Origin of the sequence: Blautia sp. HCP3S3_G3 (assembly GCF_052063365.1) — a bacterium.
Lineage (GTDB): Bacteria > Bacillota > Clostridia > Lachnospirales > Lachnospiraceae > Blautia_A.
In genome coordinates this window covers 54,934-112,604 of record NZ_JBQHXR010000005.1, presented here as the reverse complement: position 1 = coordinate 112,604, position 57,671 = coordinate 54,934, and the positions used below count along the sequence as shown (strand labels likewise).

The 57,671-nt window shown below is 44.9% G+C and carries 47 protein-coding genes, 4 tRNA genes and 1 pseudogene (2 of these 52 only partly in view); 3 read left to right on the top strand and 49 right to left on the bottom strand.

Going from position 1 to position 57,671, the window contains the following annotated elements:
- From sigH to dinB, 22 genes and pseudogenes are all read right to left on the bottom strand, one after another.
- Positions 1-96, bottom strand: the 5' portion of a protein-coding gene (gene sigH, locus ACTNEW_RS07455; RefSeq protein WP_441059643.1) for an RNA polymerase sporulation sigma factor SigH. It extends 507 nt beyond the left edge of the window; the window shows 96 of its 603 coding nt (coding positions 1-96); its start codon is at positions 94-96; its stop codon lies off the left edge, out of view.
- A complete protein-coding gene (gene rlmB, locus ACTNEW_RS07450; RefSeq protein ID WP_441059571.1) occupies positions 96-830 on the bottom strand; it encodes a 23S rRNA (guanosine(2251)-2'-O)-methyltransferase RlmB in 735 nt (244 codons plus the stop codon). The genes sigH and rlmB overlap by 1 nt, the downstream gene beginning before the upstream one ends.
- A complete protein-coding gene (locus ACTNEW_RS07445; protein WP_441059569.1) occupies positions 827-1,252 on the bottom strand; it encodes a Mini-ribonuclease 3 in 426 nt (141 codons plus the stop codon). Before ACTNEW_RS07445 ends, rlmB begins: the two co-directional genes overlap by 4 nt.
- On the bottom strand, positions 1,237-2,646 hold the full coding sequence (cysS, locus tag ACTNEW_RS07440) for a cysteine--tRNA ligase (protein WP_441059567.1): 1,410 nt from the start codon (positions 2,644-2,646) through the stop codon (positions 1,237-1,239). The genes ACTNEW_RS07445 and cysS overlap by 16 nt, the downstream gene beginning before the upstream one ends.
- A 26-nt stretch (positions 2,647-2,672) precedes the next feature.
- Entirely contained in the window at positions 2,673-3,155 is a 483-nt protein-coding gene (gene ispF / locus ACTNEW_RS07435; RefSeq protein WP_441059565.1) for a 2-C-methyl-D-erythritol 2,4-cyclodiphosphate synthase, read from the bottom strand.
- A 2-nt stretch (positions 3,156-3,157) separates the two neighbouring features.
- The gene (locus tag ACTNEW_RS07430; RefSeq protein WP_441059563.1) at positions 3,158-4,432 is read right to left on the bottom strand and encodes a sn-glycerol-1-phosphate dehydrogenase; all 1,275 of its coding nucleotides are present in this window, start codon (positions 4,430-4,432) and stop codon (positions 3,158-3,160) included.
- 341 nt (positions 4,433-4,773) lie between these two features.
- Positions 4,774-5,154: a RidA family protein gene (locus tag ACTNEW_RS07425; protein WP_441059561.1), complete on the bottom strand. Its 381-nt coding sequence runs from the start codon at positions 5,152-5,154 to the stop codon at positions 4,774-4,776.
- A 90-nt stretch (positions 5,155-5,244) separates the two neighbouring features.
- Positions 5,245-6,687, bottom strand: coding sequence for a serine hydrolase (locus ACTNEW_RS07420; protein WP_441059559.1), 1,443 nt, complete (start codon positions 6,685-6,687; stop codon positions 5,245-5,247).
- A gap of 96 nt (positions 6,688-6,783) precedes the next feature.
- On the bottom strand, positions 6,784-9,135 hold the full coding sequence (locus tag ACTNEW_RS07415) for an ATP-dependent DNA helicase (RefSeq protein WP_441059557.1): 2,352 nt from the start codon (positions 9,133-9,135) through the stop codon (positions 6,784-6,786).
- 196 nt (positions 9,136-9,331) lie between these two features.
- Positions 9,332-9,451 (bottom strand): DUF6783 domain-containing protein, encoded by a 120-nt coding sequence (locus tag ACTNEW_RS07410; protein WP_441059641.1) that lies wholly within the window; start codon positions 9,449-9,451, stop codon positions 9,332-9,334.
- A gap of 65 nt (positions 9,452-9,516) precedes the next feature.
- Complete coding sequence (locus ACTNEW_RS07405) at positions 9,517-9,744, bottom strand: HPr family phosphocarrier protein (RefSeq protein WP_441059555.1); 228 nt, start codon at positions 9,742-9,744, stop codon at positions 9,517-9,519.
- A gap of 206 nt (positions 9,745-9,950) precedes the next feature.
- Positions 9,951-10,724 (bottom strand): TIGR03915 family putative DNA repair protein, encoded by a 774-nt coding sequence (locus tag ACTNEW_RS07400; protein ID WP_441059553.1) that lies wholly within the window; start codon positions 10,722-10,724, stop codon positions 9,951-9,953.
- Complete coding sequence (locus ACTNEW_RS07395; RefSeq protein ID WP_441059551.1) at positions 10,717-12,030, bottom strand: putative DNA modification/repair radical SAM protein; 1,314 nt, start codon at positions 12,028-12,030, stop codon at positions 10,717-10,719. Before ACTNEW_RS07395 ends, ACTNEW_RS07400 begins: the two co-directional genes overlap by 8 nt.
- Positions 12,031-12,290: 260 nt before the next feature.
- Positions 12,291-13,610 (bottom strand): aspartate kinase, encoded by a 1,320-nt coding sequence (locus tag ACTNEW_RS07390; protein WP_441059549.1) that lies wholly within the window; start codon positions 13,608-13,610, stop codon positions 12,291-12,293.
- Between the two features lie 170 nt (positions 13,611-13,780).
- Positions 13,781-14,518 carry a tRNA (N6-threonylcarbamoyladenosine(37)-N6)-methyltransferase TrmO gene (gene tsaA, locus ACTNEW_RS07385; protein ID WP_441059547.1) on the bottom strand — a complete coding sequence of 246 codons (738 nt, stop codon included), beginning with the start codon at positions 14,516-14,518 and terminating at the stop codon, positions 13,781-13,783.
- Positions 14,511-15,350 carry a purine-nucleoside phosphorylase gene (locus tag ACTNEW_RS07380; RefSeq protein ID WP_441059545.1) on the bottom strand — a complete coding sequence of 280 codons (840 nt, stop codon included), beginning with the start codon at positions 15,348-15,350 and terminating at the stop codon, positions 14,511-14,513. The genes tsaA and ACTNEW_RS07380 overlap by 8 nt, the downstream gene beginning before the upstream one ends.
- A complete protein-coding gene (pfkB, locus tag ACTNEW_RS07375) occupies positions 15,347-16,297 on the bottom strand; it encodes a 1-phosphofructokinase (RefSeq protein ID WP_441059543.1) in 951 nt (316 codons plus the stop codon). The genes ACTNEW_RS07380 and pfkB overlap by 4 nt, the downstream gene beginning before the upstream one ends.
- Positions 16,298-16,411: 114 nt before the next feature.
- Complete coding sequence (nagB, locus tag ACTNEW_RS07370) at positions 16,412-17,155, bottom strand: glucosamine-6-phosphate deaminase (protein ID WP_441059541.1); 744 nt, start codon at positions 17,153-17,155, stop codon at positions 16,412-16,414.
- Positions 17,156-17,347: 192 nt separating this feature from the next.
- Positions 17,348-18,622, bottom strand: coding sequence for a glutamate-5-semialdehyde dehydrogenase (locus ACTNEW_RS07365; RefSeq protein ID WP_441059539.1), 1,275 nt, complete (start codon positions 18,620-18,622; stop codon positions 17,348-17,350).
- Positions 18,623-18,799: 177 nt separating this feature from the next.
- A pseudogene (locus ACTNEW_RS07360) lies at positions 18,800-20,035 on the bottom strand (endonuclease Q family protein); the annotation flags it as partial.
- Entirely contained in the window at positions 20,032-20,592 is a 561-nt protein-coding gene (locus ACTNEW_RS07355; protein WP_441059537.1) for a manganese efflux pump MntP, read from the bottom strand. The gene ACTNEW_RS07355 and the pseudogene ACTNEW_RS07360, both read right to left, overlap by 4 nt.
- A gap of 415 nt (positions 20,593-21,007) precedes the next feature.
- Positions 21,008-22,225: a DNA polymerase IV gene (gene dinB / locus ACTNEW_RS07350; RefSeq protein ID WP_441059535.1), complete on the bottom strand. Its 1,218-nt coding sequence runs from the start codon at positions 22,223-22,225 to the stop codon at positions 21,008-21,010.
- Positions 22,226-22,378: 153 nt separating this feature from the next.
- Here dinB and ACTNEW_RS07345 point away from each other — a divergent pair, with 153 nt between their 5' ends.
- The gene (locus tag ACTNEW_RS07345) at positions 22,379-23,767 is read left to right on the top strand and encodes an alanine/glycine:cation symporter family protein (RefSeq protein ID WP_441059533.1); all 1,389 of its coding nucleotides are present in this window, start codon (positions 22,379-22,381) and stop codon (positions 23,765-23,767) included.
- Positions 23,768-23,863: 96 nt separating this feature from the next.
- On the opposite strand, the gene ACTNEW_RS07340 is transcribed toward ACTNEW_RS07345, so the two are convergent.
- Together ACTNEW_RS07340 and ACTNEW_RS07335 are read right to left on the bottom strand one after the other, a co-directional pair.
- Complete coding sequence (locus ACTNEW_RS07340) at positions 23,864-24,964, bottom strand: ROK family protein (protein ID WP_441059531.1); 1,101 nt, start codon at positions 24,962-24,964, stop codon at positions 23,864-23,866.
- A 149-nt stretch (positions 24,965-25,113) separates the two neighbouring features.
- On the bottom strand, positions 25,114-27,687 hold the full coding sequence (locus ACTNEW_RS07335) for a glycoside hydrolase family 3 C-terminal domain-containing protein (RefSeq protein ID WP_441059529.1): 2,574 nt from the start codon (positions 27,685-27,687) through the stop codon (positions 25,114-25,116).
- Positions 27,688-27,966: 279 nt separating this feature from the next.
- On the opposite strand from ACTNEW_RS07335, the gene ACTNEW_RS07330 reads away from it, so the two are divergent.
- Complete coding sequence (locus ACTNEW_RS07330; protein WP_441059527.1) at positions 27,967-28,887, top strand: helix-turn-helix domain-containing protein; 921 nt, start codon at positions 27,967-27,969, stop codon at positions 28,885-28,887.
- A 33-nt stretch (positions 28,888-28,920) separates the two neighbouring features.
- Here the strand turns inward: ACTNEW_RS07330 and ACTNEW_RS07325 are convergent, their stop codons facing one another.
- From ACTNEW_RS07325 to ACTNEW_RS07205, 25 genes are all read right to left on the bottom strand, one after another.
- On the bottom strand, positions 28,921-29,523 hold the full coding sequence (locus ACTNEW_RS07325) for an N-acetyltransferase family protein (protein WP_441059525.1): 603 nt from the start codon (positions 29,521-29,523) through the stop codon (positions 28,921-28,923).
- Between the two features lie 193 nt (positions 29,524-29,716).
- Positions 29,717-32,119 carry a leucine--tRNA ligase gene (gene leuS / locus ACTNEW_RS07320; protein ID WP_441059523.1) on the bottom strand — a complete coding sequence of 801 codons (2,403 nt, stop codon included), beginning with the start codon at positions 32,117-32,119 and terminating at the stop codon, positions 29,717-29,719.
- A gap of 153 nt (positions 32,120-32,272) precedes the next feature.
- A complete protein-coding gene (locus ACTNEW_RS07315; RefSeq protein ID WP_441059521.1) occupies positions 32,273-33,577 on the bottom strand; it encodes an MATE family efflux transporter in 1,305 nt (434 codons plus the stop codon).
- 115 nt (positions 33,578-33,692) lie between these two features.
- Complete coding sequence (locus ACTNEW_RS07310) at positions 33,693-34,247, bottom strand: methylated-DNA--[protein]-cysteine S-methyltransferase (RefSeq protein WP_441059519.1); 555 nt, start codon at positions 34,245-34,247, stop codon at positions 33,693-33,695.
- 1 nt (position 34,248) lies between these two features.
- On the bottom strand, positions 34,249-34,449 hold the full coding sequence (locus ACTNEW_RS07305; RefSeq protein WP_441059517.1) for a DUF1016 N-terminal domain-containing protein: 201 nt from the start codon (positions 34,447-34,449) through the stop codon (positions 34,249-34,251).
- Between the two features lie 80 nt (positions 34,450-34,529).
- Positions 34,530-35,696, bottom strand: a complete 1,167-nt coding sequence (rlmD, locus tag ACTNEW_RS07300) for a 23S rRNA (uracil(1939)-C(5))-methyltransferase RlmD (RefSeq protein WP_441059515.1) — start codon at positions 35,694-35,696, stop codon at positions 34,530-34,532.
- A gap of 61 nt (positions 35,697-35,757) precedes the next feature.
- A complete protein-coding gene (rsmH, locus tag ACTNEW_RS07295; RefSeq protein ID WP_441059513.1) occupies positions 35,758-36,807 on the bottom strand; it encodes a 16S rRNA (cytosine(1402)-N(4))-methyltransferase RsmH in 1,050 nt (349 codons plus the stop codon).
- A gap of 112 nt (positions 36,808-36,919) precedes the next feature.
- A complete protein-coding gene (locus tag ACTNEW_RS07290; protein ID WP_441059511.1) occupies positions 36,920-37,156 on the bottom strand; it encodes a DUF3343 domain-containing protein in 237 nt (78 codons plus the stop codon).
- 9 nt (positions 37,157-37,165) lie between these two features.
- The gene (locus ACTNEW_RS07285; RefSeq protein WP_441059509.1) at positions 37,166-38,035 is read right to left on the bottom strand and encodes a DegV family protein; all 870 of its coding nucleotides are present in this window, start codon (positions 38,033-38,035) and stop codon (positions 37,166-37,168) included.
- Positions 38,036-38,200: 165 nt separating this feature from the next.
- Entirely contained in the window at positions 38,201-39,385 is a 1,185-nt protein-coding gene (locus ACTNEW_RS07280; protein WP_441059507.1) for a S41 family peptidase, read from the bottom strand.
- Positions 39,386-39,505: 120 nt separating this feature from the next.
- The gene (gene ftsX, locus ACTNEW_RS07275; RefSeq protein WP_441059505.1) at positions 39,506-40,411 is read right to left on the bottom strand and encodes a permease-like cell division protein FtsX; all 906 of its coding nucleotides are present in this window, start codon (positions 40,409-40,411) and stop codon (positions 39,506-39,508) included.
- Positions 40,401-41,084, bottom strand: a complete 684-nt coding sequence (gene ftsE, locus ACTNEW_RS07270; RefSeq protein ID WP_441059503.1) for a cell division ATP-binding protein FtsE — start codon at positions 41,082-41,084, stop codon at positions 40,401-40,403. The genes ftsX and ftsE overlap by 11 nt, the downstream gene beginning before the upstream one ends.
- 355 nt (positions 41,085-41,439) lie before the next feature.
- Positions 41,440-42,528 carry a PucR family transcriptional regulator gene (locus ACTNEW_RS07265; RefSeq protein ID WP_441059501.1) on the bottom strand — a complete coding sequence of 363 codons (1,089 nt, stop codon included), beginning with the start codon at positions 42,526-42,528 and terminating at the stop codon, positions 41,440-41,442.
- Positions 42,529-42,758: 230 nt separating this feature from the next.
- Positions 42,759-43,628: a YitT family protein gene (locus ACTNEW_RS07260; RefSeq protein ID WP_441059499.1), complete on the bottom strand. Its 870-nt coding sequence runs from the start codon at positions 43,626-43,628 to the stop codon at positions 42,759-42,761.
- 182 nt (positions 43,629-43,810) lie between these two features.
- Complete coding sequence (locus ACTNEW_RS07255) at positions 43,811-44,182, bottom strand: PqqD family protein (RefSeq protein ID WP_441059497.1); 372 nt, start codon at positions 44,180-44,182, stop codon at positions 43,811-43,813.
- Positions 44,182-46,083 (bottom strand): OPT family oligopeptide transporter, encoded by a 1,902-nt coding sequence (locus ACTNEW_RS07250; protein ID WP_441059495.1) that lies wholly within the window; start codon positions 46,081-46,083, stop codon positions 44,182-44,184. Before ACTNEW_RS07250 ends, ACTNEW_RS07255 begins: the two co-directional genes overlap by 1 nt.
- 215 nt (positions 46,084-46,298) lie before the next feature.
- Positions 46,299-48,092, bottom strand: coding sequence for a cobaltochelatase CobT-related protein (locus ACTNEW_RS07245; protein ID WP_441059493.1), 1,794 nt, complete (start codon positions 48,090-48,092; stop codon positions 46,299-46,301).
- Positions 48,085-49,002 carry an AAA family ATPase gene (locus tag ACTNEW_RS07240; protein ID WP_441059491.1) on the bottom strand — a complete coding sequence of 306 codons (918 nt, stop codon included), beginning with the start codon at positions 49,000-49,002 and terminating at the stop codon, positions 48,085-48,087. Before ACTNEW_RS07240 ends, ACTNEW_RS07245 begins: the two co-directional genes overlap by 8 nt.
- A gap of 190 nt (positions 49,003-49,192) precedes the next feature.
- Positions 49,193-51,307, bottom strand: a complete 2,115-nt coding sequence (locus ACTNEW_RS07235) for a glutamine synthetase III family protein (protein WP_441059489.1) — start codon at positions 51,305-51,307, stop codon at positions 49,193-49,195.
- Positions 51,308-51,421: 114 nt separating this feature from the next.
- A complete protein-coding gene (locus tag ACTNEW_RS07230) occupies positions 51,422-52,330 on the bottom strand; it encodes a diacylglycerol/lipid kinase family protein (protein ID WP_441059487.1) in 909 nt (302 codons plus the stop codon).
- Between the two features lie 257 nt (positions 52,331-52,587).
- Positions 52,588-52,661: transfer RNA gene (locus ACTNEW_RS07225), tRNA-Met, on the bottom strand.
- Positions 52,662-52,677: 16 nt separating this feature from the next.
- Positions 52,678-52,750, bottom strand: a tRNA-Val gene (locus ACTNEW_RS07220).
- Positions 52,751-52,783: 33 nt separating this feature from the next.
- Positions 52,784-52,857 (bottom strand) — tRNA-Met (locus tag ACTNEW_RS07215).
- Between the two features lie 15 nt (positions 52,858-52,872).
- A tRNA-Val gene (locus ACTNEW_RS07210) sits at positions 52,873-52,945 on the bottom strand.
- A gap of 311 nt (positions 52,946-53,256) precedes the next feature.
- On the bottom strand, positions 53,257-57,093 hold the full coding sequence (locus ACTNEW_RS07205; RefSeq protein ID WP_441059485.1) for a phosphoribosylformylglycinamidine synthase: 3,837 nt from the start codon (positions 57,091-57,093) through the stop codon (positions 53,257-53,259).
- A gap of 224 nt (positions 57,094-57,317) precedes the next feature.
- Between ACTNEW_RS07205 and ACTNEW_RS07200 the strand changes: the two genes are divergently transcribed.
- Positions 57,318-57,671, top strand: partial view of a LysR family transcriptional regulator gene (locus ACTNEW_RS07200; protein WP_441059483.1) — the 5' portion only. The gene runs 525 nt beyond the window's last position; 354 of the gene's 879 nt are visible here — the first part of the coding sequence; its start codon is at positions 57,318-57,320; its stop codon lies off the right edge, out of view.

Below are 57,671 nucleotides of genomic sequence, written 5' to 3'. Positions count from 1 at the left end.
CTTATATTTTTCCATGAGATAATCCGAAATCACATTTTCTCCCGCGCGCAGCCTGACAATCAGTTCTTCATCCGTACATGTCTGGTACTCGTCCATCATGACTGAAACCGCTGTCTGACAATTTCATACGCCAGAACACCCGCAGCAACTGAAGCATTCAAAGAATCAATATCTCCTTTCATCGGGATAGAGGCTGTAAAATCACATTTCTCACGGATCAGACGACTGACGCCCTCGCCTTCATTTCCGACCACCAGGCCAATCGGACCAGTCAGATTCAGCCGGTACATAGTCTCTCCGCCCATATCTGCACAGACAAACCAGATTCCCTCTTTTTTCAGATCATCAATGGTTCTCGCCAGATTGGTAACTTTTGCGACCGGCGTATAATTCAAAGCGCCTGCAGAAGTTTTGGCAACAGTTGCCGTAAGACCTGCTGCATGACGTTTCGGAATGATCACTCCATGTGCCCCTGCAAGATTGGCCGTACGGATAATTGCGCCCAGATTATGCGGGTCCTCAATATTATCCAGAACAAAAATGAAAGGATCCTCTCCTTTTTCACGGGCTTTCTCCAGAATATCTTCCACAGAAGCATACTCATAAGCGGCAACCTGTGCAATCACGCCCTGATGATTACCAGTTTCGCTTAACTGATCCAGACGTTCTCTGGATACGTAATTGATAATGGTATCTTTTTTGCGCGCTTCACGGGCGATTGTCCGTACAGGTCCATCCTGACATCCGTCCAGAATAAATAATTTATCCACACATCTGCCTGAGCGGAATGCTTCCAGCACCGCGTTGCGGCCTTCAATCTGTTCACTCATAAGATATCCTCCCCGATTCCCATACGGATCAGCTCCAGCATCCGTGTGTAATCTTCTTTTAAATATAAATAACCGATCAGTGCCTCAAATCCGGTGGCTCTCCGGTAGTCAGACATTGTGGCATTCTTTGCCATCGTAGGGGAATGCGCATTTCTCCCTCTCCGGTAAACACTTTGTTCTTCTTCTGTAAGCTGCGGTTCCAGAATGTCCATCATATTGGACTGTGCAGAAGCCTTTACAAGACTGCTGGCCTTTCTGTGCAGCTGGTTCACCGGACAATTGCCCTTTTTCACCAGAATCGTACGAATCACAACTTCGTAAACTCCATCCCCGATATATGCAAGCGTCAAAGGAGAATAGGTCCGTAAGTCCCTATCCTCCAGCTGAAATAATTCTTTAAGTTTCATTAAGCTCGTGTCCATTTTACTCCTTCACGGGTATCTTTGAGAATAATTCCCTTTGCAAGAAGTTCATTGCGGATCTCATCTGCTCTCGCAAAGTCTTTTGCTTTTCTTGCCGCCTGACGTTCCGCGATCAGATCCTCGATCTCTTTATCCAGAATTTCTTCTTTTTTGTCCACGCTCAGTCCCAGTACCTCGCAGAGTTTCACAAGCTGTGCAAGAAGCGCAGATGCAAATTCTCCGGAAGATGCTTCCGACACTCTGGTATTGGCAAATTTCACCAGCTCAAAAACAGCCGCCAGAGCATCTGCCGTATTGAAATCATCATCCATGGCCTCTTCAAATTTCGCTGTAAAAGCTTCCGCTTCTTTCAGAAGAGCCTTCTCTTCTTCTGATACATGCTCTGTACCGGCAGATGCCACACGGTCTTTCAGACGGCTTGCTGCTTCCACAATTCTCTCCAGGGCATTCTTGGATGCCTCCATCAGATCTGCACTGAAATTCAGCGGACTTCTGTAGTGTGCATTCAGCATGAAGAAACGAAGCACCTGCAGATCATACTGTTCACTGATTTCACGAACAGTGCGGAAATTTCCAAGAGATTTGGACATTTTGCGGTTATCGATATTCAAAAACGCATTATGCATCCAGTATCTTGCAAAGATCTTGCCGTTGCAGCACTCGCTCTGGGCAATTTCATTTTCGTGATGCGGGAAAATCAGATCCTCTCCGCCTGCATGGATATCGATTTCTTCACCAAGGTATTTCTTGGACATAACAGAACACTCAATATGCCATCCCGGACGACCATCGCACCACGGAGAAGTCCAGTACGGCTCTCCTTCTTTTTTGGGCTTCCAGAGAACAAAATCCATCGGATCCTCTTTCTGGTCTTCACCGGAAACCTGAAGTGCACGGAAACCGGACTGAAGATCGTCCAGATTCTTATGGGAAAGTTTTCCATATTCCTTAAAGTTTTTCACACGGAAATATACGGTTCCATCCACTGCCGGATAAGCATATCCCTTATCGATCAGGGTCTGGATCATTTCGATCATTCCGTCAATTTCCTGTGTAGCCTGAGGATGCGTAGTTGCAGGTTTTACATTCATGCCGGCCATATCTTTTTTGCATTCTTCGATATAGCGGGCAGAAATCTCTTCCGCACTGACTCCTTCCTCAATTGCTTTTTTGATAATTTTATCATCCACATCCGTAAAATTGGATACATAATTTACTTCATACCCTTTGTATTCAAAGTATCGGCGTACTGTATCAAAAATAATCATCGGACGTGCATTGCCGATGTGGATCAGATTATAAACCGTCGGTCCGCAGACATACATCCGTACTTTTCCCTCTTCCAGAGGGACAAATTCTTCTTTTCTGCGGGTGAGCGTATTAAAAAGCTTCATAGTTTCTTTTCCTCCAATTGCGAATTTTATACCATCGGGATTTCTTCCAGAAGGCAGATCGCCTGAGATGCGATTCCCTCTCCTCTGCCTGTAAATCCAAGGCCCTCTTCCGTAGTCGCCTTAATGTTTAATCTGGACTGCGGAATTCCCAGCGCTTCCGCCATATTCCTGGTCATCTGCGGAATATGCGGCGACATTTTAGGTTTCTGGGCAATGATCGTTGCATCAATGTTCCCGACTGCAAATCCATTGTCCTTCAGAAGATTTCCCACATGTTTCAGAAGTACAATACTGGAAATCCCCTTATAAGCCGGATCTGTATCAGGAAAATGCCTGCCGATATCTCCCAGAGCCGCAGCTCCCAGAAGCGCATCCATCACTGCATGGATCAGTACATCTGCATCCGAATGTCCCAGAAGTCCCTTTTCCCACGGGATATTTACTCCTCCGAGAATCAATTCCCGTCCTTCCACCAGCTTATGTACATCATAACCCATTCCTATTCTCATACTCATTCTCCTTCGATCTCAAGCATCTTGCTGATGCGCAGAAGGCTCAGGCGTCTGCGCACGTATGGAGCCAGTTTCAGACTTAAATCAATCACATCTTCTGTAAGTCCAATATCACGGACATTTTTGCAGCATCCTGCTTTTTCCAAAAGATGCAGCATTTCTTTCTCCTCCGGAAGTTCATCAATACAATCTGTGATTCTGTTCAGCTTCGCTTCCAGACGATTCGGATCAATACCGAGAAGCAGTTCCGGTTCATTTTCTTTCATGATTCCGTCAAGCAGTCCCTTCGCGCCAAAAGTCTGTGCCAGAAGCTCTGTCTCCGGTCCCTGATATCCTTTCACATGACATTCGCCTCTGCGAATCGCCTCTGCAATATGCTTGTACTCTTTCAGAACCAGAATCGTTCCGACAGACACTTTTTCCCCATGAAGAGCATCCAGCGGTTCATTGATCACTGCCATTTCCCACAGATGCGACATATGATGCTCCGCGCAGGATGCAGGTCTGGAATTTCCCACCATCTGCATGGCAAGTCCGGACAAGATTAATGCATACATCAGTTTTTCACAGCTTTCTTCATCGCCTTCTGCAATATCCCGAAGACAGGACCTCACCGTACGAAGTGCCTTTTCTTCCATTTCTGCAATATAACTGCAGTAATATTCTCCTGTCAGCATATGGGAAATTTTCCAGTCTGCCAGACAGATATATTTGCCAAATAAATCAGATACACCCGAAGCATTGAGCCGCTTCGGTGCCTTTGCGAAAATATCAGTATCGGCAAAAACAGCCAAAGGCGCTGCCGCCGGAATTGTCTTCTTCAGACCATTCCAGGTCATTGCCGCTACCGTGGATACGAATCCGTCCACGCTTGCTGCGGTAGGCACAGAGACAAAGGGAATTCTGTACTGGAATGCCACATACCGGCTGATATCGTGAATTGTCCCGCTGCCGACAGCAAGAATCAGATCGATATCTTCATCCATGTTATTTTCCACAATTTCCACTGCATAATTATCTGCATGAAGTCCTTCTGCATCCAGAACCAGCACCTGACATCTGTCATAGATTTCTTCCATCACTTCTTCTGTGGCCTTATAGGTATTGGTGTCACAGATCAGAAGCGGTGAGATGTATTTCTTAAGAAATCCTTCCGTCATGGCTTCTTCCAGAGCCTTCGTCGCCCCTGCCTCAATAAGAATCTCCTCAACGTCTACGTGGTGCTCCTTCCCGCAGCTGCAAGGTCGGCCAAAATCATCCGCATCGACTCGCATTTAATATTCTCCTCCTGACTTTTTACATTCTTACATAAATTACATTCTTCATATAGTTTCCATATACACCAATGTTTTCTATGATGCAGGAATCTTCAATTCCTTCTTCATACATCAGCAGATATAATAATACAGTCTGATATTATACATGATTTCCCTTCAAAAAGCAATGACCCGCAACCATGGTTTCCAAAAAAGTCCAATTCCCGTTGGGGTGTATGTCGTAAACCATAACCCATTTTCAGCAAGCATAAGCCAATTCTGTATAAGCAAAAGAAAAGCCCTCCGAGGATTCAAATCCCGGAAAGCTTTCACTGCTGAAAATGCACAAACATGATTGATTATTTTTCGATTGCCGCAATCACTTCTACTTCACAGAGTACATTTTTCGGAAGTGTTTTTACTGCAACACAGGAACGTGCCGGTTTATTAACAAAATATTTCGCATATACTTCATTAAACGCAGCAAAATCACCCATATCTGCAAGAAAACAGGTAGTCTTGACAGCATTCTCAAAACTGGTGCCTGCTTCTGCAAGTACAGCTCCAAGATTCTTCATTACCTGTTCTGCCTGTGTCTCAATCGTATCACCGGCAATTTCTCCGGTTGCAGGATTTACCGGAATCTGTCCGGATGTAAACAGTACATCATTCAGAATGATTGCCTGGCTGTACGGTCCAATAGCTGCTGGTGCTTTGTCAGTATAAACTACTTTCATCATAATTTCTCCCTTCTGATCATGCTTCTTTTTATATTGTAAAGCCGATTTCCGTCATGGTCAAGATAATTTTGGATTGTTTCAAAATATTTTTTAGCCTTCCTCAAAATAATTCAGATAGTTATAGACGGTTTCCGATATCGTTTTGATGTTATCAATTGCCGTCCCTTCCGGGCACTCCTGAGACATGACACACAGGATGTAAGTCGCCTTCGGTCCATACACGATAGCAATGTCATGCTGGTCAAGGTCTGTCTCTCCTGTCTTATTTGCTGTCTTTGTCCCTTCCGGCAGTCCGGCAGGAATTTTCCACCTGCATTCCTGTTCCAGAAGAATCTCCAGCATCTCCGCAGATGCCTCGCGGCTTACGCACTCCCCTTTAAAAATCCTCTCCAGAAGAAGTCCGCAGTCTTTTACTGATGTGGTATTCTTTCCTCCTAAACTGAGCGGTTTCGAAGAGGAAGGAGACAAAATACTCTGCACCGATGTTTCTTCATATCCTTCCCTTTCCAGATAAGAATTGATCTGCTCTGCCCCGTCCAGGAAATCATGATTTTCCGACTGAAGCCGCACGGTTTCATTAAAAGACTCATTATCACTGACCGCAATCATATTCCACAGCAGATTGTGAAGCTTCGAAACAACGGTCTCACTTTCCGGATCTGCATTGATCTGTTTGCCCTCATGAATACGGACATTTTCCATGTTGTCATAGGCAGCAGCCAGTGTAAAAGCCTTAATCAGGCTGGCAGAATACAGAGGCTGATCATTCAGGATAATCTCTTCTCCTGTACCAAGGTTCTGAACATAAACACTCCATATGCCCGGATAATCGGCGATCATGGATTCCAGCTGCGGTTTCAGTCCATCCATTCCCAGTTCTTCCAATCCCAGGACCTTCCCGGATGCATCTACGGCAAACCCTTCCGGTGTCGCTCCTTCTTCCTGTACCAGTACACCATTCGAACCGCTGAAATAATAGGTCCCCTCGAATGTTTGCCCCTGACAGTTCATATCCACCCGATGCATGTCATTCTCCACACACATCCTGCCATTCTCATCAAAGTAATAAAACCCATTTAAGGTCATTCCATCGATGGCAAAATTGTCAAAATAACGAATCTGCGGTGCAGCTGTCATTTTTCCAAGATTCTGTATCATATAGTATCCGTCAAATACATCTTCCCCGCAGGAAGCCTGAACCACATGCATCAGCCGGTCATTCCCGGCAGAAAATTTCCCGTCTGTATCATGATAATAATAACCATTCAAAATAGTCCCATCAATTTCCATATGGTCAAAATAATGGACAGCAGCTGCAGTTTCCCTGGTTCCATCTTCATTCAGACAATAAAATCCGTTACTTTTCAAGAGATACTTGCCGCTCCCGTCAGAAACTGGTTTAATCTGGGATTCTTCTGTGACAGACAGAAGACTTCCTCCTTCCATGGCCTGTACCTGGGATACCGGTGTCATAAGCATAAGAGCTGCCCCTATAAGAATTCCCGGATACGGATAACGTTGTCGTGCTTTCATATACTTCTCCCTCAGGTTTGATAAAAAAAGTATACCTTTTTTTACGCTCTGCCGCAATTGCTTTTCAAAAAATTCACAACTGCTGCGTTTTTTCATTTATGTCAATATCCCATTCCAGAATTCACGCAGCTGTTCTTCTACGGTATCAATACGGCACCGCTTCCTGTCCGACCATTCCACAGGAAACAGATTCCGGTAATCCAGGCCTGTAAACCGCTCATCCAGAAGCAGAATGGCGCCTGTGTCATCCTTCGTACGGATCACACGTCCGGCAGCCTGCAGAACTTTATTCATCCCCGGATATCTGTACGCATAATCAAACCCATTTTCACCGCGCTTATCATAATATGCCCGCAAAATCTCCCTTTCTGTCCCCATCTGCGGCAGCCCTGTTCCCACGATTACTGCACCGATCAGGCGGTCTCCCATCAGATCAATGCCCTCGGAAAAAATGCCTCCCATAATACAGAATCCGAGAAGTGTTCTGTCTTTTTCATGGAATTCCTCCAGAAACATTTCCCGGTCTTTCTCATTCATGGAAGGAGTCTGCAGGATACATGTTACCCAATCCACGGAAAATTCCTGCTCATATACCTGATAAACATCCTCCATCATTTTATACGACGGGAAAAACACCATATAATTTCCCTGTTTCTGCCAGACCATTCTGGCGATATATTCCGCAATTCTGTGATATTCTTCATAATTTCTTCTGGTATACCGGCTGCTCACATCAGATGCAGTCAGAATGCATCTCTTTTTCCGGTCAAAAGGAGACGGTACATAGATCCCGTAATCATCGTTCCTGGTACTGAGAAGCCCTCGGTAATAATTCATTGGAAGAAGCGTTGCGGAAAAGAAAACGGTACTGATTCCTTTATTCAGATAACCTTCCAGATTTCCGGCCGGATTTACGCAAAAAAGTTTCAGTCGAAACTTTCCATCTTCTCCCTGCTCTGTATATACTACATAATTGTCATCTAAAAGTTCCGAAATATTCAGAAAATCACGGACACAAAAATAAAAATCAAGGATTCCATCCACAACCTCTTTATTTGGCGGTTCCTCCAGAAGTTTATCCAGTTCCCCCTGTACCGTCATAAGGCTCAGACTGATTCCGGCAGGATATTCCATCTCACAGTACCCTGTGCATTCTTTCTTCAGCTCCAGAAGCTGCCGGTTAGTCCGTTCCAGTGCACGGGCAAGTGCAGGACTGTAGGGTTTCACCATTTTTTTGATTTCCAGAATATCCTCCTTGCAGATTGCTGCACTGTACATTTCCCGCCCGCGTTCTACCAGATTATGTGCCTCATCGATCAGAAAAATATATTTCCCGGAGTCATTTTCCCCAAAAAAGCGTTTCAGGTGAACATTAGGGTCAAATACATAATTATAATCACAGATAATACCATCAGCCCATATAGCCAGATCCAGGCACATCTCAAAAGGACATACCTGCCATTTCTCTGCATGGGCTTTCAGCGTTTCTCTGTCATACACCTGTTCCTGCGTCCACAATTCATATACTGCATCATTGACCCTGTCAAAATGTCCTCTGGCATATGGGCAGGAAGATGGATTACACTCTGTTTTCTCGCAGAAACACAGTTTTTCCTTTGCCGTGATTGTGATGACTTTAAACAAAAGACCATTTTTCTGCAGAATCGTAAACGCTTCCTCGGCTACTGTTCTGGTGATCGTCTTAGCCGTCAGATAAAAAAGTGTCTCGCCTTTTCCCTCTCCCATGGCACGGACCGCCGGAAATACCGTAGACATTGTCTTGCCGATTCCGGTTGGAGCCTGTATAAAAATCTGTCTGCCTGCGGAGATCGTATGGTAAACACTGGATACCATCTTCCTCTGACCATCTCTGTAAGGAAAAGGAAATTCCAGATGTTCCATGGACGCATTGCGTTTCACACGCCAGGCATTCTGATAGGAAACCCATTTATGATATTCATCCAGAAGGTTCTGATACCATATTTCAAGTGTTTTTCTGGAAATGGTTTCCCGAAAACGGCGGATTTCTTCCGTATCAAGATTGGCATAGGTCATCTGGATTCCGATTTCCTCCAGTTCTTCTTTGTCCGCCTGTATCCAGGCATAGCACATTGCCTGCGCACGGTGAACCGGCACTGGTTCCTCAAGACGTTCCAGTTTTCCGTAAATCCCTTTGATCTCATCAATATAAGTCTCTTCCTGTTCTGAAAAAATCCCATCTGCACGGCCTTCCACCAGGATGATCAGATCTTCATATTCTGTTTCCTTCTTCAGAGAAACTTCCGGGCGATATCCGCTTCCCATCTGCTTCTGTATTTTTCTGTGAATACGGCTGCCTTTCAGCATAGCCTCTTTGTCCATTGATCCTCTGGTGCTGTCCAGATCACCGCTTCGCAAAATAAACTCCACCAGATTTCGCACCGAAATGCGAATCACCGGTTTTTCCATAAGCCAGCCCTGCCTTTACCCGCTGCTATTCCCATTATCCACAGTCACACGCTTCAGGATCATTTGTACCTCAATAATAAAGTGATATGACTGATTATGATTCGATAGATCCAGTGAACAGGAAACAGCATCTGCATTTTCTGACCATTATAGCATGATATCGTTTTCCGGTCAAAAGCCACCGCTGCAGAGATCTTCATGACATCCATGCAAAGGAAAAGACTCTGACTCTAGAGCGTGTTTGAAAATTCATTCCCGCCATCTGTACGCTCCACTTTACAGGCTTTTCCGCCTGCGGCGATATGGAAAAAGGCACATACTCCCAGCGGAAATATGCACCTTTGCATCTGTAACGATTTTCAGACAACCCGACGTATTCTGTTATACTACCGCAAATTTTGCGATTGTCTTGTTAAAATTCTTATCTTCGCCGTAGCACTTTACAGTCATGACTCTCGTCAAATCCATACTGAGTACTCCGAGAATGGATTTCGCATCAATAATAATGCGATTATAAAAAATATCTATATCAAAATCACATCTGCTTGCTGCATTTACAAATTCTCTTACGTCTTCTGCCTTTCGAAATTTAATCTTACGTTCTGTCATGATTCATCATCCTCCCTTATGTAAGACTGCAGTTCAGTATTTTCTTACAGATGCAACGCATTTATGAAAACGATTACACCTTATGTGTATTTTGCCATTCCGGGAGTTTCTTGTCAAGGCAGTTAAAATTTTGTTTAAACTTTTCGACTTTTTCCACAAATATGGAAAAATATTCCTTTTTTCTTCAGTAGAAAATGACATATATTCTATGAAAATTCTGTCATTTTTGAACGAAATTTTAACGGCAGAAACTGCTGCTGCAGATGCGGATTCTTTCTCTCCTGAATGGTAACACTGCTGCAAAATCGTTTCCACAATTCTTCATATTCTTCTTTCTCTTCCAGTCCATTCTTCATATTCGGATTCATTACTGCATCTTTCTGTATATAGGCATTCTGCCCTCTTGGATGCAGGAGTACCTTACATCTGCTGCTGTCATAGATCATCCAGTCCTCATTGGGAAACCTGTCCGAAAAATGCGGTCCCAGCATTTCCAGAATATCATTTTCCGGTGATATTTCCGAAAACAATACCCTTCCTCCAATCTCACGAAAGCGCACAAACCCATAATATCTGTGCAGCTCATGCCATACCCGGATTCTCAGTTTCGCAACGGTATTTACTGCCGGATCCGCCATATTTTCCAACACCCTTCTGTCATTTTTCTTCCCTGAAAGAGCCATCCAGAGCACCTGAAAGACAAGAGTTCCCCTGTCTGGATGGCAGGATGCCGCCGCATAACATACTGCCTCATACACATGATGGCCAAGCTTGCTGCTGACCGTACGCAGTACTTTCCCGGCTTTTTCACTGTCTGACACCGTTTTCATAACTGTTGTGAAAAAATCCGGATACTCCGGCTCTTTTACAGAGATTTCCACCTGTCTGCCGCGAAGCTTCCATTTCCAGCCATCGTATATGGCAGAAAAAATTCCTTCCAGACTGTCCTCACAAACCAGAATGATTTTCTCATCATCCATTCTGCATCCCTCCTGTACAATCATCAAATAGAGAAAGCTGACGATAAGTCATTTCCGACCCGTGCACCGGAAGCTTATCTTTCTCTCTTGGATCCAGCATATTGCGAATAATATAATCCTCATCCAGCTTCACCGGATACATGGTGTGACCATTGCAGGTAATAAAATACAGTGCTCTCTTAAGAACCACGCCAATCTTTCGAAGATCCGGAAAATCAAGAGAGTGATATCGTCTTGCCCCAATGATTCTGGTTGCAGATTTCTCTCCGATTCCCGGAACACGCAGAAGTGTCCGGTAGTCCGCAGAATTAATCTCCACCGGAAAATATTCCAGATGACTGATTGCCCAGTCACACTTGGGATCCAGAAGAAGATTAAAATTCGGATGCTTCTCTGACAGAAGTTCGTCTGCCCGAAAACCATAAAACCGCAAAAGCCAGTCTGCCTGATACAGTCTGTGTTCCCGAAGAAGAGGCGGTCCCTGGGGAAGCATGGGAAGCGCACTGTCCTGATTCACCGCCACAAATGCAGAATAAAATACCCTTTTCAGCGAAAACTGTCTGTACAGAGATTCTGCAACAGATACGATCTGATAATCACTTTCACCAGTCGCCCCTATGATCATCTGTGTGCTCTGTCCTGCCGGAACAAAACTTGGCGCATGGCGATACAATGCCAGTTCCTGTTTATTCTCCATATGCCGGGCCTGAATCTGCCGCATAGGCTTCAGTATCGTCCTGCGGCTTTTGTTCGGCGCCAGGCGCTTCAATCCCTCTGAAGTAGGAAGTTCCAGATTCACACTCATTCTGTCTGCCAGAAAGCCGGCCCGCTCGATCAGTTCCGGAGAGGTGCCCGGTATCGCCTTCAAATGAATATAACCCTGAAAGTGGTACTTTCTGCGGAGCAATTCCACTGCCCGGATCATCTCTTCCATGGTCGCATCCGGACTCCCCTTCACACCGGAGCTCAAAAACAGTCCTTCAATATAATTTCGTCTGTAAAACTCGATTGTAAGCCTGCTGATCTCTTCCGGTGTAAAACTGGTCCGTACGACATCATTGGATGCACGGTTCACACAATATTTACAGTCAAATACACATTCGTTTGTATACAGTACTTTCAAAAGACTGATGCATCGCCCGTCTCCGGCAAAGCTGTGGCAGATTCCCGCATGAATACTGTTTCCGATTCCCCGGCCGTCACCCTTGCGATCCACTCCGCTGGAAGTACAGGCCACATCATACTTCGCAGCATCTGACAGAATTTCCAGTTTTTCCATAATACTTAATGATTCCTGTATTACCATATCCGTTCTCCCAAACATTTGTTCTTTTCAGAATTATATAGCAAACATCCGTTCTGGTCAAGACCATAAAACGGGACGAAATGTTAGAATATCATTTAAATAATGAGAAAGGACATGTATTTTTTACTGAAAAATCCCGGAACAAAAAATGTCCGGGATTTTCTTTCTTAACTGCTATTTCTTCTTTCCATATTTATCGCTTTAGAACATGCCTGAAGTGTACAGACATGGAAAATGGATGTTCAAACACGCTCTGTCTCTCAGATCTGTGTCAGTACAAAAATATCATAAATTGCTTTTACTGCTCTTTCAAATTCATTATTTGCCACACCAATTATGATATTCAGCTCACTGGAGCCCTGATCAATCATCTTTACATTGACATTGGCATGCGCAAGTGCGGAAAAGATTCTTCCTGCTGTTCCCCTCTGGGACTTCATTCCTCTTCCTACAACAGCAATCAGTGCCAGATCAGATTCCATTTCCACAAAATCCGGCTGTACCGCACGGTGAATTCCGGCAATTACCTGCTGTTCCTTATCTTCAAATTCATCCTGATGGACAAATACTGTCATGGTATCAATTCCGGACGGAACATGCTCAAAACTGATTCCCTGATCCTCAAAAACCTGAAGGATTTTTCTGCCAAATCCTATTTCACTGTTCATCATGGATTTCTCAATATTGATGGAGCAGAATCCTTTTTTGCCGGCAATACCGGTAATCACATACTTCGGCTTCTTACAGGTGCTTTCCACAATAAAGGTTCCCTTATCCTGCGGACGGTTGGTATTGCGGATATTGATCGGAATTCCCTCTTTACGCACCGGGAAGATTGCATCTTCATGAAGAACCGTTGCTCCCATATAGGAAAGCTCACGAAGTTCGCGGTAAGTAATGGTATCCATTGCAACAGGATTCTCTACGATTCTCGGATCTGTTACCAGAAATCCGGAAACATCCGTCCAGTTCTCATAAACATCTGCGTGAATCGCCTTTGCCACCAGAGAACCGGTCACATCAGAACCGCCTCTGGAAAATGTTGTAACCGTTCCGTCTTCCATGGCACCATAAAAGCCCGGAATGACTGCGCATTCACATTTTGCGAGACGTTTGCCAAGAAGCTTGTCTGTTTTTTCTGCATCGAGGTTTTTATTTTTGTCAAAACGAATCACAGATGCGGCATCTACAAATTCGTATCCAAGATAAGCTGCCATCACTTTTCCGTTCAGGAACTCGCCTCGGGAAGCCGCATATTCTTTCCCTGCCTGAGCCTTAAAGTCTGCCTCAATCTGCTTGAATTCATCTTCCAGAGAAAGATCCAGGCCCAGACCACGGATAATCTCATAATAACGTTCCTTGATTGCCTGGAGCTGTTCGCCAAACTCAGTGCCTTCACATGCTGCAGCATAGCACTGATAGAGCATATCCGTCACCTTTGTATCTCCGCTGAACCGTTTTCCGGGTGCGGACGGAACAACATATCGTCTGCTCTCCTCACTTCTGATGATTTCTCCCACTTTTTCAAACTGCTGCGCATTGGCCAGGGAACTTCCGCCGAACTTTACTACTTTTTTCATAATACTGCTCCTCATTTTTCACTTATAAGTTCTCATTAAAAATCGAATATATTTTAGTGAAAAAAAGCGATTTTTGCAAGTATTTCTTACTTTTGGCCGATAAAACTGTGATATTTCACAAGGCCGGTCTGCTCCCCAAAGGGTTCCATATCAAATTTGCCAGTATCTGATCAGACACGCTTCTCCCTCTCCTTCCGGTAATCCGAAATGCCGCACACGGTCAGTACACGCCCTTTTACCCGGAAATGAATATCTTTATCCTGAAATGCCAGTCCGTAAATTCTATCCGCATCTTTCTGATAGCCCGGTCTCGGATCAGCAGCAAGAACCTGAATCAAAGCCTCTCTTGACGATTCCGGTATCTGTTCCAGCCACTCATCGGGAAAAATAACTTCCAGCTTTTCATAGGAGATCTGATCCGTAAATCCTCCGGATGCATCCGGATGACTGTCTACATAGGGAAGGTATGGTTTGATATCATAGATTGGAGTTCCATCCATCAGATCTGCACCGGTAATATGAAGAACCGGGCCCCGTTCTTTATCCATCTCAATCCGTTCCAGCCTGACAGACGAAAGTCCCAGAGGATTCGGTCGAAACGGGGAGCGTGTGGCAAATACACCCTTTCGGATATTCCCGCCAAGCTTCGGCGGCCGAACTGTAGGAGACCATTTTTCTCTCACAGACTGGGAAAATTCCCAGATCAGCCAGAGATGTGTGAATTCTTCCAGTCCTCTTACCGCCTCCGGAATCCGATATTCCGGTTCAAAAACAATCTGACTTTTCAGTTCTGCGATTCGGCTGCTCTGATGAGGAATTCCGAATTTTGTAGGAAAATCCGTATGAATTCTGGCAATCACTTTCATCGTCTGACCTTGAGGACCGTTCTGTTCTATGTGCTTATTCATCAAATATTTCTCCTATCCGGATAATAGATTCTTTTACCAGCTTCTGAAAAAGCGGGCCCACTCTGTCTGCGGTTTCCTGGACTTCCTGATGAGAAAGGGGCTGCTCTGTCATTCCGCATGCAAGATTGGAAATACAGGAAATCCCACAGATTTTCATTCCCATATGATTCGCGGCAACTGCTTCACAGGCAGTACTCATTCCCACTGCATCCGCCCCGAGAGTTCTCACCATCCGAACCTCCGCAGGTGTCTCATATGCAGGACCGGTCAGCTGGAGATATACGCCCTCCTGAAGCGGAATCTGCAGATCCTCTGCGGTTTTACGGATGATATCCCTCAGATCTGCATCATAAACCTGACTCATATCACAAAACCGCGGACCAAGTTCTTCCACATTGGGATCGATCAGCGGAGAAGGAACAAAAGAAGCAATCTGATCTTTGATCAGCATAAAATCTCCCGGATGAAACTCATAATTCACCCCTCCGGCAGCATTGGTCAGAAACAGCACTTCCGCTCCAAGCAGCTTCATCAGACGTACCGGAAGTACTACCTGTTCCATGGAATATCCTTCATAATAATGCACTCTTCCCTGCATGACAACCGCAGGAACATGGTCCACATATCCAAAAAGAAATCTGCCTTTGTGTCCGGGTACCGTTGATACCGGAAAACCTTCAATTTCTCCGTAATCTACTGTCTGCACAACCCGGATCTCATCTGCAAATCCACCCAGGCCTGACCCGAGAATCAGAGCCAGCCGCGGTACAAAATCGGTCTTTTCCCGGATACTCTCCAGACTTTTTTCCAGTCTTTCATATACAGCATTCATAGCCTGTCCTCTCTTTCATCCAACTGATTCATAATCACCTGTTCCATCAGACAGTCTGTCAGTTTTCGTGACGGCGGCTTTGTTCCAACTGTGGTCACTGCACCTGCTGACACCGCCATACACAGACGCATCAGATCTTCTTTCTTCATTTTTTTCTCCCATGCATATGCCAGACCTGCTACCATGGCATCCCCTGCTCCCACTGTGGAATGCGCCTTCACCTCCAGTGCGGGACAGCGGAATGCGGAATCTCCAAAGACAAACATGGCACCTTCTTTTCCCATGGATACTGCGATGATTTTTGCCCCCTTTTCCTTAAGCTTTTCTGCCGTATTTCTCAGTTCGGATACTGGTTCCTCCATGGAAATTCCCGCATATTCCTCAAGCTCTGTCCGGTTGGGTTTGAGAATATCAGGTTCTGCCTCCAGCCCCAGACGAAACAGTTCCCCGTCAGCATCCAGAAGAACTTCCGCACCTTTTTCGTGCACCATTCGGGTGATTCTGGCATACGTATCCCTGGGGATGCCTGCAGGTATACTGCCGGACAATACAAACAGGGTTCCCTCTTCTGCATAACCTTCCAGCTTTTTCATCAGTATATCCATTTTCTCCTCTGTGATCACAGGTCCCGGCTCATTCAGTTCCGTCAGCGCACCGCTTTGTTCAAACACTTTGGTGTTTGTTCTGGTTTCTCCGTCCACCCATACAAAATCACAGGAAATTCCCTTTTCTTCAAGGACCGCCGCAATCGTCCGTCCGTTATTTCCTGCCAGAAATCCGGTAGCTATGCTCGTTCCTCCCAGTTCCAGAATCGTTCTGGAAACATTAATTCCCTTGCCTCCGGCATCATATTCCACTTTTTTGATCCTGTTCAGACCGCCGTGCAGAAGTGTGTCAATTTCTACGGTCTTGTCGATTGCCGGATTCATTGTTACAGTAATAATCATTGTTTTCTCCTTAATATGGCAGAAACACAGCAGACACGGGCCTCACCGCAATAGCCTGCAGTAAAATACCGTGTCTGTCTGGTTTATCGCATATGTACAAAATTTATAAAAACATTACAGAAGTCCTTCTTCTCTGATCAGAGACAGTGCATCTTCGTCTGCCACTACCGTCAGGTCATTATGAAGCTGCAGAATAGATGCCGGTACATTCGGAGTGATCGGTCCGTACAGAGAATCATACAGTGCCTGCGCCTTTGCAGCTCCTGTTGCAACCAGAAGAATCTTTCTGGCAGCCATAATATTCTTGATTCCCATTGTATATGCCTGTTTCGGAACTTCATCCATACTCTCGAAGAATCTGGAATTTGCCTGAATCGTACTCTCGGTAAGATCCACTACATGTGTTTCTTTTTCAAAAGCATCTCCCGGCTCATTGAAACCGATATGACCGTTTCCGCCGATTCCCAGAAGCTGCATATCCACACCACCCATGCTGTGGATGATTGCATTATAGTCCGCGCACGCTTTATCAGCATCTTCCTCCAGTCCATTCGGCACAAAAGTTCTGGATTTATCAATATTTACATGATCAAAAAGATTGGTGTTCATGAAATAACGGTAGCTCTGCTCATTGTCACCGGAAAGTCCACGGTATTCGTCCAGATTCACGCTGGACACTCTGGAAAAATCCAGATCTCCCTTCTGATACCACTCAACAAGCTGCTGATACATACCCACCGGAGTGGAACCGGTCGCCAGTCCAAGAACTGCATCCGGCTTCATAATAATCTGGGCAGACATAATATTCGCTGCCTTTCTGCTCATGTCCTGATAATCTTTTGCGGCATAAATAATCATAATTACTCTCCTTTACATTTCTGTTTTTGCTTACCCCAGGCATCTGTTTTCGTATACCTTTATTATATCTCTTACTGAGCCTTTTGTGAAATACCAAATCAGCTTTCTTTTTTGTCTGATTGATGCTGTCCGGTTATTATTTTTTCATCCCTGACAGCTTCGTCTGATCATCTGCCAGACTGATTTTCCCGATTAAAGATCTCTGAAATGGAACTGACTCTTTCCCGATGCATAATCTCCAACAATCTGTCCGCTTCCAAAAAGCTTATATTTATAGCTTACCAGACCTTCCAGACCAACCGGCCCCCTCGCATGGATCTTGCTGGTGCTGATCCCCACTTCCGCACCAAAGCCATAACGATATCCATCTGCAAAACGGGTGGAACAATTCTGATAAACCCCGGCGGAATCCACCATACGCATGAATTTCTCAGCAGCCCCGGCGTCTTCCGTAATAATACAGTCTGTATGGTGAGAACCATAGGTATTGATATGCTCAATCGCTTCTTCCAGACTGTCCACAAGCTTCACAGATATAATATAATCCATATATTCCTTTGCAAAATCCTCTTCTGTAGCGGCCGCACAGGAAATCAGTCTCTGTACTTCTTCTGTTCCTCTGATCTCTACTTTGCCATCCATGGCCTCTTTCAGCTTCGGCAAAAGCTCTGCTGCAATTTCTCTGTGGACCAGAAGCGTTTCTACGGTATTGCAGGCAGCCACATACTGTGTCTTGGCATCAAAAATAATCGGAACTGCTTTTTCCAGATCTGCTTCTCTGTCCACATAAATATGGCAGATTCCATCCGCATGCCCCATAACCGGAATTTTGGTATTTTCCATGATATAGCGCACAAAATTATTGGAACCGCGCGGAATCAGCAGATCCACATATCCGGAACATTTCAGAAGTTCTGCAATTTCCTCCCGGTCTTCCAGCTGAAGCAGGCAATTCTCCGGAAGTCCGGCTTTCAATACCGCCTGATAGATCAGCTGAAACAGGACTCTGTTCGTTCTCGCCGCCTCACTGCCGCCTTTTAAGATCACACAGTTGCCGCTCTTTACACAAAGAGTGGAAATCTGAACAAGTGCGTCCGGTCTTGCTTCAAAAATAATACCGATGGTTCCGATCGGACAGCTTTCCCGATAAAGAGTCAGTCCTTTATCCAATTCTCTCGCAAGCTGTGTCTTAAAAAGCGGATCAGGCAGATGAATCAGGTCCTGGATTCCACTGACCAGAACCTGAAGCTTATCCGCATTCAGTTCCAGTCTTTTCAGAATCGGCGCTGCTTTTCCTTCTTTTCTGGCCTGCTCCATATCTTCTGCATTCGCCTCAAAAATCAGTTTCTGATTCTCTTCCAGGCTTCGCCCAATCTCTTCCAGAGCACGATTACGTACTTCTTCCGGCTGCGATGCCATTCCGGCTTCTGCTTTTTTTACTGCTTTTACACTGTCTAATACACTCATTGTCTGTTCTCCTGTTGCTTAAATTAACCTGTATTTTTTGTCAGCTGTACTTTTCTCATCCATTCAAAAATCATTTTTGTGTTACTGTGAACAGTAACCTTTTTATTTCTTTATCCTATCATATCATTCCACTGATTTCAACGTTTTCCCGTGAATCCTGAAATTTTCGTTCTATTTTTCCTCATCAGCAAACAGAAGAATCTGTCCATATTCTCCGTCATATCCGGGGCGCCGGATCACACTTCCCTCACGCATTCTGCGTATTCCATCTGCTGCCTGCGTACCGCCTTCTCTCTGAATATCCTCCAGCGGGATTTCTCTCAGAATAGAAAACTCCGGGCCAAGACTGGACAGCAAACGTTCATATTCTCCCTGTACTTTCTTACTTGCTGCCGAATATCCCATCACGGCAGATAACACCTCAGGCAGAGGAACCAGACTCTCAAAGGGCCTGGCATCTTTTTTTACGTAACCTTCCTCCCGGTCCGCCAGCTGCCCAATCCGGTGATCCACTCCCATTGTGAGTTTTTTTCCACAAACCGGACATATTCCGCCGCAGGCTTCTGCTTCTTTCGGACTGAGGCATACCTGACATCTCCAATGTCCGTCATAGTGATATTTCCCCTCTTCCGGAAAAAATTCCAGTGTCCCGTCCAGACCTTTTCCTTCCTGAACTGCCCTGTACAGCCCTTCATAGGAAGCGTCGCAGTCCAGAAGAGTGGCTTCTCTTCCAAGCTTTGACGGAGAATGTGCATCTGAATTGGACACCAGCTGAATCCCATCCAGGGCGGAAAGTCTCCAGTTCATCGGTGGATCGGAAGAAAGTCCTGTTTCTACAGCATGTACATAAGGTGTCAGATCTCCAAAGCATTCTTCCATCGTATCAAAACCGGAACAAGCTCCAAACAGCCCAAAATGCGGTGTCCAGACGTGTGCCGGAATCAGGATTCCCGAAGAACATGTTTCCAGCAGCATTTCCAGCAGATCATGACTGTCCAGACCAAGAATCGGCCTTCCATCCGAATGGATATTTCCTATTTTTCCCAGCTTTTCGGACAGTTTTTCTGCTTCTTCCAGCCCCGGAAGGAGAATGACATTATGCACCTTTCTTGTCTTTCCATTTTTCTTATAAATGGAACTGATTTCTCCGGATATCACAAATAACGGAGATTTCTCCGCATATGCTGCTGTTTCTGACGGAAGATATTCCTCTTTCAGCCGGTATAATCCATCTTCTGTCCGGACCAGTTTTTCTCTCAGTTCCTCTCTCCATGCAGGATGAGTAAAATCGCCGGTTCCCACCATGGAAATTCCCTTTTTTCTTGCCCAGAGATCCAGATATTCCGGTGTTCCTTCTTTGCTGGTTGCCATAGAATACCGGGAATGTATGTGCAAATCTGCAATCTGTTTCATGCCAGAATTCCAAGTCCTTCCAGAAGAATTTTCAATCCGATCAGAATCAGAATGATACCACCGCACAATTCTGCTTTTGACTTGTATTTCATGCCAAAAAGACTTCCAATCTTCACCCCTGCCGCAGAACAGACAAAGGTTACCACACCGATAAAGCAGATTGCCGGGATAATCGCAACCTTCAGAAATGCAAAGGTCACACCAACCGCAAGTGCATCAATACTGGTCGCCACCGCCAGAATAAACATATCTCTGGCAGCCATGGAGCCATCCATCTCTTCCTCTTCTCCAAAAGATTCCTTCACTATGCTGGCTCCGATAAACAGCAGCAGAGCAAACGCGATCCAGTGTGCGTAATGAGTGATCATATCTGTAAAATACCTTCCCCCCAGATACCCGATCAGCGGCATCAGCGCCTGAAATCCGCCAAACCACAAACCTGCCGTCGCCATATGCTTCCAGTTGATTTTTCCAAGAGAAAGCCCCTTACAGACAGATACGGCAAACGCATCCATAGACAGTCCCACTGCCAGTACAAAAAGTTCAAAAAGTCCCATTTTATCCTCCTTCGTAAAATAGAATCACGGTCATATTTTTTATACCACAGAAAAATACAACGCACTTTCCTGAAATACAAAGAAATATGATGTAAAAAAACCAGGTGAGGCGACACGCCTATACCTGGGTACAAAAAAAGACCATGTATAGACACTATCCCTCTATACATGAGTCTCGTTATTTAATGCAAGCCAGACCTCTCAGTCAGTATGTTGACTTGCCACATATTTCTATGCCAACTACTCCCTCACGGATGTTACATTTCTGGGAAATTTTATCATCTCTTCTGCGACTTGTCAACTCTGATCTTCTGTTTCATTTTTGTTTTTCTGCTTCATTTCTATTTTCTTTTTATTTAGTAATAATTCCTGTCTTTGACAATGACAGTTATATATTGCCTTTCCGGTTCTCGTTTTAAAAACGATGCGGCGTTTTTTTCTCTGCTTTCATCCGGATTTTTGTCTCGGCTTCCAGTTCTGCGGCAGTTTTGATAATACCGGAACCGTATTTTTTCTGAAGTCCGAACAGTTTTTGATTTAACTCCTCTTTTTTGTTCTCTTTTTCCACATCTTTCAGATTCCAGAGGGAAATCTGCTCTGTTTTGCTCTCTGTAAAATTACCAGTTCCGATTCCAATCAGTCGAATCGGCTGAAACGGAATTTTCTCAAGCAGTCCCGCAGCTGTATGATAAATCGTTTCTGTGCTGTTTGTCGGTTCCACCGTCTGCGAACGGGTAATCCCTTTCATGGAAGCATAGGTAATCTTCAGCGTCACCGTCTGACAATAACATCCCCTGGAACGCAGTTTCAGACTCAATTCCTTTGCAAAAATCCGAAGGTAGCTTTTCAGATATTCCAGGTCTGAAGAATCCTGCTGAAAGGTGTGTTCCCTGCTGATGGATTTGGCTTCGGATTCATAATAGGGAACCACTTCCCTCTCATCAATTCCCTGCGCAATTTCTACAATCTGACGACCTCTTTTGCCGAACACTTCCTCTACACGCTTTTGATTTTCCAACAGATCCTGCACAGTGTAAATGTGCATTTCATGCAGCTTTTCAGAGGAACGGTTTCCCACCCCGAGAAGAACTTCTATTTTCCGTTTTTTTATCAGTTCCCGAAAGAATTCCTGATCCGGAATTTCAAAAAATCCATCCGGCTTTTTCTCCTCACTGGCAAATTTTGCCGTCGCCTTGCTGTATCCGATTCCCACAGAACAGGTCAGCCCCACTTCTTTTCTGGTCCGTTCCCGGATCATCTGTCCAATATTCCGGGCACTGCCAAAAAGCCGGATGCTGCCTGTCACATCAAGATATCCTTCATCCAGCGAAATATATTCCATCACATCGGTATATGTACCCCAGATTTCATGAAGCTGTGCAGATACTTCCCGGTACTTCCGGATGTCCGGATGCATATAGATTCCCTGCGGACAGCGGCGGTAAGCCTCCTTGATATTCATGGCGGAACGTACTCCGTATTTCCTTGCTTCATAGCTGCAGGTAGATACCACGCCGCGTTCCTGCGGAAGGGCTCCGATAATCAGCGGCTTACCGGCAAGTTCCGGATGATCTCTGCTTTCCACAGAAGCAAAAAAAGCATCCATATCCACATGTATAATTTTTCTGTCCACAATTTTCCCTTCTTTCTGAACAATTGTTTACATATTCGCATTTCTACTATATACTGAAACATATGTGTTCCCCGTCATCTGTTAATGACAGTCAGACGACACTGGCTAACACCTGTACGGGGCAACCAACTTTATTATCCGGAGGAAATCGACATGTCGTTTATACAGTTTTTTTACAATCTTCTATGGGGAGATCTTGTCACAATCCCGCTTCCCGGCGGCAGTTCCATCGGGCTTTCCCTGCTGGTTCTGCTCCTGATACCCGCAGGTATTTATTTTACCATCCGTACAAGGTTCCTTCCTTTCCGCCTCTTTCCTGAAATGCTGAAAATCTCTGTGGAGAAGAAAACCAGTTCCGAAAAAAACTCTATATCCGGTGTACAGGCACTGATCATTTCCACAGCCACCAGAGTCGGAATGGGCAATCTGGTAGGAGTCGTTGCCGCTATTTCCATGGGTGGTGCAGGTGCGGTATTCTGGATGTGGGTTACAGCCCTTCTCGGCTCCTCCACTGCATTTATAGAAGCAACACTTGCACAGCTGTATAAAGAAAAAGATCCCCTTTACGGCGGATTCCGCGGTGGTCCGGCTTATTATATCCATCATCTTTTTTACAAAAAAGGACATCGCCTGAAACGCTCCGTCATTGCCTCTTTATTTGCTCTGTCAGGACTGCTTTGCTGGTGCGGAATCAGCCAGGTAATCGGAAACTCGGTTTCCTCCGCATTTGAAAATGCTTTTCATATCCCACCGCTTTATACGACAATTGTACTTGTTATTTTTGCAGCAGTCATTGTTCTTCGAAAAAACGCTACAGTAAAAGTGCTGGATGTAATCGTACCTGTGATGGCAGGCTGTTATTTTCTAATCACCATATTTATTATTGTAAAAAATGCCGGACAGCTTCCAGCCGTTTTCCGGCAGATTTTTGAAGAAGCATTCGGTCTCCGACAGGCAGTGGCAGGAGGGTTTGGCGCTGTACTGATGAACGGAGCCAAGCGCGGGCTTTTTTCCAATGAAGCCGGTTCCGGTTCTGCTCCCTGCGCTGCTGCAGCTGCCGATATCAGTCATCCTGCCAAAGAAGGTCTGCTGCAGGCATTCGGCGTATTCATCGATACCATCGTGATCTGCAGCTGTTCTGCCATGATCATGCTTCTGGCTCCGGTGGAACTGACCGCAGGTCTGACCGGTATGGATCTGCTTCAGACCGCCATGAGCCATCACCTTGGAAGATTCGGCGTTATTTTTATAGCCGCCACATTATGGCTGTTCAGTTTCTCCACCTTTATCGGCATTCTGTTTTATGCAAGGCCAAACATCGCCTATCTTTTCGGCGATAACTGGCTTTCACAGACACTTTATAAAATCCTTGCACTTGTGATGCTCTTTATCGGGGGACTGGCTGCCTACACCTTTGTCTGGGATCTGGGTGATATCGGAATCGGACTGATGACGATTTTCAATATGCTGGCTCTTTTCCCTCTGTCAGGACAGGCCATCCGCTCACTGAAAGACTACGAGAGCCACATAAAAAAATCCTGACTCTGAACTCATCCATATACAGGAAAGACTCCTGCCCGAAAGGCTTTCCGACAGATGTGCGTCCCAATCTGTCGGAAAGCCTTTTTCAAACACGCTCTATAATGTATCAAAAAAGCGTTCTATAAATTTCAGGGTAACACCGTATGCCGCAGCTTCCAATTTATATTTCCCGGTTCGCAAATACGAGGTATCCAGATCAAATTTATTATACTCCATGATTTTTCTTCCAAGCTCCGGCAGAAACTCTTCCAGATAACCTCCCACATATCCTCCAAGAACAATATCACAGTCAAAAGCCATCCGAAGATTGGAAACGACCACAGCAAGATCATCCAGATATTCTTCCCAGATCTGCACACAGGTTTTCTCTCCTTCTTTCAGCTTCCGGAAAAACAGCTCCAGATTGTCATCCGTCAGGCGCTGCAGCACCTTCGCGGAACAATAGGCATCTGCGCATCCCCGCTTGCCGCAGTAGCATGGGCGTCCGCCTTTCTCAATGATCATATGGCCAAATTCACCGCTCCTGAAATTTTCTCCCGGATACAGTTTGTCATGAAGATAAATAGCCCCTCCTACCGTATTGCTCAGGGAAAGGTAAATCGTATGATTCTCACTCCCTGTAAGTTCCGCATAAGCTGCACTGTTGGCATCATTTTCCAGAGCATACGGAAAACCGATTGCATGTTCTATCGTTTTAAAACTGACATTTTTCACATTTAATGCGTGGGAACGAAGCAGGACTTTTTCTTCCTGATTCACAATTCCCGGGAGAGAAATTCCCACACCGATGATTTTCGCCTCACTGACACCTGACTCTTCTATAAAATCGTGCAGCAGTTCCCCCATTTTCCCATAGTAAGAATAGGTATTTTCATAAGGAATGCGGATTCTCTTCTTATTTACCGGCTCCCGCCTCATATTGACCAGTACAAACGTAATATGATTGGCTGTAATATCCATTCCTGCCGTATAGCCTACATCCGCAGAAATAGACAGTGCTTTGGCTTTCCTGCCGCCTGTGGATTCAAAAACCCCGCTCTCCTCCACCACGCCGGCCTCCACCAGTTCTTTCACATTCTGAAGAGTAGTCGGCATGCTCAGATTCAGCCGAGAAGAAATTTCAGCCTTCGAAGTCATTCCTCTCTGCGAAATATATTTTGCAATTCTGACTTTATTATTTCGTTTCATCTCATTCATTGTTTTCACCTGCATGAAATCTTTTATAAAAGTTATTATAGATTATCTGCAGACAGCACGCAAGGAAAAAGTCCCACGGAAAACCCTGCGATACATCTAAACAAAAAAGGATGCCGCCCTTTTACAGACAGCACCTTTCCACATTTCTTTTATTTAGCAGTCATATAACAATCCAGTCCTTCAAACTGTTCCAGATAGCTTACCGCATCTTCATACTGGTTGGACTGAAGCGCTACTCTGACGGTATTGCATACGCAGCGTTTCAGTTCGCGGATATCCAGAGTTCCCTCTTCCAGTTCCTTACGGATATTTTCATGATCAGACGGATCTCCCGGCATAACCATATCGTTTCCGGCACGCATACATCCGGAAGCGGTACATACACCTGCAGTGGAATCCGTTGTTGTTGTCCAGTCTGTCATAATTGCTCCGGCAAATCCCCATTCATCTCTGGCAGCCTTTGTACAGATATCATAACAGTTGGCAGCGTGAACGCCATTGATCAGATTGTAGGATGTCATCATAGACATCGGCTGAGAGTTCTTTACTGCAATTTCAAAGCCTTTCAGATAAATCTCACGGAGCGTTCTCTCGGAAAGCACACTGTCAGATCCCATACGGTTGTCTTCCTGATTGTTGCATGCAAAATGCTTGATGGTAGTTCCGCATCCCGGCACTTTCTGCACGCCAAGTGTCATGGCTGCTGCCATCATACCGGAAAGAAGCGGATCCTCGGAATAATATTCAAAGTTTCTTCCGCAAAGAGGATTTCTGTGAATATTCATGCCTGGAGCCAGCCACAGGGTCACTTCAAACAGTTCCATTTCATGACCGATCATTTCACCGACTTCTTTGATCAGTTCCACATTCCAGGTCTGGGCAAGAAGTGTTCCAACCGGAATTGCTGTACAATACTGATGATAGGTAGTTCCTTTCTTCTCACGTTTTCCTGCAAAGAATCCGCCTTCCAGAGCTTCCAGGAACTCGCCTGCTTCGATTTTTCCGTCAACAACCTGATAAGACTGTTTCAGACGAATACCTGCAGGTCCGTCTGCAAGAACCATACTAGCCACATTCCACGGATCCATCGCAGCTACAGAAACGGTTTCTGCTGCAGCACCCGGAACGGTCTGTCCTGCAGAACCAAGTTCGCTCTGTCCTGCATTGATATCACCGGTAGCAAATGCAACCAGCTGATCCAGAGACAGACTCTCTGTGATTTCTCCGGCTTTTCCCGGAAGTTCATCCGAAAGTCCGGAATACTGTATCGTTTCTGTTACAATTTCAGAAGCCTTTATTTCTACTGCCGGAAGCTTTTCCGCCAAAGCATGCCATGCAGCTTCTTTTTCCTGCATTTTTCCTGCATCCGGAAGCAGCTCTTCCATATCCTGCTTTCTCTCGCAGATATGTTCACACTGAACCATCACAGCATCTTCATCCAGATGCAAAGAACCGATCAGTTCTGCACTTTCCAGAGAATTTCCTGCCCAGATACCATAAGTACCTTTTTCCACAACCCACGCTGCCATTTCTTCACTGTAGGAAGCCAGCTGATAAAGAGCAAAGGAAATTTCCATAGCCTGACTTTCGCCCGGAGCCAGAATACCTGTTTTGCCAAAGCCTGCAAGACGACGGTATTCTTTCGGAAGTCTGCCCTGCGGACAGGATACATAAATCTGAGCAACTTCTTTTCCCGAATAAGTATCACCGGTATTTTTGACTGTCATATTAACCGATACCATCGGTTTTGCTGTACCCATACCGTTTACGGAAATTTCACCGCCATTCACTTCAAATGTGGTGTAGGAAAGTCCGTATCCAAAGCAATAACGCACCGGCACATCAAAAGTATCAAAGTAACGGTATCCTACATAAATGCCTTCTTTATATTCCTCTTTGTAAACATCACCGCTGTTATGGCTGAAGAAGGAGGCATTCGGATAATCCTCATATTTCATAGCCCAGGTGTCTGTCATTTTTCCGGATGGAGTCACATCACCGCTGATCACATCTGCAAAAGCGCTTCCGCCTTCCTGACCCGCCTGCATAAACTGCAGAATGGAAGGAATGTTGGAAAATTCTTCTGCAAATCCAAGGTCTACAAGACCGCCTGTATTGATTACAAGTACCACATTCTGATAAGCTTCGCATACCTGAGCAAGCAGTGCTTTTTCTTCCGCAGTGATCAGATAATCTCCTTCTGCAGTATGACGGTCCGCATTTTCACCGGCAATACGGGCAAGAACAAATACGGCAATATCTGCTCCATCTGCTTTTGCAGCTTCCACATCAATGGCGCTGCCGCACGGCATCTGGAACTGTGCAGCGGAATAGGCGCGGAAAAAGTTGTTGTCATATTCCGGCAAGCTTCTGAAAATCTCGTTTTTCCAGTCTTCTCTTGCCTGAACATACAATGCATCATAATCCTCCAGCCATTCTCTGCTGGTCACTTCATATCCGGCATTTACCATTCCCTGATAAATATTGACACAGTCACGTTCATTCACATCACCGGATCCGGTTCCTCCCTTAATAGTTCGGATCGCGCCGGCTCCGTAAAGTCCGATTTTGATTCCTTTTTGTAAAGGAAGAAAATGATTTTCATTTTTCAGAAGAACAAAGCCTTCTGCAGCTGCCTTTCTGGCTAATTTACGGTTCTTTGTCTCACGCTCAGTCACAGCATCAGAAACAGTACCTGGAAATGGACGTTTTCTAAGTTTCATAATAATCCTCCAATTATTTTTTCTGTTACACTTATTATGAAGGATTTCCATACGCTTTTCTATTCATTTTTTTAACTATTTCTTGGTCAATATTGATATTTTTGTTTTTTTATTCTAAAATGTAAGAAAGAAATTTTGTCAGAATTGACCTGCGATATCAAATATACCCCAGAACGTGTTTGAAAGTCGCTTTCCTGCAAAGTGGAGCGTGCGGATATCGGTAATGAATTTTCAAACACGCTCTAACGATTCCATTCTACAAAAGGGAGGATTTTTTTCATGCCCGCATACACTTATGAAATGGTCCGTGAAAACAGCCGGATTCCTGCTCATTTTGATTATGTGCATTCTCCGGAGTGTACCATTCCCGCCCACTGGCATGAGTATATGGAAATTCTTATGATAATTTCCGGACATCTGACCGCTGTGATTCAGGCAAAAACCTACGAATTATCTTCCGGCGATATTCTAATCATCAATTCCAATGATATCCATATGACACAGACTTCCGCCAGTAAAACGGACTATATTCTTCTGCAGATTTCTGCAAAGTCCCTGCAGCAGTTTTTTCCCAATTTTGCCTCTCTGCATTTTGTCACCTGGATTCCTCGAAATGCCGCTTCCGCTTGCAGCGATGCTGCAGAGAGCCTTGCTTCTGTCAGTCCGCCTTCTGACAGCATCGCTTTGCATGACCGCACTGTGTCTGTCCATCTATCGCCTGCCTTCTACCTGCTGGAAATGCTGGACATTTATGAAAAAAAAGAAGACGGATATCCGCTGCTCTTTACAGCACGGCTTCATGACCTGTTATACTGCCTTTATAAGAATTATTCCTACTGGCTGACACCTGACAGCCAGAAAGCAGCTCATCGTGATATTCTTCGGATCATTCAGACTATGGACTGGGTGGGGGAACATTACCGGGAACCGCTGACACTGGATGATGCGGCAGGAAATCTCGGACTCAGCCGGGAATATTTCTGCAGAATTTTTAAAAAATATACCGGACAGACATTTCTGGAATACGTCAATGATATCCGGGTCATGCGCTTCCACGATGAACTCCTGTATTCCGATGATTCTATTACAAATCTGATGTCCAGTCACGGAATCAGCAACTATAAGATTTTCCTGCGGACCTTTAAAAAACTGTACGGTGAAACACCGCAGAAAATGAGAAAACAGCTTTCTGCGGATTAGAGCATGTTTGAAAATTCATTACCATAGCAATTATTACTGAATTCCGCAGATTTTTTTCACATCTGCCGGGAGTTTCCGAAATGGAATCACTTCCGGCTGATTTTCCTGATGACGACCGATGTGCTTCTCCATCCACACCATATTGTACCATCTATGGAACTTGTATCCGCACTGATAAAATTCTCCTACCAGACGATAGCCCAGATGTTCATGAAATCTGACGCTGTCCCTGGTGAGATATTCATCTTCCGGATCCGGATAAGCGATACACGCATTCAAATTCAGAATATTCTGATGTGCAAGAACCTGTTCCAGTACATCATACAATTTTCTTCCGATTCCCAGACCTTTTCGATTTCTCTCCACATAAATGGAGGTTTCTACTGCCCAGTCGTAGGCTTTTCGGTCATGAAAGGGGCTGACATAGGCATATCCCACAATTTTCCTATCTATCTCTGCAGCCAGATAGGGATACCGCTCTCTGGTATGCCGGATCCGTTCTGCAAATTCTTCCACAGACGGTACTTCATATTCAAAGGTAATCGCTGTATTTTTTACATATGGCGCGTAAATCTCCAACAATGCCTCCGCATCTTTTTCTCCTGCCTCCCTTATGATTATCTCATGTTTTTCCATATTTTCTGTCCTTCTTTCATATACAATTCATCGCCTGCGACGGATTGCTTTCGCAATATATTTCCTCTCCGCCGCAGTGCAATCCTGCCCGGAGGGCTTTATTATATCATAGGAAAATGCAAAGCACTTTCCTATGATATAATAAACAAGAGAGACCGTATCATGAAACATGGCGGTCTCTCTTTCTGATCATTTATTTTGCAACAAAGTTAACAATTTTATTTGGTACGTAAATTTCTTTTACCAGATTCTTGCCTTCCAGGAAGGAAGCAATTCTTTCATCCGCTTTTGCAATGGCAAATGCTTCTTCTTTTTCACATCCTGTCGGGATCACAATGGTTCCTCTGACTTTTCCATTAACCTGAACACCAATTTCTGTTGTCTTGGCAACAGTCTTGGATTCATCAAATTCCGGCCATGGAGAAACAGTAACAAAACCTTCTCCGCCAAGGCTCTCCCAGATTTCCTCACAAAGATGAGGAGCAAACGGGCTGAGCAGCTTGATAAAGATAATCAGATCCTCTTTTGTCAGATGTCCTTCTGCAGTAATGTCATTGATCAATGTCATCAGACTGGCAATCGCTGTATTGAATTTCAGACCTTCAATATCGGAAGAAACCTTCTTGATGGTACGATGAATCTTCATTTCCAGTTCGGAAGATACAGGAGCATCCGATACAATATCAGTCAGTCCTGCAACACGGTCAAGGAATTTCTTACAACCTTTTACAGAACTGTCATTCCATGGTGTAGCTGCACCATAATCACCCATGAACAATACATAGGTACGAAGTGTATCAGCACCATATTCTTCCACGATATCCAGCGGATCTACTACATTTCCCTTGGATTTGCTCATCTTGTCTCCATCCGGTCCGAGAATCAGTCCCTGAATGGAACGTTTTGCGTAAGGTTCCGGAGTATTCACGATTCCAAGATCATACAGGAAATGATGCCAGAATCTGGAGTAGATCATATGTCTGGTAACATGCTCCATACCGCCGTTATACCAGTCAACAGGCATCCAGTATTTCATCTTGTCCATATCTGCAATGGCATTTTCGTTGTGAGGATCGATATATCTCAGGAAATACCAGGAAGATCCTGCCCACTGAGGCATGGTATCTGTCTCACGTTTCGCTGCTGCACCGCATTTCGGACAGGTGCAGTTTACAAAGGAATCAATCTTCGCCAGAGGAGACTGTCCATCTTCACCAGGTTCAAAATCTTTTACATCCGGCAGACGCAGCGGAAGTTCTTCATAAGGAACTGCCACAACACCGCAGTTCGGACAATGAACAAGCGGAATCGGCTCACCCCAGTATCTCTGACGGTTGAATGCCCAGTCTTTCATCTTATACTGAACGCCGGCTTCACCGATGCCCCGTTTCTCCAGTTCTTCCAGCATGCGCTCGATGGAATCGTGTTTGTTGGTATATCCGTTCAGGAATCCGGAGTTCACCATCTCGCCGTCACCTGTGTAGGCTTCTTTGGCGATATCGCCGCCTTTGATTACTTCAATGATATCAATGCCGAATTTCTTTGCAAAATCATAGTCACGCTGGTCATGTGCCGGAACTGCCATGATTGCGCCGGTACCATAGCCCATCATTACATAGTCTGCAATATAGATCGGAATCTTCTTGCCGTTCACAGGATTGACTGCTTCCAGTCCCTGGATCTGAACACCGGTCTTATCTTTTACAAGCTGTGTTCTTTCGAACTCTGTCTTCTTCGCACATTCGGTACGGTATGCAGTGATTGCATCCATATTGGAAATTCTGTCTGCATATTTGTCAATGATCGGATGTTCCGGTGCGATTACCATAAAGGTCACACCAAAGAGGGTATCCGGTCTGGTGGTATAAATTCTTAATTTCTCGTCAATTCCGTCAATGGTGAAGTTTACAAACGCACCTTTGGATTTGCCGATCCAGTTGATCTGCTGCTGTTTTACATTTTCCGGATAATCCACATCATTCAGACCTTCCAGAAGCTTGTCCGCATACTGAGTAATTCTCAGATACCATACATCTTTGGATTTCTGAACGACATCGCTGTGGCAGATATCACACTTACCGCCCTGGCTGTCCTCATTGGAAAGTACAACTTTGCAGTGCGGGCAGTAGTTTACCAGAGTTCTGTCTCTGAACACCAGACCGTTTTCGAACATTTTCAGGAAAATCCACTGGGTCCATTTGTAATAATCTTCATCTGTTGTATCGATCACGCGGCTCCAGTCAAAAGAAAAGCCGACTCTTTTCAGCTGGTTGGAAAATTTCTTGATATTCTCATCAGTAATAATGCGCGGATGTGTTCCGGTCTTCACTGCATAGTTCTCCGTAGGCAGACCAAATGCATCAAATCCAATCGGGAAAAGTACATTATAACCTTCCATACGGCGTTTTCTGGAAATTACCTCAAGGCTGGAGTATGCTTTGATATGTCCTACATGCATACCTGCACCGCTTGGATATGGGAATTCCACAAGGCCATAGAATTTCGGCTTGTCGCTGTTATCTTTGGCTTCGAAGATTTTACTCTCTTCCCATTTCGCCTGCCACTTGGGCTCGATTTTTTTAAACTCGTATCTCATTTCTGTGATTCCTCCACAAAATTAATTTGATGGTTTCTGTTCAGTATCTTTATCGATATCACCTGCCGAACAGCTGAAATTGCTTTCATTTCAGGTTTCCATATTTAAACAGCAGTCTCTGAAAATTTATTTTAATTCAACGGAACCTGTTTGTCAATGTTTCTCTTTCCGGTTCATCACTAAGATCACAGCAAAGGTGATCACTTCTGCCGCGAGAAAAGACAGCCATACACCGTTCATTCCCCAGATTTTTGCCATAATCACTGCACAGATCACAATCGCCACAACGCCTCTGGAAATCGATGCGGCAAATGCCTGTGTAATTCTGCCTGTTGCGGAAAAATATCCGGCAAGCAGAATATTGATTCCGGCAAGTGCATATCCAAGAAAATACAGCCGCATTCCATCATGGGCATATTGGAGAAGCAGTGCATTGCCCTCGCTGTTAAAAATCCCGATCAGAAGATCCGTAAATCCCCACGTTCCACCTATGATCACTGCCTGTGCCAGAATCGTTACAAAAATACCGGATTTCAAAAGTGTTTTTACGGACCTGGTGTTTCCACTTCCATAATAATTACTGATCAGCGGCTGTGTTCCCTGGGAAATGCCGTTAAAGATCGACATCGCCACCAGCGAAATATTTGCAATGACGCCATATGCGGCAATTCCCGTATTTCCGGCAATTCCGAGAATCAGCATATTAAACACAGCAGTGGTGACTGCAGAGCTGATTTCTCCCACAAACGATGGAACACCAAACTGACAGCAGGCTGCCAGATGACGGATGGACGGAACTCTCCATTGAAATCCCACACTGCAGTTTTTTCCAAAATAATGAATACAGCATACCATCATGGTAACAACCGGAGACAGTGCAGTTGCCAGAGCAGCACCGGCAAGTCCCATCCCGCACGGGAACATAAAAAGATAGTCAAACAGAATATTAAATGAACTTCCGCAAAGGGAAGCAATCATCACCAGTGTCGGCGCATGGTCATTTCTGGCAAAGGCAGTAAATGTATAATTGATCATAAAAAACGGCGACACTCCTAGAAAAATCCGGAAATAGCTCACTCCCAGACGGATAATCGTCTCATCCGCCCCCATCAACTTCATGACCTGTTCCGGAACAAATATCCCGAGAAGGATAAACGGAATGCTGATGATCGCACACCACAAAACAGAACTGGTAAAATAATGATCAATATTCTTTTCTCCCTGTGCTTTTCTGATCGCATATCGCGTTGCAGAACCGATTCCGATCATGGCGCCTATGGCAAAAATCAGCCCGTAAACCGGCAGGGCAAGATTCAATACAGCCAGTCCATCCGCTCCGGAATGTCTGGCTATAAAAAAAGTATCCGCCAGTATGTAAATCGAAATTCCGATCATTCCGGCAATACTCTGTGATACATATTTTGCAAACTGCTGCAGCAGTCTGTTTTCTGTGTTCATTCGAAGTATTTTCCTCCTTCTTCTGTTTTTACAGTAATTCATAAACAATTACTTTAATTATAAAGAAATATGGCTTTTGACACCAATATCATTCTATTTGTTTACGTAATTTTCTTTATAGATTTATCTGCTTTTTATTCACCTGTTCTGAGGGAATTGAAAATTTACTCATGTCATGTCCTTCAAGCGCCAGCAATGCAATTTTATTCTGCATCCCTCCGCCATATCCGATGAGACTTCCGTTCGTACCTACCACTCTGTGACATGGAACAATAATACAGATTGGATTCCAGCCCACGGCACCTCCAACCGCCTGAGCGGACATTCGTTTCAGGCCGCGATGTTCTGCAATCTTTCCGGCAATCTCTCCATACGTTACCGTTTTACCAAACGGAATCTCATTCATGATCCCGATTACTTCTTCCCGGAATGCGGTCAGATTCTTTATTCTGTATTTCGGCGTAAAATCCGGATTTTTTCCGCTGAAATACTGATCCAGCCATCTTGTGGTCTCCTGAAAAACCGGAAGTTCTTTTTCCTCACCATTTATCACATGTTTTGCGGTATATCCGGAGTCCTCAAACCATAACCCGGTCAGATACTCCCCGTCACTATTCATCAACATATCCGAAAACCCGTCGGGGGTTTGATATTTCCACTGATAGATCATTTCATACTCCTCTGCTGATTTTAAACTGACAATCTATCTGACGTTCAAGTTGTCTGGTACTCCATTGGGATTTTACAGCTTCCTGCATATAAAATTCTCGTGCATTTTCATTCTTCACTCGCATCAAAAGCCGATAATGCGTCCAACTTAATTCGCTACGCAATGCGTAGCCATTTGGAAACGTCAAATAAAACTGCCGCATTTCTTTGGGCTTGTAGCTTTCCGCTCTTTGAGTAATATCATCAAGCGGAACTTTTCCCTCACCTTCGGCAAACTCAACTTTTACATTGATATGTCCGTCTGGCTTTTTTGGGAAAGTAAGACAACCGTCTCCACGTGTTCCGTAAAAGCAAATAATTCCGTCGGCTGTATTTTTTTCACTTCATACCCATGCTTCACAAGATACTTCAGGTCCCGCGCAAGTGATTCCGGTCCACAGGAAATGTATATAATTTTATCTGGAGCCAAGCGAACCAGAGAAGACAGGAATTTCTCATCGCTGCCTGCGCGCGGAGGATCCATAAAGACGACATCTGCATGCTGATCATTGTCTGCCATGGCAACCATGAATTCGCCGGCATCGCCCTGGCGGAATTCTGCATTTTGAATCCGGTTCTCCTTTGCATTGATACGGGCATCGCGGACAGCATCCTTATTCAGTTCCACACCGATGACCTTTTTGGCATGGCGGGCAGCAATCAGGCTGATCGTACCGATTCCGCAATACGCATCGATCACTGTTTCTTTGCCGGTAAGGCCTGCATACCGGATAGCTGTATCATAAAGAATCTCTGTCTGCACCGGATTCACCTGATAAAACGACTTGGGCGAAATACGGAATGTACAGCCGCACAGACGGTCACGGATAAAACCGGGTCCGTAAATTGCTTTTTCCCGTTCTCCAAGAACCATGCTGGTTCTCTTGTCATTGATATTCAGGATGACCGTCGTGATTTCCGGATGAACCTGCCGGAGTGCTTTGACAAAGTTATTCTTGGAAGGAAGAATCGGAGAGCCAAGGACCAGAATCACCATGATCTCTCCTGTCTGAAAACCGCGCCGCACCATGACATGACGCAGCAGGCCATAACCGGTATCCTCATCATAAGTTTTTATTTTGAAGGATTTCAGCATTCCACGGATCGTCCGGATAATTTCCTGACATTTCTCGTCTTCGATCAGGCAGTCTTCCACAGGAATGATATGATGTGTGCTGGCTTCATAGGTGCCGGAAATAATATTTCCTTTCCTGTCCCTTCCAAATGCACTGTGCACTTTGTTTCTGTAGTGATAGGGATTTTCCATTCCGATGATCGGGCTGACCTTACAGAATTTACCCAGAAGCTTTTCTTCCATTTTCTGTTTTTTCTTTAACTGTTCTTCATAGGGAACGCCCTGATACTGACATCCCCCGCATTTTTTTGCTGATCTGCAAATGATATTTTCCATTATTTTCCTTTCTCTGATTCAAGTAAATTTGAGACAGATTCCAAACACGATCCGATAACTATCACGCACGTACCGCCCAGCGCATTTTCGTGGATTTTGCCCGGCTGTTGCGGATGCATTCTTCCTTTGACGGCCGAATGACATCCTGCGCGATCTCACTGTAAATTCCTGCTTTATACAACTGTTTAAACGACTTTTTCACAAGTCTGTCCTCTCCTGAATGGAAGGTGAGAATTGCCACACGACCGCCCGGTGCCAGTACATCCGGAAGCTTATCCAGAAATTCATACAGCACTTCAAATTCGCTGTTCACATCAATCCTCAATGCCTGAAAGGTTCTCTGACAGGACTTTTTGACTGCTTCTTTCCGGTCTGCTGCAGGCAGAAACTCCAGAGCTTTTTCAATTACATTTTTCAAATCTGTGGTAGTTACGATTTCCCGCCCACTTCTCTGGTAAGCCTGAACTGCTGATGCGATTTCCTGTGCATAAGGCTCATCGGAGTTTTCCACAAGCATGCCAATCAGTTCTTCTTTATCCACTTCTTTCAGGCGTTCAGCCGCACTTACTCCCTTTTCCGGATTCATGCGAAGATCCAGCGGTCCCTCGACTTTGTAAGAAAACCCACGGTCCGGATTGTCAATCTGCATGGAGGAAACACCAAGATCCGCCAGGATAAAATCAAACTTTCCGGCTTTTTCGGCAACCTGATCTATGTTGGCAAAATTCAGGAGCTGGATCGTCAGGATTTCTTCTCCATATCCCAGCTTCTGCAGTCTTTCTCTGGTTTTGGCAGATTCAATCGGATCCACATCCAGAGCATAAAGATGCCCTCTAAAATCCAGGCATTTCAGCATTTCCTGCGTATGGCCTCCATATCCAAGAGTTGCATCCAGGCCAGTCTGCCCCGGCTGAATCTGAAGAAAATCCAGTATTTCTTTTACCATGATCGAAATATGCATTCCTGCAGGCGTACCACCCTTTTGAATGACTTTCTGAATCGTATCCGCATACTTCTCCGGATCATGTTCTTTATATTTTTCCTTATAGCTCTTCGGATGTGTTCCGGAATACCGTACACGGCGTTTGTGAGGTTTTTCCTGATTTTCCATAATCTTATCTCCTGTATTCGTATTATAAAGATTCCCGACAGCCGCCTTCCCATCTGTGATTACAGCACCTGTCAGTAATATTTGAAAAAGGATGATGGGAAAAGCCATCATCCTATAGCATCAATTCTATCGAATTCTCATATTCCACATACAGTTCCCGGATTTTCTCCTCATATAGGGGAAAATCCTCCGCATCGATCCTCCAGGCAAGTCCGCAGGATGCGGAAATCTCCCTCGGAACCGGAATCATTCTCCCCGGAATCCCGTTCTGTCTGCATGCCTTTTCCATTGTCATGGCATCGGTGGTTGTACGAAACGTAAGAATCCTGTATTTCTTTTTTTCTCTCATAACCGGCAGTTACTTCGTATCTCCAAGGAAAAACAGAGCCAGTGTTCCCGGTCCGGAATGGGCACCGATGGTAGCGCCGACAGGATTGATGATCACTGTATTGATCTGATATTTCTCTTTGATCTTTGCTTCCAGGAAATGAGCCTCATCTTCACAGTCTCCATGACTGATAAAAATGGTATCACAACTGTCCTTATAACTTCCAATCCTTTCATCCATCAGTCTGGCAAGTTCCAGAATGGATTTCTTTCGGCCTCTGATTTTGCCCACAGGAATCAGTTTTCCTTCTTCATCCACATGCATGACAGGCTTGATATTCAGCATACTGCCCACAAATGCAGTTGTTCTGGAAACTCTTCCGCCTCTGTAAAGATGATTCAGATCATCTACCGTAAACAGATGAACGATATTATTTTTATGTTCTTCCACCCATGCGGCAACCGTTTCCATGTCTTCTCCGGCTTCTTTTTTCTTCTGTGCATAATGAATCAGAAGTCCCTGACCAAGAGAAGCCGCCAGAGAATCAATCACCATAATTTTACGGTCCGGATATTCTTCTGCCAGTTCCTCTGCAGCGATTCTGGTACTGTTATATGTTCCACTCAGACCGGAAGAAAAAGCAATGTGCAGAATATCCAGTCCCTGTTTCAGATATGGCTCCATCATAAGTCTGGCATTCTCCGGATTTACCTGAGCAGTCGTAGGAAGCGCTCCATTTCTCATACTGTCATAAAATTCATGCACCGGAAGGAAATTATCATGTGTATAATTCACACCGTTCATGGAATAGCTCAGATAAGTGCAGCCAATCCCATGCTCACTATAGTAAGATTCCGGAAGATCGGAATTATTATCTGTTGTAATAATATAATTTCTCATACTTCTACCCCCACTGAGTTGATAAAAAATAAGATGAACCTCATCTGTTCAGCAAAAATATTATGCTGATTCGTTATCATCATAACATTTCTCACAGCTGACTGCAAGTCACTTTTCCCGATCTCTGTCTCACAAACAGCCAATCCTGTCATACGACTCTTTGGTTTACTGGTTCAGTACCTTCAACGCCTCCTGCAGCTGGTTATCTTCTTCATGGGAAATCTCATCTCTGTTCAGCAGGTCTGTATCCAGCTTCACTTCCACATCCGGCGTAATTCCTACTTTGTTAATGTTATTTCCATTGGGAGTATAGTAATTAGATGTGGTCAGTTTTACTGCACTTCCATCACTCAATTTGCGTATGGTCTGTACCACACCCTTGCCATATGTAACCGTCCCGACAATGGCTCCGATTCCATAATCCTGCACAGCTCCCGCAAAAATTTCCGATGCACTGGCACTGGACTCATTCACCAGTACCGCAAGGGGCAGATCCAGTGTTTTTTCTCCGGAAGAGCGCTCTTCCTCGCGATTTCCGTATTTGTCTTCCGTATACACGATCAGACCCTCCGGAAGAATCTCGTTCAGTATTTCACATACGCAATCCAAAAGTCCGCCCGGATTATTTCTGAGGTCAACAACCATCTTCTCCATTCCCTGGTCTGTCAAATCAGCAAATGCCGACATATACTGATCATAGGTGACCCCTGTAAATTCTGAAATACGGATATATCCCACATGATCCTCCAGCATTTCATGGAATACGCTCGGGAGGACTACATCCGTTACCTCTACGGTAAGATCCATGGCATCCGGTACATCCTCTCTGTGAATAGTCAGGACAACACTGTCTTTTCCGCAGTTTTTGACCATATCTGCCACGTCATCCAGTTCCATATCTGTAATATCGGTTCCGTCCACTGCACTGATCACGTCCCCCTCTTCCAGACCTGCTGTTTCCGCCGGACTGCCTTCATAACACTTTGCAACAGCAACTCCGCCTTCCGGGTTTTCCTGCATGAGAATACCGATTCCCACATACGCCCCCTCTGTAGACGCATTTTCCTTCTCATATTCTTCTGCAGTATAGTATCTGGAATAAGCATCTCCAAGTCCATAGAGCAATCCTGCATAAATACCTTCTGCAAGCTGTTCCTCATCTTTTTCATCCAGATAGTATTCATCAATCAGGCTTTCCAGATATTCTATTTTCTGTGTATGTGCAGGATCTGACAAAACACCTGTCTTTTCAGGAACTGCACGCATATATCCAAGATATCCTCCGCAAGCAATAACAGCTGCTCCCAGAACACCTGTCACTACCCCTTTCCAGTATTCACTGTCTTTCATGTCTCTTCCCTTCCCGAAAAAAACGACCGCCGGAACCCCGGCAGCCGTTTTCCCGTTATCAGACCGGATAAAACCCCATGTATGGACCATAACTGTCAAATGATCCGTACCAGTCCTCACTCAAACTTTCAAATGCTTCTTGGTTGTCCAGAAACTGCCGATTAATCCGATTCCAATCCCTAATCCGACTCCGATCGGAAGCAGTGTCTGATAAATCTGTCCTACCGGAATAAAATCCACCACTCCGGTAAGTACATTAAATTTTGATAAAATATACTGAACTGCACTGTTATACATAAAATACAGAGCAACAAGCGGAATGGACGCACCGATCACTCCAAGGACAATTCCCTCAAGAACAAATGGAGAGCGGACAAATCCATCTGTTGCACCGATCAGCTTCATAATTCCGATTTCTTCCTTTCGTACGGAAATTCCCACAGAAACGGTATTACTGATCAGGAAAATGGAAATCAGCAAAAGTACTGCAATAATCGCAATGGATGCATAAGATACCAGCTTGTTAAAAGATCCCAGTGTCTTGGCAGCCTGTTCAGACTGATTGATTTCCCGCACATGATCCAACCCCTGAATATACGCCACCAGTTCATTCTGCTTCTCAATCTGATTCATGTATACATGATAGTTGGCTGAATTCACAAGCGGATTGTCATCCTTAAATCCCTCCGCTGCTTCAGAGCCCTGAAAATACTGTTCTTTAAAATTCTCCCACGCTTCCTCTGCAGATTCAAATTCAATCTTGGCTACTTCAGGACGTGCCGCAATCAGTGCCCCCACAGCTTCCATCTCTTCCTGTGTAGTGCCTTCGTCAAAAAATACCGTAATCGGTACTTCCTGCTCTACCTTTCTTGCAATATTATTCACATTATTGACAATCGAATAAAAAATTCCCACCAGAAAAATGCAGGCTGCCATCGTGATAATCGATGCGATCGAAAACATCAGATTTCGTTTTATGTTTTTGATTCCCTGCTTCAGGGTAAACCAGATCGTACTAGGCCTCATGATATCCTCCCTCTTTCTCGTCGCTGATGATCACACCTTCATGCATGGTAACTACACGCTTTTTCATCGAATTTACAATTTCTTTGTTATGAGTAACTACCAGCACGGTGGTTCCGCGTTCATTGATTTCTTCCAGAAGTTTCATGATTTCTTCCGAAGTTCTGGGATCCAGATTTCCGGTAGGCTCATCCGCCAGAAGAATATCCGGCCGGTTCACAAGGGCACGGGCAAGAGCCACTCTCTGCTGCTCACCTCCGGAAAGCTCATCCGGATAGGATTTATATTTATCCGCAAGCCCTACTTCCTGCAGAATCTCCGGCACACGTTTCTTGATCACACGTGTGGGACGTCCGATCACACGCTGGGCAAATGCCACATTTTCATAAACATTCCTGTCTTTCAAAAGACGGAAATCCTGAAATACGACTCCCAGTTTTCTACGGTATTTGGCAATACGCCTGTGTTTCATTCCTTCCAGACGCTCCCCGCTCACCATGATCTTCCCTGATGTAGAATCCAGTTCTTTCATCAGAAGCTTGATCAGTGTGGATTTGCCGGAACCGCTGCTTCCTACCACGAACACGAATTCTCCCTTATCTACATGGAGATTTGCATGATTCACAGCCGGAAGGCCCTTGCCATAAGACTTGCTTACATCAACCAAATCTATCATAATATCCTCCTCATCGTCTATCGCACTTTTGTATCACAGGAACATGCGGATCACATTCCCGCTATAAGAAAAAATCCTGCCAGAAACTCCGGCAGCACTTTTGCTTCCATTCCGGCAGAATACCATTCATTTTTTCGTAACATTGTTGTAACATATTTCCTGTCGGATTGCAAGTATTTTTTGTAACTTCACATAAAGTTCATACACCATCATAACCATAAGCAAAAATTTGTCTGCCACCAGAACAGTGACAGACAAATCAAAAATCCAGAATTGTTTTTCTCAAATATCTTTATCCGCATAATGTCAAACTGTCCGCCTGCAACATACAGGGATTCCATACTTCATCCGCGAATCAATATTCCAGCGTTTCCATATACTTCATGTACCGTACGACCATCAGTGCGATCTTAAAGGTAATCGCATCCTCAAATACACGCAAATCCAGTCCTGTGCTCTTCTGCAGCTTATCCAGGCGATATACCAGCGTGTTTCTGTGGATATAAAGCTGTCTGGATGTTTCAGAAACATTCAGACTGTTCTCAAAGAATTTGTCAATGGTAACCAGTGTTTCCTCATCAAAATCATCCGGTGACTTATTTCCGAAAATCTCCTTGATAAACATTTTGCACAGCGGAATCGGGAGCTGATAAATCAGACGTCCGATTCCCAGAGAACTGTATGCAATCACGTCTTTCTCACCAAAGAAAATCTTACCCACATCCAGAGCCATTCTTGCTTCTTTATAGGAACGGGAAACTTCCTTCAGCTCACTCACAATCGTACCGTAGGCAATATGCGTTTCTCCATCCTTATTTAATCCCAGAGTATCCAGAATCGTATTGGCAAGCTTATCCATCTCCGGATAACCCTCATTGTCTTCCAGTTCCTTAACGATAATAACGCTTCTCTCATCAACTGCTGTAATAAAATCCTTGCTCTTGCCGCTGAAAAGGCTCTTCACATTCTCAATATAACTGTGATCCTTTTCCTGCTGCATTTCCAGGATCATAACCACGCGGCGTACATCCGCATCAATATGAAGTTTCTTCGCACGGTTATAAATATCCACAAGAAGCAGGTTATCAAGAAGCAGGTTCTTTATAAAACTGTCCTTGTCAAAACGTTCTTTATAAGCCACGATCAGATTCTGAATCTGAAATGCAGCCAGTTTTCCTACCATATAAGTATCTTCATCGTCTCCATGAGCCACAAGGATATATTCCAGCTGATAGTCATCACAAACCTTGAAATACTGAAATCCCTTCACCAACTGACTATCCGCCTGTGACTCTACAAATGCCTGCACGTCCCCCTGCTGAATTGAAAAATCTGAAAAGGTGGAGGCCAGTACCTTGCCCTCTGTATCCACAATGCAAAATTCTGTTCTGGATATTTCTTTTAACCCTTCCAGTGTATTCTGAAGTACCTGATTTGATATCATCTGCTTCCATCCCTTCTCACATATAGTGTGCGATCGTAACTGTTCATTCAGAAAAATCCAGAAAAATTTGAACAGATACCTGTGATTATCATATGTTTTTTCCACATTTCACTCGCGTCTAGGGTTATTTTAATACAAAATGCCCAAAAATGAAAGAGGAAACTTGAATTTTTTTACAAATATTTGTGTATTTTGTTACTGTGCACTTCCTTCACAGTATCTGCATTCTTTTATGTTCTTTCAATAAATCCCTCACCATGCACTTCCCTGGCATCCGAAACAATCACAAAAGCATGCGGATCGATCTCATCCACTTTTTCTTTCAGCTGTACAATTTCTCTCTTGCTGACCACACAAAACAGCATCAGCTTATCTTCTCCTGAATACATTCCCCTGGCGGATATACCGGTGACTCCTCTGTCCATATCGTTCATGATCATGTGTGAGATTTCATCCGGTCTGGAAGTGATGATATATGCCGCTTTTGAAAATTTCAGACCTTCAATGATACCATCTGAAATTTTTGTCACCAGAACAACTGCAATGATTGCATACAAAGCCCGCTGGACCCCGAATACATACATACCGATCACTACCACAATTCCATCAATAACCTGCATAATCTGCGCAATGGAATATTGCCGCAGATATTTCTGAATGATTGCTGCCATCATATCCGTACCTCCGGTCGTTCCCTGTCCCAGAAATACAAGACCGATTCCCGCACCCTGTATGACACCTCCATAAACAGAGGCAAGCAGCAGATCCTCTCCGGAAAGATTCCATGTAGGAAGAACCGCCAGCCATACGGTAAGAGCTGTATTGCCGAGGACCGCTTTCTGAACAAACCCGAAGCCTTTTAGTTTGATACCGATCAGAAACAGCGGAATATTCAGGACCACATTGGTTACCCACAGAGGAATCCCGCCTTTTACGACTCCTTCCGTCCATTCCTTGACAACAATCGCCATACCGGAAAACCCTCCGGTTACAAGTCCTGCCGGATCAAAACAGGAATTAATGGCAAGTGCCATCAGCCCTGTTCCGATCATAATCAGCAGTGCTTCCACATACCATGGTTTCTTTCTGGTCAGCTTCATATCTCCTTCTCACCTCATCTTATCTTATATTACCGTTCACAGTATCACCGTTCACAGCCGCACGCTCCCCGTGAACAGCTATGATATGATTTCTTTTCTTACATCACAGCACCACGCTGAAGTATCTCATAACCCAAAAGAACGGGACGCCGCCGAAGCTGCTCCCGTTCTTATTGTTGCCGTTATCTACCTGGCATATTAAGAAATTTTACAAAATGATAACTCTCCATTATCTGGAAATATTTCACGATCCTCGGATATAACGGTTCAGCCTTCTCACCGAATTCCTCATGAACCAGTGCAGCAATATCCGTCACCGTCCGTTCTCCATCCATAAGCGGCCAGATAAAAGAGCCGTTCACATCCAGATGCACCTTGGTAAACCTGGGCTTCCCAAATACTTTTTGAGCAATGGCATGAAAAAGCCCACGGTTTTCTACTTCAAGAATGACCCGGTCTTTATAATCTCTGTGCCAGTGAATTTCCTCACTGTGGACGGGGATCAGATCCAGATAATTGATCTGTGATTCCTTTTGTTTCCTTTTTTTATTCATCAGGCTTTTTTCTTCTTCCATAAAGAGAATTTCAGAAGACTTAAGATCATAACGATCATCAGAACAACACCGCCGATGTTGCCCAGATTCAGTTTATCTGCAAGGCTCAGATCCAGTCCGAAAACAGCTACCAGAACTGCCATCAGAATACCAACCAGACCTTCTCCGGCAATCATACCTGCACAATAGAGTGTACCATCGGTAGCCTGCGCTTCTTTTGTCTTCTCATCAACATTCTTTCTTCTGTCCATAAACATACGGACAACTCCACCGATCATAATCGTTGCATTCAGATAGATCGGAAGGTAAAGACCAATCGCAAACGGCATTACCGGAACTCTCAGAATCTCCAGTCCAATGGCAAGGAATACACCTGCAAATACCAGAGTCCACGGAAGTTCACCGCCCATGATTCCCTCAACGATCATCTTCATCAAACCAGCCTGCGGTGCAGGAATTTCTGCAGTACCATAGCCCCATGCCGCATCCAGAAGATAAAGAACACCGCCAATGGCAAATGCGGAAGCAATGACACCGATCAGCTCACCTGTCTGCTGTTTCTTCGGAGTTGCCCCCAGAAGGAAGCCTGTCTTTAAGTCCTGAGAAGTATCACCGGCAATCGCTGCAATGATACAGATGACAGAACCAATGGCAATCGCACCTGTCATACCTGTAATTCCTGTATCTCCGGAAGCCTTGATCACAAAGGTAGCAATCAGAAGTGTTGCAATGGACATACCGGATACCGGGTTGTTGGAGCTTCCTACCAGACCTACCATACGGGAAGAAACTGTTGCAAAAAAGAAACCGAATACAACAATGATCAGAGCACCCAGGAAGTTTACCGGAATTGCAGGAACGACCCAGATTATAAAAATCATCGCCAAAATTCCCAGAAGAATGATATTCATCGGAAGATCCTGTGCGGTTCTTGCTGTGCTTGTATTCTTTCCGCCTTTCATGCTCTTCATAGAATCACGGAAAGTCGTTACAATCAGCGGCATGGATTTGATCAGGGAAATAATACCGCCTGTTGCAATAGCACCTGCACCGATATATTTTACATAGGTGCTCCAGATTGCTGCCGCACCGCCTGCCTCATACAGCTGTGCAACCGTTGTTCCGGCAGCTGCCGGATACAGGGAAATCTCCGATCCAAACAGACAGATCAGCGGAATAATCACCATCCAGCCAAACAGAGAACCCACAAACATATAGGATGATATCTGCGGTCCTACAATATATCCCACACCAAGGAGTGCCGGATATACTTCCATACCGATTTCACCCTTAAATGACTTGAACGCAGCTGCTACATCCGCAGGAATGATCTTAATTCCATCCACAAGAAATTTAAAAACAGCTGCCAGTCCCATACCGGAAAATACGGTGGATGCATTTGCACCGCCTTCTTCTCCTGCAAGAAGTACGTCTGCACAGGCAGTTCCTTCCGGATAAAGAAGTGTTGCATGTTCTTTTACGATTAATGCGTTGCGAAGGGGTACCATAAAAAGGACACCCAGAATACCGCCGCAAAGAGCGATCAGTGTTATTTCCACCAGGCTTGGCTTATCACATAAGCCTTCCTCTGCCCAGAGGAACAGTGCAGGCATGGTAAAAATGGCACCTGCTGCCAGAGATTCACCGGCAGAACCGATGGTCTGCACCATATTACTCTCCAGAATGGAGTTTTTCTTCATGATCACGCGGATCACACCCATGGAAATAACTGCCGCCGGAATCGAGGCAGATACAGTCATACCAACGCGGAGCCCAAGATATGCATTGGCCGCTCCGAATACTACGGCAAGAATGATACCCATCACAATCGATGTCACGGTAATCTCAGGAGTGATCCTGTCTGCCGGAATATACGGTTTGAACTCTTTCTTATCGTTCATTGATTTCCTCTCCCTTTTGTCTATTGACTTTTCCTTCTGCTGCTCACACGCACACAGCATTCAGAAGCCTTCTGCTATTATATCGGAACTCTGTAGTAATTGCAAGCTAATGTTTATGGAATATTTATGCATCTCAGTGCATATTTTATCCATTTTTTGTATGTTTTAACATAAGAACTCCTGAACAGCAGACATTTTTGTTTCGATTATTTTTTTCATCCATCCAGTTCCAGCTGTCTGGTCAGATATCTTCCTACAATTTTTGAAAAATTTGCAATATCACGGATATATGCAAAATCTTTGCCAAAAATCTTTTTTTCCGTTTCCAGATCTTTTTCTTCTCCTGCAAACACTCCCAGCACACTCACGCCAAGATTTCGCAGACGGCGCACTTCCGTCGCAGTATCCGTCACTGCATATTTTCCCTGATACGGATGCGGATTACGGGCATTTGGCCGGTTTACGACCACATCGTAAGGACGGCCGTCGCTTAAAACAATCAGTATTTTTTTCTCTTCTTCCCTCTGCAGCAGACCGTATCCCACTGTTTTGATGGCAAGTCCATCCCGGTTATTGGACGACGTCACATAATTAAAAATATTCTCATTTGCCTCTCTCGTATCGTCATATTCACGGAAACGGTGAAGAATCGTATAATCCCAGAATGTGCAGAAGCTCATCACCCTGTGCGGAAGTCCCACATTGCTCAGTGCTTCGCTGATGATATAAGCCTGCAGTGCCACATCTCCCTGACGGCTCATCTGAGACCCGCTGGCATCGATCATCACATCCACCACAAAATCAGAGGCATCTCCCTTTAGTTCCCGCTTAAAAATACTGGCCTCTCTGCTGCGCCCGATACGCCATAAGCGTGACGGCACAATCGTCCCCCTGTCCGAGATTACCTCATACGTCTCGCTTCGCAGGACCAGTGATTTCCGCAAAAGCTCTGTCAGAGCAGAGATATTGCGTTTTACAATTCTGTGTTTTTCATGATAGACCCAGATGTTTTTGTTCCGCAGTCTTTTTGCATACTCATACTGATAGTTCCTCCGGACCGGATCTTTCAGAATTCCTTCTGTAAAATACAGACTGCAGTCACTGTGGATGTCACGGCACATGAGATAATTCATCCGCTTTTCTTCCGCAGGAGACAGATAGGTTTTTCCATAATTAAGTTCCACATAGGTGTGTGCCTTCTCAAGCGCTTCCGGAGGAAGAACTGTGACTTTGTGCCTGGTTCTGCGTTTTTCTTCCATTTCCTCAGTTACCGCAGAATTCTCCAGACTGGTCATCCGGTTGGAAAGCTGTTCCACATAGCTTTCCAGTACATCCTCATACATTTCCTCGGAAAGATAATCTTCCCATCCATATTCCGTCAGTTCTTCCAGTGTGACCGACAGAACCTGCTCCAGACTTCCATGCTGTTTCTCAAAATCAGGATCCACTGCCGTATTGTATACCCTGTCGATCACCCGGATCAGATCCATGGTACTTTCTGCATTTCTCGCCTCATATACCATGTCACGGTAAGCATTCAGCCGATTTTCCACAGGGAAATTCCCGCCGCTTAGCCGGTCACGCAGTACAGCAACTTTAAGTCTTCCGACCATATCTGAAGCCGACGGCATTCTTTCAAATTCCTGATCCAGAATATCTTCAAACGTTTTCCTCTGAATTTCCCGCACGCCCGGGCGCTCCAGACAAAGCTTCTCACCAATGGCTTCTTCGATACAGAGCTGGGCAACTGCTGTGAGTTCTGTTTCCGATGCCTCCAGAAATACTTTCTTCACCAGATAAAGCCCAAGCTGATCTTTGTCATAAAATCGGGCGAGTGCCCCCTGCTTGATGCCGTCATAAAGCGCAATGGACTGCGAACGAAGAAACAGAGAAACGTCCGGTTTCATCTGAAGCTGATAGTCACCGCTTACCGTCCACAGAAGATTCCGTATCCTGTTCTCCAGCTCCAGACGGTAATCTTCAATCTCCATTTCTTCCTTATCACGCATAGACATCTTCCCTTGTCCAGTCAGAAGGAATTCTGGTACGTACCACATCCTCCACAATTTCCTTCTCAAATATATCAAAGGTCTTATTCACAACACCCATCTGTACAGCCTGCCATGGGGAAAGCCCGGTATGCACAATTTTCATGGCAGCCAGAAGGCCTCGAAGATCAAGAGCTTTTGTGGAAATTTCACTGTTTTTGGCCTTAAGCTGAAGATCCAGGAAAACACCAATGAACTGTTCGACTGCTTTTGCTTTTGCGTGAGGGAACATTTTGGAAAAGATAAACTGCAGCGTCTCCTCTGTCTGTGCCGGCATATCAATCACAAGAAATCTCGAAACCAGTGCTTCATTCAGTTCTTTGGTTCCCGCATATCCGTAATTCATGGTTCCGATAAATCTTGCCGCCGGATGCAGGTCAATTTTATCATATCCCGGCACATCAATTGAACGGCGGTAATCCAGAGTTGCATGCAGTACAGACACCGCATCATTTTTTGCCATATTGATCTCATCCAGAATACCGAATCCGCCGTACTCCGCACACCGGTAAATTGTTCCCTTGCGCAGCTGTACCTCGTTATTCACAAATGTATCCGTTCCGATCAGGTCACCGCTGTTAGTATTTACATGAAACGAAACATTATAGGATGGTCTGTGAAAAATATAGGCCAGATTCTCTGCCAGTATGTTTTTTCCTGTTGCCTTCGGTCCGGTCAGAAGCAGATTCTCACCCTGCATAAGCCCTGCAATTGCCATCTCCAGGATTTCTTTTCCATAAAACGGCATCGACGGTTTGACGATTCTGTCTGCTGCTTCCGCAGGCACTTCATATTTCTTCCGGAATTCTTCCACCTGCCTGATCAGTGCCGGTGAAACTCCCTGTTCCTCCAGAAACTGTAATTCTTTCATATATCCTCGGTTCCTTTCCTTTTATGATGATTTTATGATAATAAAAGAACAGGTGACTGTACCGCCATCACCTGTTCCAGTAAAACTTCTATTTTAATTATCGCAGATGTACCCTGAAACATGTGATTCCAGATTTTGACTTTCAGATTTTGACTTTCAGATTCTGTCTTTCAGAATAAAATACCGGCGATCAGACTTCAAAAATCAAATCTCCATAGGACGGCATCGGCCACATTTCCTTATCGACCAGCATCTCCAGTTCATCCACCGGTTCTCTCAAAGCCTCCATAGCCTTCACAACCTTTTCCCTGCAGAAGACTGCTCGTTCTCTTCCTTCCGGAACCTCCGGCACCTGAGCAACCAGTTTTTTCAGCTTACTCATAGCGCTGTTCGTATTCTTCAGAAGAACAGAAGTCTTTTTCAGAAGATCCGTCTGTACACTGACATCAATCGGTCCGACCGCTTTTACGGAATTAATGGAATCGGCCAGAACAGTGGTATATTTGATTACCGCCGGAATGATCTGCTTGGTAGCAATGTCGATCATCGTCTTTGCTTCAATATTGATTGCTTTTGCGTAGATCTCATACTGAATCTCTGCACGGGATTCCAGTTCCGCTCTGGTAAACACACCAAAGGATTCAAACAGGTTTACCGCCTTGTCTGTAGTAAGCGCAGGAATCGCATCCACCATGGACGGCAGAATCGGAAGTCCGCGGCGTTTTGCTTCTTTTTCCCATTCCGGTGCATAACCATTGCCGTTAAAGACAATTCTCTGATGTTCCGTTGCATATTCTTTAATCAGATCATGAACTGCCATATCAAAATCCGGTGCAGCTTCCAGGCGGTCACAGGCTTCTTTGAATGCTTCTGCTGTGATGGTATTGAGCACAACATTGCAGGCAGAAATCGAATCTCTAGAACCCACCATACGGAATTCAAATTTATTTCCGGTAAATGCAAATGGAGAAGTACGGTTGCGGTCTGTCGCATCCTTCATAAAATCAGGAAGCGTTTTTACTCCGGTATCCAGCTTGCTTCCCTTCTTGCTGTGGGTCGCTGTTCCTGTACTGATCAGCTGTTCCAGAACGTCCCCCAGCTGTTCTCCAAGAAATACCGAAATAACTGCCGGCGGTGCTTCATTGCCGCCCAGACGCTGGTCATTTCCCACATCTGCGGCAGATTCACGAAGAAGATCTGCATGAGTATCCACGGCCTTAAGGATACAGGTCAGAACCAGCAGGAACTGGATGTTATCGTGAGGAGTCTTACCAGGCTCCAGCAGATTGATTCCGTCATCCGTTGTAAGCGACCAGTTATTATGCTTACCGGAACCATTCACACCTGCAAACGGTTTTTCGTGAAGAAGGCAGCGCATCCCATGACGGCTTGCCACTTTTTTTAGAATACGCATCATGATCTGGTTGTGATCTGCCGCAATATTCACCGGTGCATAAATCGGAGCCAGCTCATGCTGTGCGGGAGCTACTTCATTGTGCTGTGTTTTGGCAGCCACACCAAGCCTCCAGCATTCCTCATTGACTTCTTTCATATAGGCAGAAACTCTCTGACGGATTGTTCCAAGATAATGGTCATCCATCTCCTGTCCCTTCGGAGGCATTGCTCCGAAAAGTGTTCTTCCGGTATAGATCAGGTCTTTGCGCTGAAGCCATTTTTCTTTATCGATCAGAAAATATTCCTGTTCTGCACCAACAGACGGTGTTACTTTTTTGGATGTATGATTACCAAAAAGCCGGAGCAGACGAAGAGCCTGTACATTCACTGCTTCCATGGAACGGAGCAGCGGTGTCTTCTGGTCCAGAGCCTCTCCTGTATAGGAACAGAACGCAGTAGGAATACAGAGTGTTCCGCCTGCCGCATCATGACGCACAAACGCCGGTGAAGTACAATCCCAGGTTGTATATCCGCGGGCCTCGAAGGTAGCACGCAGACCTCCTGACGGGAATGAAGAAGCATCCGGTTCTCCCTTGATCAGTTCCTTGCCGGAAAAGCTCATCAGTACCTTGCCGTTTTCCATAGGAGCTGTGATAAATGCATCATGCTTCTCTGCCGTAACTCCTGTAAGCGGCTGGAACCAGTGGCTGTAATGCGTAGCGCCTTTCTCAATCGCCCATTCTTTCATTTCATGAGCAACCACATCTGCCACTTCCATGGAAAGCTCTTTGCCCTCTTCAATGGTCTTTTTCAATTCTTTGTAGACTTTCTTGGGGAGGCGTGCCTGCATGACTGAATCATTAAAGACATCGCAGCCGAAAGTTTCCACTACATTGATATAATCTCCCATTCTCGTACTCCTTTTTCCCTGATTTTTTATAGAAACCTGTCAGATACAGCCGGGGATCCTTACGATTTACCAGAGCGTGTTTGATCAATGCGCTGGTTCACGGCTGCCGGACAGTTATTCTTTTGTACTCTTAAGATAAAGATTTAATGCTTCATGCCGGTTTTCAATTTCAATTGCCTGATGATTTCCGCCGAATTCTCCATCCAGAGTCCATGGCACTTTCTCATCAGCCTCAAATGAAATCTTCTTTGTTTTGAAAGAATAAATAAGTTCTGAATCATCCTCTTCCTTGAGAAGTGCGGTAAGAATCTCCTGCAGTTCCAGCGGATTCCTTGGTCTGGTGATCAGCGTTACCTCAAACATACCGTCATTCATATCCACGTTCTTGCCTGTCAGATTCTTAAATCCTCCTACAGAACGGGAATTGGTCACCATACCGAAAATAAAATCATTCTCTGCCATATTGCCCGGAAGTTCCTCCGCCATGACTTTCATATGATAGGATTTGATTTCAAACAGGCGTTTCATTCCTTCCAGAAGATATGCCACATGACCCAGAATGTTTTTCAGATCCTGATCTGTTTCGTAGGAAACATCCGTAAACAGACCGAATGCAGCAATATAAGTAAAGGTTTGTTTCCCGAATCTGCCGATATCACAGTGATAAAGTTCTTCCTCCATGATCATAGACGCAATTTCTGTCATATCCTTCGGCATAAACAGACTGTTGGCAAAATCATTGGTGCTTCCGGCAGGAATATACCCCACTGGAACCGAGCTGTTCATCTCCATGATTCCGGTTACCACTTCATCAAGTGTTCCGTCACCGCCGCTGCACACGATCAGATCTACCTGTTCCGCATACTCCTTGGCCTTCTCATAAGCATCTTTGGGCTTCTGAGTGGCATAGATGATTACTTCATAATTACTCTTATTAAACACATCCACAACATCCAGAAGATGTGCTTTTATCTTTCCTTTTCCTGCTTTGGGATTAAAAACAAAAAACATTTTCTTATCCAAAGACCAGGCCTCCTTTCAGGCAAACTCATGTTACTGTTCACTCCGCTCACAGAAGCAAACAGATTTCTGTCCAACAGAAATGGAGTCTTTCTGCTGTTTTTCTTTATCCTTATTACTATAAAAAAAACGCTCAAAAAAGTCAATGGATTGAAGAACTTTATATTTTTTTAATATCCTGCCGCCGGAGCTGTCACAGAATCATTCATATTCCCGGAAAAAGAAAAAATTCGTAAGGCAAATGCTTTACGAATTTTTAGTAGCGAGAGGGGGATTCGAACCCTCGACACCACGGGTATGAACCGTGTGCTCTAGCCAACTGAGCTATCTCGCCATATTGTTTTATAGTATGGGGCCTATAGGGCTCGAACCTATGACCCTCTGCTTGTAAGGCAGATGCTCTCCCAGCTGAGCTAAGACCCCATATAGTGATTGTACGAACTTCCTGTTCGTAAGTAGCGAGAGGGGGATTCGAACCCTCGACACCACGGGTATGAACCGTGTGCTCTAGCCAACTGAGCTATCTCGCCATATCTTTTGTGGTATGGGGCCTATAGGGCTCGAACCTATGACCCTCTGCTTGTAAGGCAGATGCTCTCCCAGCTGAGCTAAGACCCCATATTGCTTTTTGAAAAAAGAATTTTCAGATTTTCTGTTCCTCTCTTCAACTCGCTTTGCTATTATACTATTATTAAACCTGGATTGTCAACATATTTTTTTATTTTTTTGAAAAAAATGACACAATTGTTTTCTGTTCCTTCCAGTTACCGCGATACAGGTAAAATCATGCCATACAATTAAGCAGAATGATTTCATAACTATTGCGGAGCGGAAGATTTTCATCATCCCGCCCCGCTGATTACAGTCCAAAAGAATCTTAACAGAAAGAGTTCTCTGTTTTTATCAGATAACAGCTTCCCGCCTGTGTCTTATTTAAAATATTCCACACCGGATTCAAAAATCTTAATATCCTGCTGTCCATAAATATTGACAGCAACACCATTGTCACGGCGCTCGCTGTGAGCCATCTTACCAAGAACTCTTCCGTCCGGGCTGGTGATACCCTCAATCGCCATATGGGAACCGTTAACATTCCACTCTTCGTTATTTACATCCAGTTCTCCGTCTGCAGTCACATACTGTGTCGCAATCTGTCCGTTTGCCCAGAGTTTTGCAATCCACTCAGCACTTGCTACAAAACGGCCCTCACCGTGGGAAGCCGGATTACAGTAAACACCGCCAAGCTCTGCGCCCTGCAGCCATGGAGACTTGTTGCTGACTACTTTTGTATAAACCATCTTGGAGATATGACGTCCGATGGTATTGTAGGTCAGTGTCGGGGAATCTGCTTTCTGTCCGCAGATTTCACCGTAAGGAACCAGTCCCAGCTTAATAAGAGCCTGGAAGCCGTTACAGATACCGAGAGCAAGACCGTCACGTTCATTGAGAAGCTTCATAACCGCCTCTTTAATCTTTGCATTCTGGAATGCAGTTGCAAAGAATTTCGCAGATCCATCCGGTTCATCACCTGCGGAAAATCCGCCAGGGAACATGATAATCTGAGCCTGATTGATAGCACGTTCAAAAATCTCAACAGAATCATGAATATCTTCTGCGGTCAGATTCTTGAATACCTTTACCTCTACCTCTGCACCGGCGCGCTCAAATGCACGGGTACTGTCATACTCACAGTTGGTTCCCGGGAATACCGGAATAAATACGCGAGGTCTGGCTACTTTATGTTTGCATACATATACGCTGTCTGCTTTGTAAACATCTTTGCCCATCACAGCCTGACCGTTCTCACCGTCTTTGCCTGCAATGAATGCAGCTGTCGGGCCGTCTGATGCACCATCTGCAAAAGCAGTTCCGCCATTTTCACCGGATTCGGTCTTAAATACGCGCTCCAGCGTACCTTTCCATGCATTTTCCGCTTCTCCGAGAGTAATCTCAGTATTTCCGTAGGAGAATCTGCCGTTGTCCGTTACTTCACCGATCAGAGTATAAGTAATGGAAAGTTCACCCACTTTTCCGTCCGGAATTTCCAGAACCAGATCACCGAAGCCCGGTGCAAAGAAGTCTCTTGGATCAAGATTATGCTCAATCTTCACACCCATGCCATTACCGAATGCCATTTTTGCAACAGCTGCTGCAATACCGTGGCGGTCCAGAGCATATGCGGAAAGCACCTTGCCTGCCTGCATATCATTATGAAGTTTTTCATACTGATCCATAATTCCCGCATAATCCGGAAGATCGTACTGATCCTTCGGTGCTCGCAGCCATACAAGCTTGCTTCCTGCTTTTTTGAATTCCGGAGTAATTACATCCTGAAGTTTGGCAACATCAACTGCAAAGGATACCAGCGTCGGAGGAACATCAATGTCATTAAAGGTACCGGACATACTGTCCTTTCCTCCGATAGACGGAAGGCCAAATCCCAGCTGAGCCGCATATGCACCCAGAAGTGCTGCAAAAGGCTGGCTCCAGCGTTTCGGATCTTCTGTCATACGACGGAAGTATTCCTGGAATGTGAATCGGATCTTTTTATAATCTCCGCCTGCTGCCACAATTCTCGCAACAGACTCTGTTACTGCATAAGCTGCACCATGGAACGGACTCCAGGAAGACAGATACGGATCAAAGCCATAGCTCATCATGGTTACTGTATTTGTCTTGCCGCCCTGCACCGGAACCTTGGCAACCATTGCCTGTGTTTCTGTCATCTGGTATTTTCCGCCGTGAGGCATCAGTACACTAGCTGCTCCGATGGAGCCGTCAAACATTTCCACAAGACCTTTCTGTGAGCAGACGTTCAGATCTGCAAGTGTCTCCAGCCATTTTGCTTTGACATCCGCAACATCTGGGCGTTCTTCAAACAGGTTTCCTTCTTTATTCGGAATTTCCACTTCCACGGTAGTTTCCTGATGTGCACCATTGGTATCCAGGAATGCACGGGAAATGTTTACGATTTCTTTGCCTCTCCAAACAAGGACAAGACGCGGGCTTTCTGTTACTACTGCAACCGGAATGGCTTCCAGGTTTTCTTCGTTGGCATAGCCAAGGAAGGTATCCACATCTTTCGGATCCACAACAACCGCCATACGTTCCTGCGATTCCGAAATAGCGATTTCCGTACCATCCAGTCCGGCATATTTCTTCGGAACTTTGTCAAGGTCTACGCGAAGTCCTGCTGCCAGCTCACCGATCGCAACAGAGACACCGCCTGCACCAAAGTCGTTGCATTTCTTAATAATATGGCTGACTTCTTCTCTGCGGAACATACGCTGGATCTTACGTTCGGTAGGCGCATTACCTTTCTGAACTTCTGCACCGCATACTTCAATGGATGCTTCTGTATGAACTTTGGATGAACCGGTAGCACCGCCGATACCGTCACGGCCGGTACGGCCGCCAAGGAGGATGATGATATCTCCCGGATCGGAATTCTCACGGATTACCGCACGTCTTGGTGCTGCACCGAGAACTGCACCGATCTCCATACGTTTCGCAACATAATTCGGATGATAAATTTCTTTTACATAGCCTGTGGCAAGACCAATCTGGTTTCCATAAGAACTGTAGCCGTGAGCTGCTCCTCTTACCAGTTTTTTCTGCGGAAGTTTGCCTTTCAGCGTTTCTTTTACAGAAACCGTCGGATCTGCAGCACCGGTTACACGCATTGCCTGATATACGTAAGTACGTCCGGAAAGCGGATCACGAATCGCACCGCCAAGGCAGGTTGCAGCACCACCGAATGGTTCAATTTCTGTCGGGTGGTTATGTGTTTCATTTTTGAAATTGATCAGCCATTCTTCTTCTTTGCCGTCCACATCTACCGGAACCACAATACTGCAGGCATTGATTTCATCAGATTCTTCCTGATCGGCCAGTTTGCCTTCTGCTTTCAGTTTCTTCATAGCCATCAGTGCCAGATCCATCAGGCAGACAAATTTATCATCTCTGTCTTTGTACAGAACTGTACGGTCATCCAGATACTGCTGATAAGTGTGAACGATCGGCTCTCTGTAATCCCCTTCGCCAAATTTCACATCAGTCAGTTCTGTAGAGAAGGTGGTATGACGGCAGTGATCTGACCAGTAGGTATCCAGAACACGGATTTCTGTCATGGACGGATCACGCTTTTCTTCTCCCTTAAAGTAATTCTGAATATGAAGGAAATCTTTAAAAGTCATAGCAAGATTCAGAGAATCATAAAGCTCTTTTAATTCATTTTCAGGCATATCCTGGAATCCGTCAAAAATTTTTACATCTTCCGGCTCCGGGAATACGGTAACAAGAGTTTCCGGTTTTTCAAGGCCGGTCTCACGGGAATCTACAGGGTTGATGCAGTGATGTTTGATTGCTTCAAACTCTTCATCTGAAATCTCTCCTGTAATAATATAGGTAGTTGCAGAACGGATGATCGGCTGAGCATTTTCATCCAGGAACTGTACGCACTGTACAGCGGAATCTGCTCTCTGGTCAAACTGTCCTGGAAGATATTCTACAGAGAAAACACGGGAACCTTCTGCAGCCTCAAATTTTTCCAGATACAGGTCATCTACCGGCGGCTCAGCAAATACGGTTTTGCATGCTTTTTCAAATACATCATCGGAAATATTTTCTACATCATAACGAATCAGCACTCTTACACCGGTTACTGTTTTGATCCCGAGGTAGCTGCTGACTTCATGCTTCAGTTCTTTTGCTTGAACGGCATATGCTGGTTTCTTTTCTACATAGACGCGTCTTACGTTACTCATCAGAAACTCCTTTCCATTTGTGAATAAATCCATGTTTCAATCATTATCCGGTACATCGTCCACTACATTCGCAGCAGCAAAAACTATACGGATACTGATCGTGTAAATTACGGTATTGCACTTTATTCGGATTTATCATATCATAAGATATATCATTAGTAAAATTAATATGTCTTATATTTTTCATTAGTTTATCTAATAAAAAGTAGAAATGGGGTACCTTTATGGATATCAATCTGGAACTATACAAAGTTTTTTATTACGTAGCCTCCACTCTCAGTTTTTCGGAAGCTTCCCGGCAGCTTTTTATCTCTCAGTCTGCTGTAAGCCAGTCTGTAAAAGCGCTGGAAAAAAAACTGAATCAGCCGCTCTTTGTCCGCAGTACCAAAAAAGTGGTTCTCACCCCTGCCGGAGAAACCCTTCTTCAGCATGTAAAACCGGCTATGCAGATGCTGTCAGAAGGAGAAACTCTTCTTTCCTCCGGAACGGAACTGATGGGGCAGCTCCGTATCGGCGCCAGCGACACCATCTGCCGTTATTTTCTCATTGATTATCTGGAGCGATTCCACAGAGATTAC

Excerpts from the sequence above, each read along its gene's own strand:
- ACTNEW_RS07400 (WP_441059553.1), bottom strand. The coding sequence starts at position 10,724 with ATGGATGATGAGAAAATCATTCTGGTTTGTGAGGACAGTCTGGAAGGA.
- ACTNEW_RS07445 (WP_441059569.1), bottom strand. The coding sequence starts at position 1,252 with ATGGACACGAGCTTAATGAAACTTAAAGAATTATTTCAGCTGGAGGAT.
- ACTNEW_RS07355 (WP_441059537.1), bottom strand. The coding sequence starts at position 20,592 with ATGGGACTTTTTGAACTTTTTGTACTGGCAGTGGGACTGTCTATGGAT.
- leuS (WP_441059523.1), bottom strand. The coding sequence starts at position 32,119 with ATGAGATACGAGTTTAAAAAAATCGAGCCCAAGTGGCAGGCGAAATGG.
- cysS (WP_441059567.1), bottom strand. The coding sequence starts at position 2,646 with ATGAAGCTTTTTAATACGCTCACCCGCAGAAAAGAAGAATTTGTCCCT.
- ACTNEW_RS07325 (WP_441059525.1), bottom strand. The coding sequence starts at position 29,523 with ATGGAAAAACATGAGATAATCATAAGGGAGGCAGGAGAAAAAGATGCG.
- pfkB (WP_441059543.1), bottom strand. The coding sequence starts at position 16,297 with ATGATTATTACTGTAACAATGAATCCGGCAATCGACAAGACCGTAGAA.
- ACTNEW_RS07315 (WP_441059521.1), bottom strand. The coding sequence starts at position 33,577 with ATGAACACAGAAAACAGACTGCTGCAGCAGTTTGCAAAATATGTATCA.
- rlmD (WP_441059515.1), bottom strand. The coding sequence starts at position 35,696 with ATGGAAAATATCATTTGCAGATCAGCAAAAAAATGCGGGGGATGTCAG.
- ACTNEW_RS07285 (WP_441059509.1), bottom strand. The coding sequence starts at position 38,035 with ATGAGAAATTATATTATTACAACAGATAATAATTCCGATCTTCCGGAA.
- rsmH (WP_441059513.1), bottom strand. The coding sequence starts at position 36,807 with ATGGAAAATCAGGAAAAACCTCACAAACGCCGTGTACGGTATTCCGGA.
- ACTNEW_RS07290 (WP_441059511.1), bottom strand. The coding sequence starts at position 37,156 with ATGAGAGAAAAAAAGAAATACAGGATTCTTACGTTTCGTACAACCACC.
- nagB (WP_441059541.1), bottom strand. The coding sequence starts at position 17,155 with ATGATTATTTATGCCGCAAAAGATTATCAGGACATGAGCAGAAAGGCA.
- ACTNEW_RS07280 (WP_441059507.1), bottom strand. The coding sequence starts at position 39,385 with ATGAAAGACAGTGAATACTGGAAAGGGGTAGTGACAGGTGTTCTGGGA.
- ACTNEW_RS07255 (WP_441059497.1), bottom strand. The coding sequence starts at position 44,182 with ATGAATAAAAAAAGGAAACAAAAGGAATCACAGATCAATTATCTGGAT.
- ACTNEW_RS07340 (WP_441059531.1), bottom strand. The coding sequence starts at position 24,964 with ATGAATGAGATGAAACGAAATAATAAAGTCAGAATTGCAAAATATATT.
- ACTNEW_RS07365 (WP_441059539.1), bottom strand. The coding sequence starts at position 18,622 with ATGAGTGTATTAGACAGTGTAAAAGCAGTAAAAAAAGCAGAAGCCGGA.
- ACTNEW_RS07380 (WP_441059545.1), bottom strand. The coding sequence starts at position 15,350 with ATGAATGCTGTATATGAAAGACTGGAAAAAAGTCTGGAGAGTATCCGG.
- ACTNEW_RS07390 (WP_441059549.1), bottom strand. The coding sequence starts at position 13,610 with ATGAAAAAAGTAGTAAAGTTCGGCGGAAGTTCCCTGGCCAATGCGCAG.
- ACTNEW_RS07395 (WP_441059551.1), bottom strand. The coding sequence starts at position 12,030 with ATGGTAATACAGGAATCATTAAGTATTATGGAAAAACTGGAAATTCTG.
- ACTNEW_RS07260 (WP_441059499.1), bottom strand. The coding sequence starts at position 43,628 with ATGAAGCTGACCAGAAAGAAACCATGGTATGTGGAAGCACTGCTGATT.
- ACTNEW_RS07330 (WP_441059527.1), top strand. The coding sequence starts at position 27,967 with ATGCCCGCATACACTTATGAAATGGTCCGTGAAAACAGCCGGATTCCT.
- ftsX (WP_441059505.1), bottom strand. The coding sequence starts at position 40,411 with ATGAGGCCTAGTACGATCTGGTTTACCCTGAAGCAGGGAATCAAAAAC.
- ACTNEW_RS07205 (WP_441059485.1), bottom strand. The coding sequence starts at position 57,093 with ATGAGTAACGTAAGACGCGTCTATGTAGAAAAGAAACCAGCATATGCC.
- ACTNEW_RS07240 (WP_441059491.1), bottom strand. The coding sequence starts at position 49,002 with ATGAAAGAATTACAGTTTCTGGAGGAACAGGGAGTTTCACCGGCACTG.
- rlmB (WP_441059571.1), bottom strand. The coding sequence starts at position 830 with ATGAGTGAACAGATTGAAGGCCGCAACGCGGTGCTGGAAGCATTCCGC.
- ACTNEW_RS07425 (WP_441059561.1), bottom strand. The coding sequence starts at position 5,154 with ATGATGAAAGTAGTTTATACTGACAAAGCACCAGCAGCTATTGGACCG.
- ACTNEW_RS07345 (WP_441059533.1), top strand. The coding sequence starts at position 22,379 with ATGTCGTTTATACAGTTTTTTTACAATCTTCTATGGGGAGATCTTGTC.
- ACTNEW_RS07235 (WP_441059489.1), bottom strand. The coding sequence starts at position 51,307 with ATGGGAGATTATATCAATGTAGTGGAAACTTTCGGCTGCGATGTCTTT.
- ACTNEW_RS07250 (WP_441059495.1), bottom strand. The coding sequence starts at position 46,083 with ATGAACGATAAGAAAGAGTTCAAACCGTATATTCCGGCAGACAGGATC.
- ACTNEW_RS07415 (WP_441059557.1), bottom strand. The coding sequence starts at position 9,135 with ATGGAAAAACCGGTGATTCGCATTTCGGTGCGAAATCTGGTGGAGTTT.
- ACTNEW_RS07420 (WP_441059559.1), bottom strand. The coding sequence starts at position 6,687 with ATGAAAGCACGACAACGTTATCCGTATCCGGGAATTCTTATAGGGGCA.
- ACTNEW_RS07245 (WP_441059493.1), bottom strand. The coding sequence starts at position 48,092 with ATGCGTGATAAGGAAGAAATGGAGATTGAAGATTACCGTCTGGAGCTG.
- ACTNEW_RS07335 (WP_441059529.1), bottom strand. The coding sequence starts at position 27,687 with ATGAAACTTAGAAAACGTCCATTTCCAGGTACTGTTTCTGATGCTGTG.
- ACTNEW_RS07310 (WP_441059519.1), bottom strand. The coding sequence starts at position 34,247 with ATGATCTATCAGTGGAAATATCAAACCCCCGACGGGTTTTCGGATATG.
- ispF (WP_441059565.1), bottom strand. The coding sequence starts at position 3,155 with ATGAGAATAGGAATGGGTTATGATGTACATAAGCTGGTGGAAGGACGG.
- ACTNEW_RS07305 (WP_441059517.1), bottom strand. The coding sequence starts at position 34,449 with ATGCGGCAGTTTTATTTGACGTTTCCAAATGGCTACGCATTGCGTAGC.
- ACTNEW_RS07405 (WP_441059555.1), bottom strand. The coding sequence starts at position 9,744 with ATGACAGAACGTAAGATTAAATTTCGAAAGGCAGAAGACGTAAGAGAA.
- ftsE (WP_441059503.1), bottom strand. The coding sequence starts at position 41,084 with ATGATAGATTTGGTTGATGTAAGCAAGTCTTATGGCAAGGGCCTTCCG.
- ACTNEW_RS07265 (WP_441059501.1), bottom strand. The coding sequence starts at position 42,528 with ATGATATCAAATCAGGTACTTCAGAATACACTGGAAGGGTTAAAAGAA.
- ACTNEW_RS07430 (WP_441059563.1), bottom strand. The coding sequence starts at position 4,432 with ATGCGAGTCGATGCGGATGATTTTGGCCGACCTTGCAGCTGCGGGAAG.
- tsaA (WP_441059547.1), bottom strand. The coding sequence starts at position 14,518 with ATGAATAAGCACATAGAACAGAACGGTCCTCAAGGTCAGACGATGAAA.